This window comes from Stenotrophomonas sp. YJH_SMC_65, assembly GCF_059369475.1.
In genome coordinates this window covers 279,985-335,960 of record NZ_JCAFSR010000002.1, presented here as the reverse complement: position 1 = coordinate 335,960, position 55,976 = coordinate 279,985, and the positions used below count along the sequence as shown (strand labels likewise).

General features: G+C 66.8%; 54 protein-coding genes, 1 tRNA gene and 1 pseudogene (2 of these 56 only partly in view). 27 read left to right on the top strand and 29 right to left on the bottom strand.

What is annotated here, in order from left to right; genetic code table 11:
- The 11 genes from AC5P7A_RS04600 to map form a co-directional block, all read left to right on the top strand.
- Positions 1-451, top strand: partial view of an alpha/beta hydrolase gene (locus tag AC5P7A_RS04600; protein ID WP_032958029.1) — the 3' portion only. It extends 386 nt beyond the left edge of the window; 451 of the gene's 837 nt are visible here — the last part of the coding sequence; its start codon lies off the left edge, out of view; the stop codon is at positions 449-451.
- 1 nt (position 452) lies between these two features.
- Entirely contained in the window at positions 453-812 is a 360-nt protein-coding gene (locus AC5P7A_RS04595; RefSeq protein ID WP_014646430.1) for an EamA family transporter, read from the top strand.
- Positions 809-1,207, top strand: coding sequence for a DMT family transporter (locus AC5P7A_RS04590; RefSeq protein WP_032958031.1), 399 nt, complete (start codon positions 809-811; stop codon positions 1,205-1,207). The genes AC5P7A_RS04595 and AC5P7A_RS04590 overlap by 4 nt, the downstream gene beginning before the upstream one ends.
- Positions 1,208-1,217: 10 nt before the next feature.
- Positions 1,218-2,426 (top strand): DegT/DnrJ/EryC1/StrS family aminotransferase, encoded by a 1,209-nt coding sequence (locus tag AC5P7A_RS04585; protein WP_014646428.1) that lies wholly within the window; start codon positions 1,218-1,220, stop codon positions 2,424-2,426.
- A 168-nt stretch (positions 2,427-2,594) separates the two neighbouring features.
- Entirely contained in the window at positions 2,595-3,311 is a 717-nt protein-coding gene (locus AC5P7A_RS04580) for an MtnX-like HAD-IB family phosphatase (RefSeq protein ID WP_262093251.1), read from the top strand.
- Between the two features lie 64 nt (positions 3,312-3,375).
- On the top strand, positions 3,376-4,776 hold the full coding sequence (locus AC5P7A_RS04575; protein WP_495219923.1) for an aspartate aminotransferase family protein: 1,401 nt from the start codon (positions 3,376-3,378) through the stop codon (positions 4,774-4,776).
- Between the two features lie 28 nt (positions 4,777-4,804).
- On the top strand, positions 4,805-5,869 hold the full coding sequence (locus AC5P7A_RS04570; protein WP_111205781.1) for a GNAT family N-acetyltransferase: 1,065 nt from the start codon (positions 4,805-4,807) through the stop codon (positions 5,867-5,869).
- 3 nt (positions 5,870-5,872) lie between these two features.
- On the top strand, positions 5,873-6,757 hold the full coding sequence (locus AC5P7A_RS04565) for an arginase family protein (protein WP_032958040.1): 885 nt from the start codon (positions 5,873-5,875) through the stop codon (positions 6,755-6,757).
- Positions 6,758-6,896: 139 nt separating this feature from the next.
- The gene (locus AC5P7A_RS04560; RefSeq protein WP_014646423.1) at positions 6,897-7,256 is read left to right on the top strand and encodes a bleomycin resistance protein; all 360 of its coding nucleotides are present in this window, start codon (positions 6,897-6,899) and stop codon (positions 7,254-7,256) included.
- Positions 7,257-7,324: 68 nt separating this feature from the next.
- A complete protein-coding gene (locus AC5P7A_RS04555) occupies positions 7,325-7,537 on the top strand; it encodes a ParD-like family protein (protein WP_014646422.1) in 213 nt (70 codons plus the stop codon).
- Between the two features lie 7 nt (positions 7,538-7,544).
- Complete coding sequence (gene map / locus AC5P7A_RS04550; protein WP_014646421.1) at positions 7,545-8,327, top strand: type I methionyl aminopeptidase; 783 nt, start codon at positions 7,545-7,547, stop codon at positions 8,325-8,327.
- Here the strand turns inward: map and AC5P7A_RS04545 are convergent.
- Complete coding sequence (locus AC5P7A_RS04545) at positions 8,324-8,938, bottom strand: LysE/ArgO family amino acid transporter (RefSeq protein WP_014646420.1); 615 nt, start codon at positions 8,936-8,938, stop codon at positions 8,324-8,326. The genes map and AC5P7A_RS04545 overlap by 4 nt on opposite strands.
- 106 nt (positions 8,939-9,044) lie before the next feature.
- Here AC5P7A_RS04545 and AC5P7A_RS04540 point away from each other — a divergent pair, with 106 nt between their 5' ends.
- From AC5P7A_RS04540 to AC5P7A_RS04520, 5 genes are all read left to right on the top strand, one after another.
- Entirely contained in the window at positions 9,045-9,938 is an 894-nt protein-coding gene (locus AC5P7A_RS04540) for a LysR family transcriptional regulator ArgP (RefSeq protein WP_046429615.1), read from the top strand.
- Positions 9,939-10,016: 78 nt separating this feature from the next.
- A complete protein-coding gene (locus AC5P7A_RS04535; RefSeq protein ID WP_014646418.1) occupies positions 10,017-11,417 on the top strand; it encodes a TolC family protein in 1,401 nt (466 codons plus the stop codon).
- A complete protein-coding gene (locus AC5P7A_RS04530; protein ID WP_495219922.1) occupies positions 11,410-12,423 on the top strand; it encodes an HlyD family secretion protein in 1,014 nt (337 codons plus the stop codon). The genes AC5P7A_RS04535 and AC5P7A_RS04530 overlap by 8 nt, the downstream gene beginning before the upstream one ends.
- Entirely contained in the window at positions 12,408-13,595 is a 1,188-nt protein-coding gene (locus AC5P7A_RS04525; RefSeq protein ID WP_046429612.1) for an ABC transporter permease, read from the top strand. Before AC5P7A_RS04530 ends, AC5P7A_RS04525 begins: the two co-directional genes overlap by 16 nt.
- Entirely contained in the window at positions 13,592-14,719 is a 1,128-nt protein-coding gene (locus tag AC5P7A_RS04520; RefSeq protein WP_046429611.1) for an ABC transporter permease, read from the top strand. The genes AC5P7A_RS04525 and AC5P7A_RS04520 overlap by 4 nt, the downstream gene beginning before the upstream one ends.
- Positions 14,720-14,847: 128 nt before the next feature.
- Here the strand turns inward: AC5P7A_RS04520 and AC5P7A_RS04515 are convergent, their stop codons facing one another.
- Complete coding sequence (locus tag AC5P7A_RS04515) at positions 14,848-15,216, bottom strand: glycine zipper 2TM domain-containing protein (protein ID WP_014646414.1); 369 nt, start codon at positions 15,214-15,216, stop codon at positions 14,848-14,850.
- Positions 15,217-15,382: 166 nt separating this feature from the next.
- Positions 15,383-17,604, bottom strand: a pseudogene (locus tag AC5P7A_RS04510) (methyl-accepting chemotaxis protein).
- A 1,168-nt stretch (positions 17,605-18,772) separates the two neighbouring features.
- Here AC5P7A_RS04510 and AC5P7A_RS04505 point away from each other — a divergent pair.
- The 4 genes from AC5P7A_RS04505 (at position 18,773) to AC5P7A_RS04490 (ending at position 24,436) form a co-directional block, all read left to right on the top strand.
- Positions 18,773-19,165 carry a barstar family protein gene (locus tag AC5P7A_RS04505; RefSeq protein ID WP_126411850.1) on the top strand — a complete coding sequence of 131 codons (393 nt, stop codon included), beginning with the start codon at positions 18,773-18,775 and terminating at the stop codon, positions 19,163-19,165.
- Positions 19,166-19,300: 135 nt separating this feature from the next.
- Positions 19,301-21,892: a DNA mismatch repair protein MutS gene (mutS, locus tag AC5P7A_RS04500; RefSeq protein WP_049441490.1), complete on the top strand. Its 2,592-nt coding sequence runs from the start codon at positions 19,301-19,303 to the stop codon at positions 21,890-21,892.
- Positions 21,893-22,081: 189 nt separating this feature from the next.
- Positions 22,082-23,725 carry a catalase gene (locus tag AC5P7A_RS04495; RefSeq protein WP_126411849.1) on the top strand — a complete coding sequence of 548 codons (1,644 nt, stop codon included), beginning with the start codon at positions 22,082-22,084 and terminating at the stop codon, positions 23,723-23,725.
- Positions 23,726-23,833: 108 nt separating this feature from the next.
- Positions 23,834-24,436: a DUF937 domain-containing protein gene (locus tag AC5P7A_RS04490; protein WP_014646409.1), complete on the top strand. Its 603-nt coding sequence runs from the start codon at positions 23,834-23,836 to the stop codon at positions 24,434-24,436.
- Between the two features lie 38 nt (positions 24,437-24,474).
- Here the strand turns inward: AC5P7A_RS04490 and AC5P7A_RS04485 are convergent, their stop codons facing one another.
- Both AC5P7A_RS04485 and AC5P7A_RS04480 read right to left on the bottom strand, forming a co-directional pair.
- On the bottom strand, positions 24,475-24,882 hold the full coding sequence (locus AC5P7A_RS04485) for an RNA-binding S4 domain-containing protein (protein ID WP_014646408.1): 408 nt from the start codon (positions 24,880-24,882) through the stop codon (positions 24,475-24,477).
- A gap of 9 nt (positions 24,883-24,891) precedes the next feature.
- Complete coding sequence (locus AC5P7A_RS04480) at positions 24,892-25,131, bottom strand: hypothetical protein (RefSeq protein WP_014646407.1); 240 nt, start codon at positions 25,129-25,131, stop codon at positions 24,892-24,894.
- Positions 25,132-25,193: 62 nt separating this feature from the next.
- Here AC5P7A_RS04480 and AC5P7A_RS04475 point away from each other — a divergent pair, with 62 nt between their 5' ends.
- The gene (locus AC5P7A_RS04475) at positions 25,194-26,666 is read left to right on the top strand and encodes an MATE family efflux transporter (protein ID WP_049441487.1); all 1,473 of its coding nucleotides are present in this window, start codon (positions 25,194-25,196) and stop codon (positions 26,664-26,666) included.
- A gap of 68 nt (positions 26,667-26,734) precedes the next feature.
- Here AC5P7A_RS04475 and AC5P7A_RS04470 read toward each other — a convergent pair whose 3' ends face one another.
- From AC5P7A_RS04470 to ffh, 11 genes are all read right to left on the bottom strand, one after another.
- Complete coding sequence (locus tag AC5P7A_RS04470) at positions 26,735-27,145, bottom strand: DUF1801 domain-containing protein (RefSeq protein ID WP_049441485.1); 411 nt, start codon at positions 27,143-27,145, stop codon at positions 26,735-26,737.
- Between the two features lie 38 nt (positions 27,146-27,183).
- Positions 27,184-27,618 carry a DUF1801 domain-containing protein gene (locus AC5P7A_RS04465; protein WP_032956352.1) on the bottom strand — a complete coding sequence of 145 codons (435 nt, stop codon included), beginning with the start codon at positions 27,616-27,618 and terminating at the stop codon, positions 27,184-27,186.
- A gap of 79 nt (positions 27,619-27,697) precedes the next feature.
- On the bottom strand, positions 27,698-28,078 hold the full coding sequence (locus AC5P7A_RS04460) for a DUF6404 family protein (protein WP_049441483.1): 381 nt from the start codon (positions 28,076-28,078) through the stop codon (positions 27,698-27,700).
- An 82-nt stretch (positions 28,079-28,160) separates the two neighbouring features.
- Entirely contained in the window at positions 28,161-28,562 is a 402-nt protein-coding gene (rplS, locus tag AC5P7A_RS04455) for a 50S ribosomal protein L19 (RefSeq protein WP_005415736.1), read from the bottom strand.
- 154 nt (positions 28,563-28,716) lie between these two features.
- Positions 28,717-29,475, bottom strand: a complete 759-nt coding sequence (gene trmD / locus AC5P7A_RS04450) for a tRNA (guanosine(37)-N1)-methyltransferase TrmD (protein WP_046429552.1) — start codon at positions 29,473-29,475, stop codon at positions 28,717-28,719.
- An 8-nt stretch (positions 29,476-29,483) separates the two neighbouring features.
- Positions 29,484-29,996, bottom strand: coding sequence for a ribosome maturation factor RimM (gene rimM / locus AC5P7A_RS04445; protein WP_010483256.1), 513 nt, complete (start codon positions 29,994-29,996; stop codon positions 29,484-29,486).
- A gap of 44 nt (positions 29,997-30,040) precedes the next feature.
- Complete coding sequence (rpsP, locus tag AC5P7A_RS04440; RefSeq protein ID WP_005415733.1) at positions 30,041-30,301, bottom strand: 30S ribosomal protein S16; 261 nt, start codon at positions 30,299-30,301, stop codon at positions 30,041-30,043.
- 186 nt (positions 30,302-30,487) lie between these two features.
- Entirely contained in the window at positions 30,488-31,090 is a 603-nt protein-coding gene (locus tag AC5P7A_RS04435) for a suppressor of fused domain protein (RefSeq protein ID WP_049441482.1), read from the bottom strand.
- Positions 31,091-31,217: 127 nt separating this feature from the next.
- A complete protein-coding gene (locus AC5P7A_RS04430) occupies positions 31,218-32,000 on the bottom strand; it encodes an aminotransferase class IV family protein (RefSeq protein ID WP_049441481.1) in 783 nt (260 codons plus the stop codon).
- Positions 31,997-33,073 (bottom strand): NAD(P)H-dependent flavin oxidoreductase, encoded by a 1,077-nt coding sequence (locus AC5P7A_RS04425; RefSeq protein ID WP_495219921.1) that lies wholly within the window; start codon positions 33,071-33,073, stop codon positions 31,997-31,999. Before AC5P7A_RS04425 ends, AC5P7A_RS04430 begins: the two co-directional genes overlap by 4 nt.
- A 127-nt stretch (positions 33,074-33,200) precedes the next feature.
- On the bottom strand, positions 33,201-34,577 hold the full coding sequence (ffh, locus tag AC5P7A_RS04420) for a signal recognition particle protein (protein ID WP_005408591.1): 1,377 nt from the start codon (positions 34,575-34,577) through the stop codon (positions 33,201-33,203).
- Positions 34,578-34,699: 122 nt separating this feature from the next.
- Here ffh and AC5P7A_RS04415 point away from each other — a divergent pair, with 122 nt between their 5' ends.
- On the top strand, positions 34,700-35,494 hold the full coding sequence (locus AC5P7A_RS04415) for a cytochrome C assembly family protein (protein WP_049441480.1): 795 nt from the start codon (positions 34,700-34,702) through the stop codon (positions 35,492-35,494).
- Positions 35,495-35,593: 99 nt separating this feature from the next.
- Here AC5P7A_RS04415 and AC5P7A_RS04410 read toward each other — a convergent pair whose 3' ends face one another.
- The 4 genes from AC5P7A_RS04410 to radA form a co-directional block, all read right to left on the bottom strand.
- On the bottom strand, positions 35,594-36,058 hold the full coding sequence (locus tag AC5P7A_RS04410; RefSeq protein ID WP_049441566.1) for a YqhG/Tai3 family protein: 465 nt from the start codon (positions 36,056-36,058) through the stop codon (positions 35,594-35,596).
- Positions 36,059-36,165: 107 nt separating this feature from the next.
- Positions 36,166-38,472, bottom strand: coding sequence for a tetratricopeptide repeat protein (locus tag AC5P7A_RS04405; RefSeq protein WP_049441479.1), 2,307 nt, complete (start codon positions 38,470-38,472; stop codon positions 36,166-36,168).
- Positions 38,473-38,520: 48 nt separating this feature from the next.
- Positions 38,521-40,380: an ATP-binding protein gene (locus AC5P7A_RS04400; RefSeq protein ID WP_049441477.1), complete on the bottom strand. Its 1,860-nt coding sequence runs from the start codon at positions 40,378-40,380 to the stop codon at positions 38,521-38,523.
- Positions 40,381-40,513: 133 nt separating this feature from the next.
- Positions 40,514-41,890 carry a DNA repair protein RadA gene (gene radA / locus AC5P7A_RS04395; protein ID WP_495219920.1) on the bottom strand — a complete coding sequence of 459 codons (1,377 nt, stop codon included), beginning with the start codon at positions 41,888-41,890 and terminating at the stop codon, positions 40,514-40,516.
- 149 nt (positions 41,891-42,039) lie between these two features.
- On the opposite strand from radA, the gene AC5P7A_RS04390 reads away from it, so the two are divergent.
- Complete coding sequence (locus AC5P7A_RS04390; RefSeq protein ID WP_495219919.1) at positions 42,040-44,097, top strand: putative bifunctional diguanylate cyclase/phosphodiesterase; 2,058 nt, start codon at positions 42,040-42,042, stop codon at positions 44,095-44,097.
- A 358-nt stretch (positions 44,098-44,455) separates the two neighbouring features.
- Here the strand turns inward: AC5P7A_RS04390 and cyoD are convergent, their stop codons facing one another.
- The 4 genes from cyoD to cyoA are packed head-to-tail and all read right to left on the bottom strand — an operon-like array spanning position 44,456 to position 48,472.
- On the bottom strand, positions 44,456-44,797 hold the full coding sequence (gene cyoD / locus AC5P7A_RS04385; RefSeq protein WP_005415725.1) for a cytochrome o ubiquinol oxidase subunit IV: 342 nt from the start codon (positions 44,795-44,797) through the stop codon (positions 44,456-44,458).
- Entirely contained in the window at positions 44,797-45,435 is a 639-nt protein-coding gene (gene cyoC, locus AC5P7A_RS04380) for a cytochrome o ubiquinol oxidase subunit III (protein ID WP_111205797.1), read from the bottom strand. Before cyoC ends, cyoD begins: the two co-directional genes overlap by 1 nt.
- Complete coding sequence (cyoB, locus tag AC5P7A_RS04375; protein ID WP_032956371.1) at positions 45,432-47,429, bottom strand: cytochrome o ubiquinol oxidase subunit I; 1,998 nt, start codon at positions 47,427-47,429, stop codon at positions 45,432-45,434. The genes cyoC and cyoB overlap by 4 nt, the downstream gene beginning before the upstream one ends.
- A 2-nt stretch (positions 47,430-47,431) precedes the next feature.
- Entirely contained in the window at positions 47,432-48,472 is a 1,041-nt protein-coding gene (cyoA, locus tag AC5P7A_RS04370) for a ubiquinol oxidase subunit II (RefSeq protein WP_495219918.1), read from the bottom strand.
- 355 nt (positions 48,473-48,827) lie between these two features.
- On the opposite strand from cyoA, the gene AC5P7A_RS04365 reads away from it, so the two are divergent.
- Positions 48,828-49,463: a GyrI-like domain-containing protein gene (locus tag AC5P7A_RS04365; RefSeq protein ID WP_495219917.1), complete on the top strand. Its 636-nt coding sequence runs from the start codon at positions 48,828-48,830 to the stop codon at positions 49,461-49,463.
- A gap of 13 nt (positions 49,464-49,476) precedes the next feature.
- Positions 49,477-49,812, top strand: a complete 336-nt coding sequence (locus AC5P7A_RS04360; protein ID WP_111205798.1) for a hypothetical protein — start codon at positions 49,477-49,479, stop codon at positions 49,810-49,812.
- A gap of 118 nt (positions 49,813-49,930) precedes the next feature.
- Here the strand turns inward: AC5P7A_RS04360 and AC5P7A_RS04355 are convergent, their stop codons facing one another.
- The 5 genes from AC5P7A_RS04355 to AC5P7A_RS04335 all read right to left on the bottom strand — a co-directional run bounded on the left by AC5P7A_RS04355 (position 49,931) and on the right by AC5P7A_RS04335 (position 54,933).
- A complete protein-coding gene (locus AC5P7A_RS04355; RefSeq protein WP_111205799.1) occupies positions 49,931-50,365 on the bottom strand; it encodes a putative periplasmic lipoprotein in 435 nt (144 codons plus the stop codon).
- A 186-nt stretch (positions 50,366-50,551) separates the two neighbouring features.
- Positions 50,552-50,627: transfer RNA gene (locus AC5P7A_RS04350), tRNA-Thr, on the bottom strand.
- 35 nt (positions 50,628-50,662) lie between these two features.
- Positions 50,663-50,905 (bottom strand): hypothetical protein, encoded by a 243-nt coding sequence (locus AC5P7A_RS04345; RefSeq protein ID WP_069117429.1) that lies wholly within the window; start codon positions 50,903-50,905, stop codon positions 50,663-50,665.
- Positions 50,906-50,957: 52 nt separating this feature from the next.
- On the bottom strand, positions 50,958-51,962 hold the full coding sequence (locus AC5P7A_RS04340; protein WP_111206921.1) for a 2-hydroxyacid dehydrogenase: 1,005 nt from the start codon (positions 51,960-51,962) through the stop codon (positions 50,958-50,960).
- Positions 51,963-52,059: 97 nt separating this feature from the next.
- Entirely contained in the window at positions 52,060-54,933 is a 2,874-nt protein-coding gene (locus AC5P7A_RS04335; RefSeq protein WP_049441228.1) for an autotransporter domain-containing protein, read from the bottom strand.
- Positions 54,934-55,165: 232 nt separating this feature from the next.
- Between AC5P7A_RS04335 and AC5P7A_RS04330 the strand changes: the two genes are divergently transcribed.
- Together AC5P7A_RS04330 and AC5P7A_RS04325 are read left to right on the top strand one after the other, a co-directional pair.
- Positions 55,166-55,699, top strand: a complete 534-nt coding sequence (locus tag AC5P7A_RS04330) for an RNA polymerase sigma factor (RefSeq protein ID WP_075076110.1) — start codon at positions 55,166-55,168, stop codon at positions 55,697-55,699.
- Positions 55,696-55,976, top strand: partial view of a FecR family protein gene (locus tag AC5P7A_RS04325; RefSeq protein WP_049441225.1) — the 5' end (the start) only. 688 nt of this gene lie beyond the right edge of the window; only the first 281 of its 969 coding nucleotides appear in the window; the start codon lies at positions 55,696-55,698; its stop codon lies beyond the right edge, outside the window. The genes AC5P7A_RS04330 and AC5P7A_RS04325 overlap by 4 nt, the downstream gene beginning before the upstream one ends.

Here is a 55,976-nt window from a genome sequence, read left to right as displayed (position 1 = left end):
CCTGTCGTTCCTGCTGCCGTGGTTCAAGCGCTTCAACATCGGCCGCGACCGCATGTTCATGGAAGAACCGCCCTATGGCCTGCGTGACGAGCGCCTGCGTGCGCAGGTCAGTGCCGCCATGCTGTCCGGCGACAGCGCCGCGGCCGGCCTGCCGGGCAACCCCTGGCACGCGCTGGCCGAGATGCGCGCCCTGAGCAACTGGACCCGCCGCCACCTGCACCAGGTCACCGCACCGTGCCTGGTGATGCACGCCCGCGAAGACGACGTGGCCAGCATGGGCAACGCTGAACTGGTGATATCGAGGGTCAGCGGTCCGAAGGAACTGGTGGTGCTGGAAGACAGCTACCACATGATCACGATCGACCGCGAACGCCGCGAGGTGATCCGCCGCAGCGCGCGTTTCTTCACCGAAATCGGTGAACGCAGCGGCGTGCTCAAGGCGGTGGCCTGAGATGGGGGCACTCGCCACGCTGCTGTGGCTGGCCAATGTGGTGCTCGATACCGGTGGCCAGCTCGCCTTCAAGGCCGCCGCCAGCGACCCGCAGGATGGCGAAGGACTGCAACGCTGGAAACACATGCTCAGCCGCCCCTGGCTGTGGATCGGCATCGCCTGCTACGTGCTTGAGTTCGTTGCCTGGATCGCGTTCCTGTCGCTGGTGCCGTTGTCCAAGGGCGTGCTGCTGGGCTCGATCAACATCGTCGCGCTGATGATCGCCGGCCGCATCCTGTTCCGCGAAAAGCTCACGCCATTGCGGGTGACCGGCATGCTGCTGGTCACGGCGGGCGTGGCGGTGGTGGGGGCCGGCTCATGAGGCGCCTGTATGTGATCGGCTTTCCCCTGCTGATGGCCTTCGACACGCTGGCCCAGCTGTGCTTCAAGTACGCCGGTGACGCCGCGCTGCCGGTCGAGGCCAACACCGCGTGGCTGTTGCGCGTGCTGTCGCAGCCGTGGGTATACGGCGCGGTCCTCGGCTACATCGGCGCGTTCTTCACCTGGATGAGCCTGCTGCGCCATGCGCCGATCGGCCCGGCGTTCGCGGCCTCGCACCTGGAGGTGATCAGTGTGCTGCTGCTGTCGGCCTGGCTGCTGAAAGAGCCGCTGACCCTGCATCACCTTGTCGGTGCGGTACTGATCGTGGCTGGCATCGTCTGCCTCGGCCGCGCCGAAGCGGATGATCCGCACAGCCCCGCCGACAGCACTTCGTGAGCGGGCTGCGATGAGCCTGTTCGCGCGCGAACTGCCGCCGACCGCTGGCCTGCCGATGCAGGCCAGCGACTTCCTTCCCGGCGGCGGCGACCTGCGCGACATCCTGGCCACCCAGCTCGGCACACCGCCGCTGCAGCTGACCTGTTCCGGCACCCACGCGCTGCTGATCGCGCTGCGCACCCTGCGCAAGCGCGCGCCCAAGCGCGATACCGTGATCCTGCCGGCCTATACCTGTCCGCTGGTGCCGATCGCGGTACACAGCCTCGGCCTGCGCGTGCAGCTGTGCGATACCCGGCGTGGCCATTTCGACTTTGATCCGGCACAGCTCTCGCGCCTGGCCGACGCGCGGACGCTGGCGATCCTGCCCACCCACCTCGGCGGGCGCATCGCCGATGTCGAACGGGCCTGCGAGGTCGCACGCGGCGCCGGCGCCTGGGTGATCGAAGATGCCGCACAGGCGCTGGGTGCACGGGTCGGCAACAGCAGCGTGGGCCTGCGTGGCGACATCGGATTCTTCAGCCTGGCCGCCGGCAAGGGGCTGAGCCTGCATGAAGGCGGCCTGCTGGTCAGCCGCGATGACGAGCTGCGCGCCGCGCTGGCCGAACATGCCGCCGAACAGGTACGTTTCAGCCTGCGCTGGGAGCTGCTCCGCAGCGTGCAGCTGCTGGGTCTTGCCGCCTGTTACCGCCCCTCGCTGCTGTCGCTGGTGTACGGCAATCCGCTGCGCAGCGCCCTGCAACGCGGCGATCTGGAAGACGCGGTCGGAGACATTTTCCCGCTGGACATCCCCCAGCACCGGGTCAGCCAGTGGCGGCAGAACGTGGGCGCCCACGCTGCACGGCGGCTGCCTGCGTTCCTGCAGGCCGGGCGCCTGCGCGCACTGCAGCTGCGTGTGCAGCTGGCACAGCTGCCGGCGGTGGAGGTGGTCGATGGCCTGGCCGGCACCGGCGGCACCTGGCCGATGCTGATGCTGCTGCTGCCCAGCCAGCGCGCGCGCGATGCCGCACTGGACGAACTGTGGCCGCGCGGCCTCGGTGCCAGCCGCATGTTCATCCATGCCCTGCCCGACTACGCCTACCTGCGTGGCATCGTGCCGCAGGACGACATGCCGAACGCGCGCGACTTCGCCGCACGCATGCTGACCCTCGGCAACAGCGCCTGGCAGACCCGGGAAGAGACCGCGCAGATCCTGCGGGCGCTGGCCGCTGCGCAGCCCTGAAAGCGCGGTTTTCACGGCATCACGCCCATTCAGCACGCTCGATTCCTGAACACTTTCCCCACCCGGCGGTGCAGGCTTTCAACAGGAAAGGAACGAGAAAGGCTGCCTGCCTACATTGAGCCTGCCCCGGCATCGTGCCGGACGTTTCTTTCATCGACGGACCTGCCCATGCACTGGAGCATCCTGTGTGACTTCGATGGCACCATCAGCCTCGAAGATGTCATCGACTCGCTGCTGGAGAAGTACGGCCAGCCGGGCTGGCAGCAACTGGAAGACCAGTGGAAGGCGGGAAAGATCGGCTCGCGTGAATGCATGCAGGGCCAGGTGCGGCTGTTGAAGCTGGACCCGGCCACGCTCGACGCGCACCTGGACCAGGTGCAGATCGATCCGGGCTTCGCCGCCTTTGTCAGCCGCGCCGAACAGCTGGGCGTGCCGCTGCGCATCGTCAGCGACGGGCTGGACTATGCGATCCACCGCATCCTCGCCAACCACGGCCTGTCGCGACTGCCGGTGGTGGCCAACCACCTGCGCTGGTGCGAAGACCATTGGGAACTGGAGTCGCCCTACCAGGCCGAAGGATGCCGCAGTGGTACCTGCAAGTGCACCTGCGCCGCGCAGGCGCGTGTCGACGAAGCACCACGCGTGCTGATGATCGGCGATGGCAGCTCGGATTTCTGCGTCTCCGAAGATGCCGACTTCGTGTTCGCCAAGCGCCGCCTGATCACCCATTGCACGAAGGCCGGCATCGAGCATGCCGCCATCGATACCTTCCACGATGCAATCGCACTGTTGCCGCGCTTGCTCGATGGCAGCCTGCTGCAGCCACGTCGCCTCGACGCCAGCCCGCAGCCCGCCGCACTGCCCCTGCTGCTGGCCACCGCCTGAGCACTCCCTTCCAGGCGCGCTCCCCCGTCACCCCTTTCGAACGTCCTTCACGGAACCGAACTGCATGAACATTTTTGACAAGAACGCCGACGCGGCTGCCTCCGACGCGCAGCTGCTGGCCGACGAAGCCCGCTACAGCTCCTTCGGCGACACCGTCCACTACGTCGACCCGCCGAAGATCTTCCAGCGCGGCGAAGGAAGCTACATGTTCGACGGTGCGGGCGTGCCCTACCTCGACCTGCAGATGTGGTACTCGGCCTGCAACTTCGGCTACAGCAACAAGCGCCTGAACGACGCGCTGAAGGACCAGATCGACACCCTGCCGCAGGTCGCCAGCCAGTACCTGCACCCGACCCGCGTGCAGCTGGCCAAGACCATTGCCGTGGACATGCACCAGAAGTTCGGCCTCGACGGCCGCGTGCACTTCAACGTCGGCGGCGCGCAGGCCATTGAAGATTCGCTGAAGATCGTGCGCAACGCGCGCGGCGGCAAGAGCCTGATGTTCGCCTTCGAAGGCGGCTACCACGGCCGCACCCTGGGTGCCTCGTCGATCACCTCCAGCTACCGCTACCGCCGCCGCTACGGCCACTTCGGCGAGCGCGCGATGTTCATCCCGTTCCCGTACCCGTTCCGTCGCCCGAAGGGCATGACCCCGGACGAGTATTCCGACCACTGCGTGTGGCAGTTCGAGCGCCTGTTCGAAAGCGAGTACAACGGCGTGTGGGATCCCAAGGTCGGCCAGGCCGAGTACGCCGCGTTCTACGTCGAGCCGATCCAGGGCACCGGTGGCTACGTCATCCCGCCGCGCAACTTCTTCACTGGCCTCAAGCGCGTGCTGGACAGGTACGGCATCCTGATGGTCGTCGATGAAATCCAGATGGGTTTCTGGCGCACCGGCAGGCTGTGGTCGATCGAGCACTTCGGCGTTACCCCGGACGTGCTGGTGTTCGGCAAGGCGCTGACCAACGGCCTGAACCCGCTGTCGGGCCTGTGGGCGCGCGAAGAACTGATCAACCCGACCGTGTTCCCGCCGGGCTCCACCCACTCCACCTTCAACTCCAATCCGCTGGGCACCCGCCTCGGCCTGGAAGTGCTGAAGCTGGGCAAGGAAATGGATTACGAGCGCACCGTGCCGGAGAAGGGCGCGTACTTCCTGGACGGCCTGCGTGGCCTGCAGAAGCGTCACCCGGAGATCGGCGACGTCGACGGCCTGGGCCTGGCCCTGCGCGCCGAGATCTGCCAGACCGACGGCTACACCCCCAACAAGGAACTGCTGGACCGCATGGTCGACATCGGCCTGGCCGGTGACCTCCTGCACGACGGCAAGCGCATGGGCCTCGTGCTCGACGTGGGTGGCTGGTACAAGAACGTGATCACCTTCGCGCCGTCGCTGGACATCAGCTACGAAGAGATCGACCTGGCGATCACCCTGCTCGACCAGGCGCTGACCAAGGCCAAGGGCTGAGGTCGATGCGCTGCCGGTTCCCGTGCCGATGGAGATGACGTCACGCGCATCCAGCACCGCGCTGGAACCGGCCGCGCTGCTGGAGGGCTTCCTGGCCCACCCGCCGCTTGGATTCGAGGCAGGCCTGCTTCCCAGCGGCCTGCCGACCTTCCGTGCGCCGCTCGACCTGACCACCACGATGGACGACGACCTGCGCGGCAAGCTGCTTGGCTTGCCGCTGTCGCGCCTGTGGCGGCCCTGGATTACCTGGAAGACCCGCTTCGTCGGTGCCACCAGCACCGAGTACACCCCGTTGCCCGCGCACGTCGCACCAGAGGCATTGGCCGAGGACGTGACGCGTCACGCGATCGGCGATACCCGGCTGCTGGTGGTCAAGGACCTGGCAATCGATTCGCCGCTGCTGGACGACGCGGCCAATGCACACAGCAGCGCCTTCCTGCAGGCGCTGCTGGCACGCGGCTTCGTCGAGCTGGAAGGCATGCCGCTGGCCTGGGTGGCGATCGATTTCGATTCGATCGATGGCTATCTCGGACGCCTGTCGTCCTCGCGCCGCAAGAACATCCGGCGCAAGCTGCGCTCGCGCGATGGCCTGCAGATCGACTGCATCGCCACCGGCGATCCGGCCCTCGCCGACCCGCAACTGCAGGCCGAACTGTACGCGCTGTACCTGGGCGTGTTCGCGCAGAGCGCGGTGCATTTCGACCAGCTCGACCTGCCCTACTTCCAACACCTGCTGGCCGACAGCCAGGGCCAGGGACGGATGTTCCTGTACCGCCACCAGGGTCTGCTGATCGGCTGGAACCTGTGCTACATCCACGCCGGAAAGCTGGTGGACAAGTACATCGGCCTGGCCTACCCGCAATCACGCGAGCACAACCTGTACGCGGTCAGCTGGATGCACAACCTCGAGTACGCGCTGCAGCACAGCCTGAGCCACTACGTGGCCGGCTGGACCGACTCGCGGATCAAGGCCGAGCTGGGCGCCCGCTTCACCTCCACCCGGCACGCGATCCACGCTCGCTCCCCGCTGCTGCGCGCTGCCCTGCGCAAGCTGGCCCCGTACCTGCAGGGCGAACCTGATGGAGGCGGTTGAACGATGTCGTCGCGTTTTCCGCTGATCCTGGACCTGGACGGTGGCGTACTGCCGCTTCCACAGGCGCAGACCCTGGCGCTGCCGCAGTGGCACGATCCGCTGCGCTTCGCCTGCAGCACTTCAACCCTGGACCGTTTCGCCGCTGAAGTGCTGGCACCGCTGCCGGCCCAGCTCGGCACGGTGATGCTCGGCAGTGGCGACTTCCACCACCTCAGCCTGCCGCTGCTGCGTCGCATGCGCGCGCACCAGCCGTTCCAGCTGGTGGTGCTGGACAACCATCCGGACAACATGCGTTTCCCGTTCGGCATGCACTGCGGGTCGTGGGTGAACGCGGCCAGCAAGCTGCCGCAGATCTCGCACATCCATGTGCTCGGCATCACCTCCAGTGACATCGGCCTGGGCCACGCCTGGGAGAACCATTGGCGCCCGCTGATGGGCGGGCGCCTGACTTACTGGTGCATGGATGTGGACGTGGGCTGGGGCCACCGCCTCGGCAGCGGCCGTGCATTCCGACGGTTCGAGCACCCGGAGGCACTGGTTGCCGCGTTCGCCGCCGAGCAGGCCAAGTCGCCGCAACCGACCTACCTGTCGATCGACAAGGATGTGTTCGCCGAGGACGTCGCCCGCAGCAACTGGGACCAGGGCCGCTTCCAGCTGGAACACGCACTGGTGGTGATCGAAGCGCTGCGCGCCGGCGGCCTGGTCGGCAGCGACATCACCGGCGAAGTGTCGCTGGCCAACTACCAGAGCCGCTTCAAGCGCTGGCTGTCGTCGCTGGACGGCCAACCTGACGTCAGCGCCGAGGATCTGCCGGTGTGGCAGGCACGGCACCAGCAGGTGAATCGCGAACTGCTGGCGGCGATGGCCGCCGTGCCGACCGCCTGCTGACCGCGTCGGTCGTGCCGGCCGCTGGCCGGCGTGGCTTCGGTAGTGCCGGCCGCTGGCCGGCAACCTCATCGTTCCCAGGCTCGCCGGGATGCCGGCCAGCGGCCGGCACTACACTGGACTCCCGCCCCGGAGCCTCGCGATGCCCCAGACCGTCATCCCGCAACTGCGCATGCGCCATGCCGACACCACCCTGCCATTCTACGTGCAGGGGCTGGGTTTCGTGGTCGACTGGGAACACCGCTTCGAACCCGGCTTCCCGCTGTTCGCCCAGCTCACCCGCGACGGCCAGACGATCTTCCTCACCGAACACAGCGGCGACTGCGAGGTCGGCGGCGCGGTGTACTTCATCGTTGAAGACGTCGACGCCCTGCACCGCGCCTTCAGTGCCGCCAACGTACCGATCGAGCAGCCACCGCACGACACCGGATGGGGCAGCCGCGAGATGCTCCTGCGTGACCCGGACGGCAACCGACTGCGCTTTGCCACCCACGTGGACTGAACGATGCGGGCTTGAGGCGGATATACGGAACATATATGCTTCATATATCCATTCCGCCAGGACCGCCCATGGGCATCGTCAACATCGATGACACCCTGCACGACCAGCTGCGCCGTGCCTGCACCGTCTCCAGCCGTTCGATCAACGCCCAGGCCACCTTCTGGATCCGGGTCGGCATGCTGTGCGAGATGAACCCCACGCTGAGCTTCCAGGACATCGTCGCCAGCGAACTGCGGGCAGCCGGGGTGCAGCCGCAGGCGCTGGCGCCCGGGCGGGCCTGACATGACGATGATCAAGCAGCCGCACGAAATCGCGTTGCTGGCCGAATCCGGGCGCCTGCTGGCGCAGGTGTTCGCCGCGCTCGACCAGCTGCCGCTGCAGGGACGCAGCACGATGGAGATCAACGACTTCGTCGAGCGCATGATCGTCGATGAGCTGCAGGCGCGGCCGGCCAGCAAGGGCCAGTACGGCTTCCCGTATGTGCTCAACACCTCGATCGACAACGTGGTCTGCCACGGCGTTCCCAGCACCACCGACGTGCTGCGCAACGGCCAGATCGTCAACCTCGACATCACCCTGGAGAAGAACGGCTACATCGCCGACTCCAGCACCACCTACCTGGTCGGTGAGGTCGACTACGCCGCGCGCAGGCTGGTGCAGGCCACCTACCAGGCGATGTGGAAAGGCATCGCTGCGGTGCGCCCGGGAGCGCGCCTGGGCGATATCGGCCACGCCATCGCCCGCCACGCGCGCAGCCACGGCTACAGCGTGGTGAAGGAATACTGCGGCCATGGCATCGGCCAGCAGATGCACGAGGAACCGCAGATCCTGCATTACGGCCATCCCAACACCGGCATGGTGCTGGAAGAAGGCATGGTGTTCACCATCGAGCCGATGCTCAACCAGGGCAAGCCGGCCATCCGTCAGCAGCCGGACCAATGGCCGGTCTACACCCGCGACGGCAAGCTGTCGGCGCAGTTCGAGCACACCGTGGCGGTCACCCGCAGCGGCGTGCGCGTGCTGACCCTGCGCCCCGGCGAAACCCCGCAGTGCGCGGTGGACGCGGCCTAGAGCGGGCGCAACAGCAGCAGCGTGGCGAGGCAGGACATGAAGACCGCCACGGCGGCATCCAGCACCCGCCAGGCGCCCGGCCTGCGGAACACCGGCTGCAACAGGCGCGCGCCATAGCCCAGCGTGCAGAACCAGGCCACGCTGGCGGCGCAGGCACCGGCGGCGAACGCCCAGCGCAGGTCACCGGGGTAGCGCGTGGACAGACTGCCCAGCAGCACCACCGTATCCAGATAGACGTGCGGGTTGAGCAGCGTGAACGCCAGGCAGGTCAGCAGTACCTGCCGTCCGCTGCCGCCCTGCGCCTCGGCGGCGGCCAGGGCACTGCCACCGCGCCACGCGCGCAGCCCCGCCCGCAGGCCATACCAGAACAGGAAGGCCGCACCACCGAAGCGCAGCACCTGCAGCAGCAGCGGCCACTGCAGCACCAGCGCGCCCATGCCGCCAACGCCAGCAAGGATCAGCGCGATATCCGCGCCGGCGCAGGCCAGCACTACCGTCCCCACATTGCGCTGCTGCAGGCCCTGGCGCAGCACGAAGGCATTCTGCGCGCCGATGGCGATGATCAGGCCGGCACCTGCGAACAGGCCGGCGGCGGTAGCGGCAATCCACATCGGGACAGGCCAGGCAGCGAGGGGACGCGCAGGGTGCGGCCAACAGCCTTGATTAGACAAACTGATTTTTCTTTATCCTGTGCAGGAAAACTGAAGAGGCACCGGCATGGACCTGGTACACCCGCAACTGGCCGCGTTTGCCGCGGTGCTGGAGGAAGGCAGCTTCGAGGCTGCGGCACGCCGCCTGTCGATCAGCCCGTCAGCACTGTCGCAGCGGATCAAGGCCCTGGAGGACAGGCTCGGGCAGGTACTGGTGGTGCGCCAGGCACCCTGCCGGCCGACCGCCGCGGGTGAAGCGCTGCTGCGCCGAGTGCGACCGATGCAGGCGCTGGAGGCCGAGGCATTGGCCGAGCTGCTACCCGAGCGTGGCAGCGACGCTGCGCGCACGCCGATCCCCCTGGCGGTCAACGATGACTCGCTTGATACCTGGTTCGTGCCGGCCATCGCCGACCTGCACCAGCGCCACGGCTATCTGTTCGACCTGCGCATGGACGACCAGGACCACACCCTGCAGCTGCTGCGCGATGGCAGCGTGCTCGGCGCGGTCACCGCCGAAAGCCAACCGGTGAAGGGATGCAACGTGCACCCGCTCGGCGCGATGCGCTACCACGCCATCGCCTCGCCCGGCTTCGCCCGCCAGTACTTCCGCGATGGCATGCAGGCCGCAACCCTGGCGCACGCACCGATGCTGGTGTTCAACCGCAAAGATGAACTGCAGTGGCGCTTCGTGCGGCGCCTGACCCGCGCGCGGCTGCAGCCGCCGCTACACTACCTGCCCTCCTCCACCGGTTTCGTCGAAGCCGCCGCGTGCGGACTCGGCTGGGGCATGGCTCCGGAAACCCTGGTCGCGCCCGCCGTGCGCGCCGGCCGCGTGGTGGTACTGGAACCCCGCCGCTGGCTCGATGTGCCGCTGTACTGGCAGCATGCCGCCGTGCGCTCAAGCACGCTGCAGCACATCACCCAGGCGCTGCGCACTGCGGCCAGAGGCACCCTTCGTTGAGGACAAACCGATGATCGCAGACCCGGGCTTCACGCTGCACGCACTACCGTTTGCGCACTTCTTCACTACTGGGACGGCATGGGCGTGATCGGCCGACGTACAAGGATGCACCGCGCGAAGGCCGCGCTGGCGCTGGCAGCCTGCCTGCCATTCGCTGCCGCCGCGCAGCCCACCAGCAACGCACCGGCATTGGACTGGGAACAGGCACGGCAACGCCTGGAGCAGGTCTCCGATGCGTTGGCCGCTGCCGACGCCGCCGTGCGCAACAAGCAGGACCTGCAGGACGCGACCCGCCTGCTGCGCCTGCCGGAGATCACCGGCGAAGTGCGCCGGCTGCAGTTCCAGAAGACGCTCACCCTGCCCTTGGGTTCGCTGGCTCCGGTGGCCGAGGCCTTTGGCATCGACTCGCCGCTGTCGTTCACCGAACGCGACTGGCGTACCCGCCCGGTGGTGACTGCAGTGCTGCCGCTGTACACCGGCGGCGTGATTCCGGCCGCGCAACGTGCGGCCAGTGCCGCCCACGAACAGGCCAGCGCCGAGCGCGAAGCACAACGCCAATCGCTGACCGTGCAGCTGGCCCAGGCCTATTTCGGCCAGCGCCTGGCCGAGCAGGCGGTGGACGTGCGCCGCGATGTGCGCGATGGCCTCAACCGCCACCTGTCCGACGCAGAGAAGCTGGAACGCGAGGGCTTCGCCACCCGCGCGCAGCGCCTGCAGGCCACCGTGGCCCGCGACAAGGCCGAGCGCGAATACCAGAAGACGGTGAACGACCTGGCCACGCTGAAGGCCGCACTGGCCACGCTGCTGCGCAGTGGCGGCGAGGTGCAGCCGGTGTCGCCGCTGTTCGTGCAGCGCGTGCCACTGGAACCGGTGGCCAGCTTCGAACGCACCGCGCAGGCGCGGCAGCCGCAGATCGCGCGCCTGCGGGCGATGGTGGCGCAGGCCGAACAGGGCGTGCGCGTGCAGCAGGCCAAGCTGAAACCACAGATCTTCGCCTTCGGCCAGTACGACTTCCGTCGCCGCGACGAGATGCTGACCGATCCAGACTGGGCGTTCGGCATCGGCCTGAAGTACACCTTTCTGTCGCCGAACTCGCGGCCGGCGCAGATCAGCGCCGCGCGTGCGCAGCAGGACCAGGCCGAAGCGGGCCTGCGCGAGGCCGAGAACCAGGTCGCGCTGGGTGTGCGCAAGGCCTGGAACGAGCTGGAAACCGCACGCCAGCAGTACGTGCTGCTCGACAGCAGCATCGCCCAGGCACAGGAAAACCTGCGCCTGCAGGAGCTGGCGTTCCGCGAAGGCCAGGCGACTTCGCTGGATGTGATCGACGCGCGGCTCGGCCTGGGTGGCGCCCGCGTCGAGCGCGCACAGGCCGCCTACCAATACGATATTGCGCTGGCACAGTTGCTGGAGATCAGTGGACAGATGGACCGTTTCGAAGAGTTCCGGCGGCGGGCGGACGAGGTGATCGACCATGAGTGATGTGCTGCACGACGATGCGACGACGCCCCCGGGCAAGCGCCGGTTGGGACCGATCCTGGTAGTGGTGCTGCTGGTCGTGGTGGTGCTCGGCCTGTGGCTGGCCTGGCGCAGCCCGGCCGACCAGATCCAGGGCATGGCCGATGCGGACACGATCAACGTGGCCGCCAAGATCACCGCGCGCGTGGCCGAACTGAAGGTGCGCGAGGGCGACCGCGTGCAGGCCGGGCAGGTGCTGTTCCTGCTCGACAGCCCCGAAGTGGCCGCCAAGGAACAGCAGGCGCACGGCGCTTTGGCCGCCGCACAGGCAGTGGCCGACAAGGCCGACGAAGGCGCGCGCAGCGAAGACATCCGCGCCGCCGAAGCGAACTGGAAGCGGGCCGAAGCCGGTGCGACGCTGGCTGAAGCCACTTACCAGCGCGTGCAGAACCTGTTCAACGAAGGGGTGATGACCCGGCAGAAGCGTGATGAAGCGCATGCCCAGGCCACCAGTTCGCGTGAGCTGGCCCGTGCCGCGCGCGCGCAGTACGACATGGCCCTGGCCGGCGCGCGCGAGCAGGACAAGCGTGCCGCACAGGGCCAGGTGCAACAGGCACAGGGCGCGGTGGCCGAAGTCAACGCCGCGCGTGTCGAAGTGGAAGGGCGCGCGCCGGTGGCCGGCGAAATCAACAAGCGCATGGCCGACCCGGGCGAACTGGTGCCGGCCGGCTACCCGGTGTTCACCCTGGTCGACATCGACCGCATGTGGGTCGCCATGAACCTGCGCGAATCGCAGATGCAGCGCCTGAAGGTCGGCAGCAAGCTGCAGGGCAGCGTGCCGGCGCTCGGCCTGGACGGCGAATTCGAGGTCTACTTCATCAATCCGGCCGGCGACTATGCAACCTGGCGTACCACCCGCCAGTCGTCCGGCTACGACGTCCGCAGCTTCGAGGTGCGGGTGCGCCCGGTACGCCGCATCGAGGGCTTCCGCCCCGGCATGAGCGTGCTGTTCGCATGGCCCCAGCACTGAGCCCCGGCCGCGGCGGCTTCGCCGCCAGCTGGCGGCGCGAGCTGCAGTCGCTGCGCGGCAACCGCGCCGACCTGCTGCTGGTCACCGTGCTGCCGCTGCTGATGCTGGTGGTGATGGCGTGGATGTTCACGCCTTCGGTGATGCGCGACATCCCGATCGCGGTGGTCGACCTCGACCACAGCAGTGACAGCCGCCTGCTGCTGCGCATGCTCGACGCCAGTCCCGGCGTGCGCGTCGCCAGCCAGCCGGTGGACCTGGAAGACGCACGTTCGCAGCTGCGTCGGCTGGATGTGTTCGCCATCGTACTGGTGCCGCGCGATGTCACCCGGCAGGCGTTGCGTGGACGCCAGGGCACGGTGTTCGCCTATTACAACGCCACCTACATGACCACCGGCCAGTCCGCGTCGCGCGATATCGGCGACGCGGTCTCGGCCTGGAACGCGCGCCTGCTGCGCGAGCGCATCGGCCTGCAGGTCGGCCCGGGCAAGCTGCGCGCGGCACCCATCGCGGTGCAGTCGGACATTCTGTACAACCCGGCACGCAGCTACGAGCTGTTCCTGCTGCCGTTGATCTTCCCGGCGGTATTGTCGCTGGTACTGGCACTTGCAGTGGCCGGCAGCCTTGGCCGCGAGATCCGCGACGGCACCCTGCCCGCCTCGTTGGGCCGCACGCCATGGCCGGCGATTGCCGGCAAGGTCGCGCCATACATCCTGCTGTTCTCGCTGTATGGCGCGCTCGGCATCGGTTACCTGGCCTGGCTGCGCGGTGACGGCGTGGCCGGCAGCGTGCTCCTGCTGCTGCTCGCACAGCCACTGTTCTACCTTGCCACGGCCGCCTACGCGTTGTTCTTCGTCGGCGTCACCCGCGACATGGGTACCGCGCTGTCCGCAGTCGGCCTCAGCATCGGCACCGCGTTGGCCTTCTCCAGCGCCACCTTCCCGGTGCTGGACGGCCCTCTGTTCACCCGCATCTGGCATCAACTGCTGCCACTCAGCGCCTACATCAAGCTGCAGACCCAGCAGCAGTTCATCGGTTCGCCGCTGCAGGTTTCGGTGTGGCCGCTGGCCACGCTGTTGTTGATGGCGGTGGTGGCAGGAGGCGTCGGCGGCCTGCGCCTGATCGCCTTTGCGCGCACACCTGCCGCCGCACAGCCCGCAGGGGCCGACGCATGAGCGCACTCTGGCGCAGCCTGCGGCAGACCCTGATGGCAGTGCTCTGCGACCGCTACGCGATCGTGGTGATGGTCGGGGCGGTGATCCTGTACTCGTTCTTCTATCCAGCCGCCTACCGGCACCAGGTGGCCGGCAACCTGCCGGTGCTGGTGGTGGACGAAGACCACAGCGCGACCAGCCGCGAGCTGCTGCGCAAGCTCGACGCACTGCGCGTTGCGCGCGTGGTCGGTCAACCCGCGGACGTCGACAGCGCACGCCGGCAGCTGGAAGCCGGCCATGCCGAGGGGATCGTCGTGATCCCGGCCAATCTGGAGCGCGACATCCTGCGCGGCCACCCGGCCAAGCTGGTACTGCTTGGCAACGGTGCCTACCTGGGACGCGCCAGCTGGGTGCTGGGCAGCGTGGCTGACGCGCTGGGTGCGTTCGGGCGTGATGCCGTGGTCGGCCAGGCCGCCTTCATGGGCGCACCGCAGGCACCACCGGTCACGCTTGTGCAGCGCCCCCTGTACAACACGCAGGAAGGCTATGGCAGCGCCATCGTTCCCGGCGTGGCCGAGCTGATCGTGCACCAGACGCTGCTGATGGGCATCGGCGTCCTGCTCGGCGGCCGCCGCCTCGCGCTCGGCCGGCGCCTGCGCTTCGACCTGCCGACCCTGGCCGGCATGGCACTGGGCTTCGGCCTGATCGGCCTGTTCGGTCTGTTCTGGTATGCCGGGTTCACTGCCTGGGTGCAGGACTATCCACGCGGAGGCAACCCGCTGGGCCAGCTGCTGGGTGGCACGCTGTTCATCGCGGCGACGGTGGCCTTCGGCCTGTTCGTCGGCAGCTTCTTCCGCACCCGCGAACGCGCCTTCCAGTACATCATCGCCACCTCGATCCCGCTGTTCTTCCTCGCCAACCTGTCGTGGCCCTCGGTGATGACGCCACAACCGCTGGTCTGGCTGGCGCAGCTGCTGCCGACCACCTCCGGCATCAACCTGATGGTGCGCCTGAACCAGATGGACGCCAGCCTGGCCGAAGTCTGCCACGAACTGATCACCCTCACCGTCCTGCTGCTGCTCTACGGCAGCCTCGCCACCTGGCGCCTCCTCGCAAAAAAGGGGACGGAGGGGATTAAGTCGTAAGCGGCCGGTTGGGGGATTACGACTTAATCCCCTCCGTCCCCTTTTCCTGCAATGAAGAACGCCGGCGCGAGGCCGGCGTTCGAGTACTGCCATGTGGAAGGGGAAAAACGGGGGCCGTCGGCGATTGATCAGCGATAGACGCGTTCGCAGCGGCGCTCGACCACGCGGTCGCCATTCTTCTGCTGGCTGTTGCCCTGGATCTGGCGGCCCGCCGCACCACCGGCAACAGCACCGGCCACGGTAGCGAGCTTCTTGCCATTGCCGCCGCCCACCTGGTTGCCCAGCAGGCCGCCGATCACCGCGCCAGTGGCCGTACCGGCGATGCGGTTCGGATCGCGCGAGTTGCGCTGCACTTCCACGTTCTTGCAGACCACGCGGCTGCCATCGTTGAATCGGCGTCCTTCATCACGCGGACCATAGGTCTGCGCGCCGGCCACCGACGAAGCCGCCAGCAGGGTGCCCAGCACAAGCAATCGGGTCGAGGTCTTCATGGCCATCTCCTAGGTTCCGGTATGGCGCAAGTGTCCTCCCGCGGCTGGCAACCGGAAGTGAAATGCGCGTGTCCGCGGCCTCATCGGCCATCGCGCGTTCAGGAAGAAAATCCGCGCCCATCACGATCAGCCAGCGTGATGGGCGCCGTCTCCCTGCCGGCATTGCCCTTTGCTAGAACTCTTCCCACCCCCCGGCATTGGCCGCCAGTGTCGGCTCGATGCGCGGCGACAGCGTTGCCGCCCTGCGCACCGGGGTGACCTTCGCGGCCACCGCAGCCAGGGCCGGACGCACGGCTGCAGCCGCCGTTACCGCGCCGGTGCGGAACACCGAAACCGCCTCGGCCAACAGGTTCGCCTGCTCCTCCATGGAACGCGCCGCAGCACTGGCCTCTTCCACCAGTGCCGCATTCTGCTGCGTGGTCTCGTCCATCTGCACCACCGCCTGGTTCACCTGTTCGATGCCCGAGCTCTGCTCCTGCGAGGCAGCAGAGATATCGGCCATGATGTCGGTCACGCGCTGCACGGAAGCAACGATCTCGCCCATCGTGGTGCCTGCCTGTCGGACCAGGGCCGATCCATCGGCGACCTTGCCAACCGAATCCTCGATCAGGCCCTTGATCTCCTTGGCCGCACCGGCCGAGCGCTGTGCCAGCGTGCGCACCTCACTGGCCACCACCGCAAAGCCCCTGCCCTGCTCGCCGGCACGCGCGGCTTCCACCGCCGCGTTCAACGCCAGGATGTTGGTCTGGAAGGCAATGCCATCGATGACCGAGATGATCTCGGCGATCTTCTTCGACGAGGCCTCGATGGCCGACATCGTGGTGACCACCTGGCCGACCACCTCGCCGCCCTGCGAGGCGACACCGTGCGCACCGATGGCGAGCTGGTTGGCCTGGCGGGCGTGCTCGGCGTTCTGCTTCACGGTGGAGGTCAGTTCCTCCATCGACGCCGCCGTCTCTTCCAGGTTCGCCGCCTGCTGCTCGGTGCGCCGCGACAGATCGGTGTTGCCCGAGGCGATTTCGCCTGCCGCCAGATTGATGCTGGACGCGCTGGCCTGGATGCGCCCGACGATCTGCTTGAGCTGATCGACGGTGGCATTGCAGTCATCGCGCATGCGGGCGAACACGCCGTGGAAGTCGCCCTGCATGCGTACGGTGAGGTCACCGCGCGAGATCGCCTGCAGCAGGCTCGACACCTGCACCAGGTTCTGGTCGGTGGTCTGCATCAGGCGATTGAGCCCGGCCACCATGTCGCGGAAATCGTAGGCGAAGCGATCTTCATCGCCGCGGAGGCTGAAGTCGCCCGCCGCCGCGGCCGTCGCCAGCCGGCGGATCTCGCTGTTGATCGCCGACAGGCTGGTCTTGGTCTCGTCCATTGCCTGGGTGATCGCCGCCTTCTCGCCCGGCAGCGGATCCATGTCCACCGACAGGTCGCCACGGGCGTAATGCTTCATCACTTCGATCAGCCGGTTCTGTACCTGCACGTGTGAGCCGACCAGCGCGTTGGTCTCGTGCACCATGCGCCCGTAGTCACCAGGGAAGGCACTCTCGTCCATGCGATAGCTGAGGCTGCCGGCATCGTGCTGGCGGGCCAACTCGCCCTGCGCCGCCATCACCGACTGCAACTGCGCCTGCATGCGCTGCATCGACCTGAGCAGCTGCGTGACCTCATCGTTGCCGGAGGCGTCAATGCTGTTGTCCAGCCGCCCATTGGCGATGCCGTCGGCCAGCTTCACCGCGCCTTCCAGCGGGCGGGTCAGGCTGCGGGTGATGGCCCAGGCGGCCAGCGAGCCCAGTACCAGGCTCAACACGCCGAACACGATCGACAGCGTGCCGGTCCAGGATTCGGTTGAACGGTATTCCTCGCGGCTGCGCTCGGTCAGTGTCTCCTGATGCCGCAGCAGGGTCGAGATCGCTTCGTTCCACGCGGTTGCCAGCCCCTGCTCGGCAAGCAGTTCCTTGGCCGCGCCGTCGAAATCCCCGGCCTTCATGCGCTCGTGAAGACGCCGGGTGGAGGCGTCGGTGGCCTTGCGTGCCGCGTCGATTTTCGCCACCAGGGTATCGCCGGTCGCGTCGCGCGGAATCCTGATGTACCTGGCCCAGATACCGTCGTAGGTCTGCGACAGCTCCTGCGCCTTCTGATAATCCCTGTCGAAATCCTCGCCGCGCTTGATCACCATCAGGCGGCGGTGCATCAACACCGCGTTGTTGGTATCCAGCATGTCGTTCAACAGCCGCATCTTCACCATGTTGACGTCCACCACTTTCTCGAACTGGGCGGACTTCAGGTGATTCCGTACAGCGCCAGGCCAACGATGGCCACGATGAACAGCAGCAGCAATCCAAACCCGGCACCCAGCCGGGATCCCACTCGGAGGTTGCGTAAGGCGAGCATCTCAATTCCCTTGATCATGGCCGTACGATCGATGGCGGCGCAGCGCGGGGAAACTTTATGGGTCGATATTATTGTATCGATCCAAATCTCTGGAACTATGCAGACAGGTGTGAAGGACACACTTAATGGAGGTGGTTATTCCTGCCGGGCATATCAATGCACGAGCACATCAATCGCAGTCATCACGCAGCGCTCGCGAGTCGTGACCGCAGAAACCGTCACTTGATGCACGGAGGGGGAGGATGAAGCCCATCGATCCCGGCACCCTTCTGTCCAGAGGAACAACGCGCTGCTTCGCGACTACCGTCAGGGCTGCAATCTGGCATCTGCCATCGCAGGGCCCCGACCCTTGAGTATTTCAACCCTGATGAAGGGGTCCAGACCCCATTACAATCGACTGCCACTGATCTCCCACTTATTGACCTTCAAGTCAATAAAACCGCAGTCATTGAGATTCTCGTCGCTCTGGAAGTAGGAGACGGGAAGGTCACCCCATGCTGCACGGACCCACGCGCTGCGCTGAGGCAATACGATCGAGGAGTGCATGGAAACTGCGTACTTTCTACTCATGCCTGTCCACGGAAATTGACTCCCAGGACGGGGCGACGGAAATTTCCTCAAGATACCGCTCAAGGTCTCTGAACGGAGAGACCCCTATAGCAGCGAAGGAGAACCACACGGCATCGCACTCGTCGCAGACAAATATCTGAACGCCGCGCTCCTTTACTTGAGCTTTCAACACCTCACCCTGCTCACAACGGGGACAGATCAAACTCCCCCCACCTCACCGGAGACGCAGATACAACGTTACTGACCATCCCAGAAACAATTTTCCAGACCTTTATTGCCGATGATACAGGAGGAGAATCTATTTCCATCACCCAGCCAGTCATCACTGACAGTGGAAGTTGAACGCGCCCGAGGGGGTCCTGCTGCCGATGGCACCAATCAATGAAGAAGAAGACTTCGGGCGAACTCTCTACCAGCTGATGGCCCTGCTATTGGCGATGGGTCACGTCGTTTTCTTCCCTGCAAACCGGCGCGCGCCACGACGGGAGTGCCGAGCACTTGACTCAGCAAAGAAGTTTGCCAAACCCCAGCATGGGTCCCCAAAGCATCCGGCGCTCAGCCATGTCCAACGCACAGGGAACAACGCTACAGTCGACATATGACGCTCATCCTGCAGATCGAAGGCTGTGCCATTCACGACATCCCCAGCCTGTATGCGGAGATCAACCGCGTGTTCATGGCCGGCGAGGACTGGCAGCTCGGGCCAAGCCTGGACGCCCTGGATGATCTGCTGCATGGCGTCTATGGCGTGTTGGCCGGCCATGAGCGGGCCACGGTGATCTGGAGTGATATCGAGCACAGCCGCGCCGCACTGGGACGAACTACCACATGCCAGTGGCTGCAGTCCAAGCTGGAAGCCCCGGGCACCTTCAACACGCGGACCATTGCGCGCCAGCTGGACGCCCTGCAACAGGGCGAGGGCCCAACCTACTTCGAGATCGTGATGGATATCTTCGCCAGCCACCGGCAGATCACCCTGGTCCCGGCCTGACCTCGTCGCTGTGCGGTACCCGCCTGCCACCGGTGGCGGCAGCCCTGTGCCCCAGCAGTTACCATGGACGGCCCTGTACCCGCTCCGTTGCCGCTGCCCTCCGGCGCGAACGGACGCCCCGGATTCACGAGCCCCATGTCCAAAGAAAAGTCCGCCGAACACACCCCGCTGATGAAGCAGTTCTTCGCAGCCAAGTCCGAGTATCCGGACCTGCTGCTGTTCTTCCGCATGGGCGACTTCTACGAGCTGTTCTACGACGATGCGCGCAAGGCCGCGCGCCTGCTCGACATCACCCTGACCCAGCGTGGCAGCTCCGGCGGCGCGCCGATTCCGATGGCCGGCGTGCCGGTACATGCCTATGAAGGCTACCTGGCGCGGTTGGTGGCGCTGGGCGAGTCGGTGGCGATCTGCGAGCAGATCGGCGACCCGGCGCTGGCCAAGGGCCTGGTCGAACGCAAGGTGGTGCGCATCGTCACCCCCGGCACCGTGACCGACGAAGCGCTGCTGGACGAACGCCGCGACACCCTGCTGATGGCGCTGTCGCGCACGAAGCAGGGCTACGGCCTGGCCTGGGCCGACCTGGCCGGTGGCCGCTTCCTGGTCAATGAAGTCGAGACCGACGACGCGCTGGAAGCCGAACTGGCCCGACTGGAGCCGGCCGAGCTGCTGGTGCCCGACGAGGAGAACTGGCCCGACTTCCTGCGCCACCGCACCGGCGTGCGCCGCCGTGCGCCGTGGCTGTTCGACGCGGACAGCGGCCGCCGCCAGCTGCTGAACTTCTTCAAGCTGCACGATCTGAGCGGCTTCGGTATCGATGACAAGCCACGTGCCACCGCCGCCGCCGGCGCCCTGCTCGGTTATGTCGAGGAAACCCAGAAGCAGCGCCTGCCGCACCTGACCTCGATCGCGATGGAAACCGCCGCCGAGGCGATCGCGATGAACGCCGCCACCCGCCGCCACCTGGAACTGGATACGCGCGTCGACGGCGATACCCGCAATACCCTGCTGGGCGTGCTCGACAGCACGGTGACGCCAATGGGCGGGCGCCTGCTGCGCCGGTGGCTGCACCGCCCGCTGCGCCTGCGCGAGGTGCTGGTGCAGCGCCACCATGCGGTGGAAACCCTGATCGATCGCGGCAGCGATGCCGACATCCGCGAACAGTTCCGCCGCCTCGGCGACCTGGAACGCATCCTGACCCGCGTCGCACTGCGTTCGGCGCGCCCGCGTGATTTCTCCACCCTGCGCGATGGCCTGGGCCTGCTGCCGGCGGTGCGCGAAGTGCTGGCGCCGCTGGATTCACCGCGCCTGCAGGCACTGCATGCCGCCTTGGGCGAGCACGACGCGTGCGCACAGCTGCTGGCCAGCGCCATCGCCGAAATGCCGCCACTGAAGCTGAGCGACGGCGGCGTGCTGGCCGATGGCTTCGATGAAGAGCTGGACGAGCTGCGCCGCCTGTCCACCCATGCCGACCAGTTCCTGGTTGACCTGGAACTGCGCGAGCGCGAGAGCAGCGGCATTCCCACCCTGAAGGTGGGCTACAACCGCGTGCACGGCTACTACATCGAAATCAGCAAGGGCCAGTCCGATCGCGCGCCGGTGCACTACACCCGCCGCCAGACGCTGACCAATGCCGAGCGTTACATCACCGAAGAACTGAAGGCATTCGAGGACAAGGTGCTGTCCGCGCGCGACCGTTCGCTGTCGCGCGAGAAGTACCTGTACGAGCAGCTGCTGGACACCCTCGGCGAACAGCTGGAACCGTTGAAGCAGTGCGCCGCTGCGCTGAGCGAACTGGACGTGCTGGCCGCCTTCGCCGAACGCGCGCAGGCGCTGGACTGGTCGCGGCCGGAACTTGAAACGGCACCGTGCCTGAAGATCGAGCGTGGCCGCCATCCGGTGGTCGAGGCGGTGCGCGAGCAGCCGTTCGAACCCAACGATCTGGATCTGCATCCGGACCGCCGCATGCTGGTCATCACCGGTCCGAACATGGGTGGTAAATCGACCTACATGCGGCAGAACGCGCTGATCGTGCTGCTGGCCCACATCGGCAGCTTCGTGCCGGCCAGCCGGGCGCTGATCGGCCCGATCGACCGCATCCTGACCCGCATCGGCGCCGGTGACGACCTCGCCCGCGGGCAGTCGACCTTCATGGTCGAGATGGCCGAGACCAGCTACATCCTGCACCACGCCACCGCGCATTCGCTGGTGCTGATGGACGAGATCGGCCGTGGCACGTCCACCTACGACGGCCTGGCGCTGGCCGACGCGGTGGCCCGCCACCTGGCCTACCAGAACCGCTGCTACACGCTGTTCGCCACCCACTACTTCGAGCTGACCGCGCTGGCCGACGAGCAGCACGAGGGCGGCCGCAGCGGCATCGCCAACGTGCACCTGGATGCCGTCGAGCACGGTGAAGCGCTGGTGTTCATGCACGCCGTTAAGGACGGCCCGGCCAACCGCAGCTTCGGCCTGCAGGTGGCCGCACTGGCCGGCCTGCCGCGCGCCACCGTGGCGCAGGCGCGCCGTCGACTGGCCGAGCTGGAACAGCGCGGCGGTGAGAGCCATGCCGCCGAGCTGGCGCCGCAGGCATTGGATGCACCGCAGCAGTTCGGCCTGTTCGCGGCGCCGTCGAACAAGGCACAGGAAGCACTGGCCGCCATCGATCCGGACGAACTGACGCCGAAGCAGGCACTGGAAGCGCTGTACCGACTGAAAGCACTGCTGTAACCGCAGCACGCACCCCTGGCTTCCCGCCGCCACGCGGGAGGCCTATCGAAAGATCTGGCAAATCTTATTCTTCGTTTCAATTGACAGAAACTATCAAACTGAACGGATCATTCGATTATTCATTTCATCTGGCCCTAGCTAAAGTCGAGTGAAGATGTTCCATCCCGTCTTCACCCGCAGGAGCCAGCCATGAGCCAGTCCGATAACAACAGCCCGAAATGTCCGTATCACACCGCGCCGTCGCCTGCGGAAGGCGCCCAGCAGCAGCGCGAGCTGAGCACTACCCCGAAGCAGAAGCACGGCGATGAACCGGTCACGCCGATGACCACGGCCTTCGGCGCGCCGGTGGTGGACAACCAGAACAGCAAGACCGCCGGCCCGCGTGGCCCGCTGCTGATGGAAGACGTGTGGCTGCTGGAAAAGCTGGCCAACCTCAACCGCGAGATCATTCCCGAGCGCCGCATGCACGCCAAGGGCTCGGGCGCATTCGGCACCTTCACCGTCACTCACGACATCAGCAAGTACACCCGCGCCAAGCTGTTCGAGAAGGTCGGCAAGCAGACCGAGATGTTCGCCCGCTTCACCACGGTGGCCGGCGAGCGTGGCGCCGCCGACGCCGAGCGTGACATCCGCGGCTTCGCCCTGAAGTTCTACACCGAAGAAGGCAATTGGGACCTGGTCGGCAACAACACGCCGGTGTTCTTCCTGCGCGACCCGCGCAAGTTCGCCGACCTCAACAAGGCCGTCAAGCGCGACCCGCATACCAACCTGCGCAGCGCACGCAACAACTGGGATTTCTGGACGCTGCTGCCCGAAGCCCTGCTGCAGGTGACCGTGGTGATGAGCGACCGCGGCATTCCGCGCAGCTTCCGCCACATGCACGGTTTCGGCTCGCACACCTACAGCTTCACCAACGCCGACAGCGAGCGCTTCTGGGTGAAGTTCCACTTCGTCAGCCAGCAGGGCATCGAATCGCTGACCGACGCGCAGGCGCAGATCCTGGTCGGCCATGACCGCGAAAGCCACGGCCGCGACCTGTTCGCCGCGATCGAGAAGGGCGACTTCCCGAAGTGGAAACTGTTCATCCAGGTCATGCCGGAACTGGAGGCGGAAACCTACCGCATCCATCCGTTCGACCTGACCAAGGTGTGGCCGAAGAGCGACTACCCGCTGATCGAAGTGGGCCAGTTCGAACTGAACCGCAATCCGGTCAACTGGTACCAGGACGTGGAGCAGTCAGCGTTCGCGCCGAGCAACCTGGTGCCGGGTATCGGCCCGTCGCCGGACAAGATGCTGCAGGCGCGCCTGTTCGCCTACTCCGATGCGCAGCGCTACCGCCTGGGCGTGAACCACCACCAGATTCCGGTGAACGCGGCGCGCTGCCCGGTGCACAGCAACCACCGCGACGGTGCGATGCGCGTGGACGGCAACTACGGCGGCCTGCCGCACTACGAACCCAACAGCTACGGCCAGTGGCAGGAACAGCCGCAGTACCGCGAACCGCCGATGAAGATCCGGGGCGACGCCGACTTCTGGAACTTCCGTGAGGACGACGCCGACTACTTCAGCCAGCCCGGTGCGCTGTTCCGCAGCTACAACCAGGCACAGAAGGAGCGACTGTTCGCCAACACCGCCCGTGCCCTGGGCGATGCGCCGGACTTCATCAAGCAGCGCCACATCGACAACTGCAGCAAGGCCGACCCGGCCTATGGCGCTGGTGTTGCCGCGGCGCTGAAGGCGCTGGCCAGCCAGCCGTCGGATCCGTTCAAGCCGGCCCAGCCGGAAGCGGACTTCCCCACCGCGACCCCGGGCGCCGAAGACATCGAGCTCTGATCGCCCTGCACCGTGAACGCCACGCCGCCTCCCCGTGAGGCGGCGTCGCCGTTTTAACGGTCTGCGTCGTACCTTCTGCACGCCCAACCCCAATCAAGGATTCCGCAGATGAGCCTGACCGACGAACTTCTCGCCAAATTGCAGGGCGCCCCGCTGCAGCAGGTATCGCAGCAGCTCGGCATCAGCGATACTCAGGCGTCCGGTGCGATCAGTGCCGCGCTACCGGTGCTGATGGGCGCGCTGGGCAACAACGCCTCGCAGCCGCAGGGCGCACAGGCGCTGCTCGGTGCACTGCAGAACAACCACAGCGGCCTGGACCTGGGCAGCGTGCTCGGCTCGGTACTGGGCGGCGGTGGCGGTGGCGCCGCCAGCGACGGTGCCGGCATCCTCGGCCACATCTTCGGCGGCAGCCAGCAGAAGGTGGAAACCGGCCTGGCCCAGGCCACCCAGCTCGACAGCGGCCGTACCAGCCAGTTGCTGCAGATCCTCGCACCGATCGTGATGGCCTTCCTCGCCCAGCGCCTTGGTGGTGGCCAGGCCGATGCCGGCTCGCTCAGCCAGGCCCTCGGCCAGGAAAAGCAGCAGGTGCAGCAACAGGGCGGCCTTGCCGGCGGCCTGCTTGGCAGCGTGCTGGACCAGGACGGTGACGGCCAGCTCGGCGTGGGCGATCTGCTGAAGATCGGCGGCAGCCTGCTGGGCGGCAAGCGCTGAGCCAAGGGGGCGCCGGACCCGGTCTGGCGCCCTGCAACTTACAACGCGTCGATATCGCCGAGCGCGCGGATCAACCGCCGTGCGCGTTTGTCCGGCTTGTGCTCCGGCGGCTGGAAACCATCGCGTGCGGCGATGCGCAGCGCCCGCTGCTCGGCGCGGCGGGCCCTGGAGGCCTCACTCTCGGCATACAGCTGCTGCGCCGCCGGCGCCGGCCCGCGCTGATCGCTCAGCCCCAGCACCTGGATCTCGAAATGCTCCTCGCCGCGATCCACCTGCAGCTGCTCGCCGACGCGCACCGCGCGTGAGGATTTCGGGCGCTGCCCAGCCACGCTGACCTTGCCGGTCTCGATGGCCTGCTTGGCCAGGCTGCGGGTCTTGAAGAAACGGGCCGCCCACAGCCAGATGTCCAGGCGGACACTGGGCGGCAGCGGGGAAAGCTCGGTCATCGGCAGGGACTACTCCGTTCGCTTGTTCAGGGGACGCGGGTTGTCGGGGTCGGTGCGGCAGCCGCTGCCCCCGATCAGGGTGGGTACGCCGGCAGAAAGATCCTGGCGCTGGCTGCCGACCAGGCACTCGGGCCGGTCGGTGGGCCGCACCTGGGTATCGCCCAGCCGGTCACCTGTCGAACATGCGGCCAGTACGACGCTGATCAAGGCCAGCGCCAGGCTCCACTTCACCTGCAGTCGTTGATGCATTGCCACATCCCGCAAACCGGCTTGGTGCTAGTGTGCGCCTCCCGGGATTCGATCACCACTCCATGGCCAAAGCGCCGCTTGACCTGACCTCCGGCCCGATCGGCCGCAATCTCCTGCTGTTTTCCCTGCCGATCCTGGCAGGCAACATCGCGCAGTCGCTGAACGGTTCGGTGAATGCGGTCTGGGTCGGGCGCTTCCTCGGTGAGGCGGCACTGACCGCCACCGCGAACGCCAACAACATCATGTTCTTCCTGATCGGCTCGGTGTTCGGCTTCGGCATGGCTTCGACCATCCTGATCGGACAGGCGATCGGCGCGCGCGACATCGCGCAGGCGCGGCGCGTGGTCGGCACCAGTGCCACCTTCTTCATCGGCCTGTCGGTGATCATCGCCATCGCCGGTTGGTTCATGGCCCATCCGCTGCTGGCGGCGATGGGCACGCCGGCCGCCTCGCTGCCATTGGCCGAGGCCTACCTGCAGATCATCTTCCTGGCGATGCCGACGCTGTACGCGTTCGCCTTCCTCACCGCCGCCCTGCGCGGTGCCGGTGATTCGCGCACGCCGTTCCGCTTCCTGATGGTATCGGTGGCACTGGACATCGTGCTGAACCCTGTACTGATCTTCGGCATGGGGCCCTTCCCCGCGCTGGGCATCGCCGGCTCGGCCTGGGCCACGCTGGTCGCGCAGACGCTGTCGCTGGCCGGCCTGCTGCTGTACATGCGGCACAAGCGCCACACCCTGTGGCTGGGCCGCGCCGACCTGCGCCTGTTCAAGCTCGACATGACCATCCTCAAGGCGCTGGTGGTCAAGGGCGTGCCGATGGGCCTGCAGATGGTGCTGATCTCGCTGTCGGTGATCCTGCTGATGACCATGGTCAACCAGTACGGCACCGACACCGCCGCGGGCTACGGCGCGTCCCTGCAGCTGTGGAACTACCTGCAGATGCCGGCGATGGCGATCGGTGCGGCGTGTTCTTCGATGGCCGCACAGAACGTCGGTGCGCAGCGCTGGGACCGCGTGCGCGGTACCGCACGCCAGGGCGTGCTGTTCAACTTCCTGCTGACCGGCGCGCTGATCCTGCCGTTGGTTGTGTTCGATCGCCAGCTGCTGGCGCTGTTCCTGCCGCCGGCCAGCCAGGCGCTGGACATCGCCCGCCACCTCAACCATGTGGTGATCGGCTCGTTCCTGTTCTTCGGCGTCAGCTTCGTGATCTCCGGCGTGGTGCGCTCCACCGGCGCGGTGATTCCGCCACTGCTGATCCTGGCCGGCTCGCTGTGGGGCGTGCGCGTGCCGTTCGCCGAACTGCTGCAGCCGTACTGGGGCGCCGATGCAATCTGGTGGAGCTTCCCGGTCAGCTCGCTGGTGTCGATGCTGCTGTCGCTGGCGTATTACCGCTGGGGCGGCTGGCGCAAGGCGAAGATGATGGGCAAGCCCTCGCATGCCGAAGAACTGGCGACGCCGTCGGAGATTCCGGCCTGTCCGCCGTCGCCGGTGGCCGACCCGGATGCCGCGCTGGAGTCAGCACCGCCACGGTGAGGTGGGTGCGGACCGTTGGTCCGCACAGGCCTGTCAGCCGAGCATGGGCTCGGCTCTACAGAAGACGGTCAGCGCTTCTTCTTTTTCGCCGCATTGAACGCCGCCGCTGCGCGCAGCAGCGCCTTGAACGCAGCGGCATCCGGCATCGCACCTTCATGGATGTCGATCGCACGCCGCGTGTTGCCCTCCAGGCTGGCGTTGAACAGGCCCTTCGGGTCCGCCAGCGCCGCACCGTTGGCGAAGGTCAGTTTCACTACCTGCTTGTAGGTTTCGCCGGTGCACAGGATGCCGTTGTGCTCCCACACCGGTGTACCGCGCCACTTCCAGGCTTCCTGCACGTCCGGCAGCGCTTCATGGATCAATGCACGCACGCGTGCCAGCGTTTCGCCGCGCCAGTCTCCCAGCTCGGCGATGCGTGCATCGATCAGTTCGGTCGCCGGGGTTCCGGCATCGTCAGGGTTCGGCGCGTGCGTGGCCATCAGCGGTTCTCGTCGGGAAAGGAATCAGAACGGTGGGCTTACATGCGCTCGCCGGGCAACGCGGCGGCCTGGCGCACCCAGTCGAGGAACTGTGCCTCATCCAGCGCGCCATCCTGTGCGATATGCAGGTAGCGCGTATCGGCACTCCTGGACGGCTCGGGCGGCATCGGCTTCAGCACCGCGCCACGAAAGAACGCCACCTTGATGTAGCGGGTGAAGCAATGGAAGCTGAGAAACCAGCCTTCGCCCGGCGCCACCGCATACATCGGCGAGTTCCACTTCACCGCCTTGTGCACGCCGGGTACGGCGCGTTCGATCAACGCATCCAGCTGTGCGCCGACCGGGCGTTTCCAGTCCGGCATGGCGGCGATGTATGCCTGCACCGGAGCATCGCCCTCGCCCTTGGCGATCCGGGGGTTGCCGCCGGACAACAGCGTGGGCGCGGTGGAAGGTGCGGTTCGCTTGGCAGGCATCGCACGGCACGTCCATCGGGATGAAACCGCAGCCTAGCGCGGCCCGTAGCCAGCGGTCACGGCGCAGTGCGCCATCGGCTCAGTCCGCCTGCCGCGCCCGGAACTGGCGCCAATCCGGCAGCTTGCGGTGGCGGCGCAGCGAGCGCATCAGCGCCGCCATCACAAGGCCGAACAGCGCGCCGGCCACCAGACCGGCCACCAGCAACAGCACCAGCGGACGTTCGCTGCCCTGCCACAGCATCAGCCACATCAGCGCGGTCCAGAACAGCCCGAACAGCAGGCCCTGCACCAACGCGTTGGTGCCAAAGCCGGCCAGGATCGGTGGCGGCAGTGCGATGCCCAGGCGCCACAACAGGCGATGCAGCAACGGCGCCGATTGCACGCGTGCCAGCCCCTTGTCGTCGAGAAAGCGCAACGCCGACTGGATCACGGCCGGATAGCGAAGGTTGATGTCGTTCATCACCTGATCGTGGCCGATGCGATGCCGGAAACGCAAACGGCCACCCGAAGGTGGCCGTCGCGGCAACAACCGAAGTTGTTTATCAGGCCTTGTCGGCCAGACGGGCAGCCTTGGCGGCAGCAGCGGCAGCCAGGTCTTCCTTGATGCGGGCAGCCTTGCCTTCCAGGCCACGCAGGTAGTACAGCTTGCCGGCGCGGACCTTACCACGACGCTTCACTTCGACCGAGTCGATGATGGCGCTGTGGGTCTGGAAAACGCGCTCGACGCCGTAGCCGTGCGAGATCTTGCGGACGGTGAACGAGGAGTTCAGGCCGGCGTTCTTGGTGGCGATGACGACGCCTTCGTAGGCCTGCACGCGCTCGCGGCTGCCTTCCTTCACCTTCACGTTGACGACAACGGTGTCGCCCTGGCTGAACTTCGGCAGTTCACGGGTGATCTGGGCGGATTCGAATTCCGCGACGATGGACTTGTTCAGCTTGCTCATGGGTTACACCGATTCTTGTTCGGGTGGGCGTGTCGTATCGACAACGTAGGCTCATGCAGTCACCGGACTGTGCTGCACGTTTGTTTTGGGTACTGCGCGCGCCGACCAGGGTCGACGGGAATTGGCCATGATAGCCGATAAAGCCGACCCTGCGCTAGGGGCTGGCCTTCTGGTTCCGGGCCTGACGGCCCTGCTCCAGCAGTTTGCGGTCGGCCTTGCCCAGTGCCTGTTCATCCAGCAGGTCCGGGCGCCGCTCGGCGGTCCGGAGCAGCGACTGCTGGCGGCGCCAGGCGGCGATGGCCGCGTGGTTGCCCGAGCGCAGCACGTCCGGCACGTCACCCAGCGGGTGCTGGGCCGGCTGGCTGTAATGCGGGCAGTCGAGCAGGCCGAGGTCGCCCTCGAAGCTGTCCTGCGCCGCCGATTCGGCGTCGTTCAGGGCACCGTCCTGCAGGCGGGCCACGGCGTCGATGATCACCGCCGCGCCCAGTTCCCCCCCGGACAGCACGTAGTCGCCGAGGGAGATCTCCTCGTCGACATTGGCCTCCAGGAAACGCTCGTCGATGCCCTCGTAGCGGCCGCAGAGCAGGACCACGCGCGGCAGCGCCGCCAGTTCCCGCACCTTGGCCTGGGTCAGCGGCGCCCCCTGCGGGCTGAGGTAGATCACCCGCGCCGGGGTCGGATCGGCCTCACGGATCGCCTGCAGGCAGGCCTGCAGCGGCTCGATCAGCATCACCATGCCCGGGCCACCTCCGAACGGACGGTCGTCCACGCGGCGGTAGTTGCCTTCGGCGTAATCACGGGGGTTCCAGCCGTGCAGGCTGAACAGCCCCTTCTCCTGCGCGCGCCCGACCACGCCCAGTCCGGCGGACTGGGCGAGGAACTCGGGGAACAGGGTAATGACGTCGAAACGCATGCTCACGCTCAGAACTCGGGATCCCAGTCGACCACGACCAGGTTGGCCTCGAAGTCGACCGACTTGACGAAGTCCGGCTGCACGAACGGAATCATCCGCTCGCGGTCACCGCGGACCACCACCACGTCGTTGGCGCCGGTGCTGAACAGGTGCGAGACCTGGCCCAGGGCAACGCCCTCGGTGGTCTTCACGTCCAGGCCTTCCAGGTCCACCCAGTAGTACTCATCGGGCTTCGGTGGCGGCAATGCACTGCGGGCCACGTAGATCTCGGTGCCGTGCATCGCTTCGACGGTATCGCGGTCCTCGACGCCGGGGAAACGGGCGACCAGGTGCTTGCCGCTGTCGCGGCCACGCACGCCTTCAATCGTGGTTTCCACGCCGGACGGGCTGCGCACGATCCACGGCTGGTAACGGAAAATGGCGGAACGTGGCTCGGTCCAGGACTCGAGCTTGATTTCGCCGCGCACACCAAAAGCGCCGACAACCCTGCCCAGCAGGATGCGGCGCTCGATATCTTTCATCTGCTTCAACCAAGAGGGCCACGCCGAAGCGTGGCCCGTCAGGATCAGGCCGCAGCGGCCTGGGACTTGGTCGCTTCCTTGATCAGGTTGCGGACCTTGTCGGTCGGCTGGGCGCCGTTCTTGACCCAATGGTCAACGCGGGCCAGGTCCAGCTCGATGCGCTTCTCGGCGCCCTGGGCAACCGGGTTGTAGAAGCCAACGCGCTCGATGTTGCGGCCGTCGCGCGCGCTGCGCACGTCGGTGACGATGATGTGGTAGAACGGACGCTTCTTGGCGCCGCCGCGGGTCAGTCGAATCTTGACCATGGTGTTTTTCCTATTGCCCAGTCGCCAGGATGGCGAGGTAAGCGGGCGATTATAGCGGCAGAGCCCGGCCGAGCCAACCCCGGGCTGTATCCATCTTCACGGTAGCGCAGTGCTATGCCTCGCCACTTTCGTTCAGCAAAGTGATCAACCTCCGACCGCCCCTCCAAGATTCCCGGGGCGATAGCGTCAGAGCGCTCCCGCTACCGGCGCCCGATGCATGTCCAGCACATCTACCTCGTGCCGCTGCAGCAGGTCGTCAAATGCATCGCCGCCAATCCGCTCGACAAGTTGCCGCTCGGATTCGTGGATGGCGATGCACTGCAGCCAGTTGATGGCAACCGGCGGGAACTGCAGCCCCGGGAACCTGGCGTCATTCCAGAAGAAGGGCGGCACCAGATAGACGTGCGGCATCCGGGTCGACGGGAAGTAGTCCTGCAGGATGTCGGGAATCACGCTACCAGGCTGCACCGCCGCACGATCGCGCATGATCGCGAAAGCCGTCGAGGCGACGACGTTGTCCCAATGCAGCGCGTCCTGTTCTGCACATGCACACAGCTCGACGCGCGTTTCCAGTTCGTGCCCCTCCGCATGACGTAACCCAGAATCCGATAGGCCGATGGACGAGATGGACTTCAGCCCTGCTTCCGGAGAGCTGAACGTCGTGAGGATATCGACTGAACGTAGGCGATGATCATCGTGAAAGGCCTGGACCTTGGGCCGCCCCTCAGAGCCCATGACCTTGATTGCGTGCATCGCTACCGCGCGATGCTGCTCGGTGACCATACCCATATCTGATTGAAACTCCTGAGTGTTGTTCGCTGCGGACGCATCCGCCGGGCATGGCCCGGCGCTACCGGCTGCAACGCTTCAAGGTAGCGTCCGGCTATGTCCAGCGATCGGCAACCACGCGCCTCGTTCAGGAAAGCGGCTGCCAGGCCACCGCCGCCAGCACCGCCCTGCCCTGTTCAGCCAGCGCCTGCGAGCCGGGCAGGACATGCCCGTCAATGGCCTCCAGCGCCCACAGGCCGCTGGCGTTGCAGGCAAAAGCCGCCTTCACGCCGGCCAGATCGGCCAGCGGCAGCGGCTGAGTGACCTGAGGCCCCGGCCAATGCCGCTTCAGCAGCGCTTCGGCCGTCCCGCGCAGGGCAGGCGCCTGTGGCCAGAGCAGCCGCTCACCATCGTGCACGGCCAGGTTCCAGGTGCTCCCTTCACTCACGTCGCCATCGGCGGTCACGAACAGCACATCGTCGAATCCTTGCGCCATCGCCGCGCGCCGCTCGGCAAACAGGCCAAATGTGCCCACATGCTTGATCTGCGGCATTTCGCGCTGCCAGGCCACGCTGCGCACGCGCTTGGGCGCGGCCAGGGCCACCGGCGCTGAAACTGCCACCAGCACGTCCACCGGCACGGCCGCCAGCGGATTGCGGAAATCGAAGCGGCGCGAGTACACCGTCACCCGCAGCGAGGCATCGGCCAGGCCGGCCTGCCGCAGCGCCTGCGCCATCCACGCCTGCACCTGCACCGTGTCCAGTTCGCTGCCGAACAGTTCGCGCGTGGCCTGCGACAGCCGCGCCAGATGGAGGTCCAGCCCCTGCACTGCACCACCACGCACCTGCAGCGAGGTGAAGTGGCCGTAGTTCACCAGCGCCGGCAGCAGGTCCGCCACCTGCGCCGGCTGGCCATTGCAGGTGACCCTCATCGCAGCAGCGCCTGCGCCTGTTCCCACATGCCGCGCAGCACGTCGGCGGCCGGCTGTGCAGGCGCCATCCACGCCGACTGCCCGGCCCAGGCCTGCATCGCCGCCAGGCGATTTTCCTGCACGGCCTGCTTGCGCATCGGCGCGGTCAGGCCACGCTGCACCGGGTACGGGCGCGGCGCAGGGGCGCCTTCGGCAGCAGCGGCGCGAACATACGCGGTCGCCAGGCCACGGCCAAGGCGGCCGCTGAACGCGCGCGTCGGCCAGGTATCTTCCGGTTCGCTGGCGGCCAGCCCATCGGCCCACGCCGACGCGATCGCCGCCTCGGGCGTGCGCAGGAAGGCGGTGCCGATCTGGACGGCGCTGGCCCCCAGGGTGAGTGCGGCAGCAATGCCACGGCCATCGGCGATGCCACCGGCAGCGATCACCGGAATCTGCAGGTGATCGGCCAGGCGCGGCAACAGCGCGAACAGCCCGACCAGCTGGCGTTCGGCCATTGCCGGATCAAACGCACCGCGATGGCCACCGGCCTCCATGCCCTGCGCCACCACGGCGTCGGCACCGGCGTCCTGTGCGGCACGCGCTTCGGACAAGGTGGTCGCGCAGGCGATCCAGGCAATGCCGGCGTCCTTCAGCTGCTGCACGTGGCGCGGCAGCAGCACGCCCATGATGGTCGACGCCACCGCCGGGCGTGCCGCAAGCAACGCAGCGAACCGTTCTTCGAAATCGGCAGGCGTGGCGTCGGCGGCGCTGGCCGGCACGTCCGGGCCCCACTGCGCGAGGAAAGCGCGGCTGGCGGCCTCGGCAGCGACATCACGGCTCGGTGCGGGGTCCGGCAGCCACAGGTTCACCTGCGCCGGGCCGGTGGAGGTCGCGCGGAAGTCCTCCATCCAGCGACCGATATCGGCCGACGACGACAGCACCGCGCCCATCGCCCCCATGCTGCCGGCATTGGCCAGCGCGGCGGACAACGGTACGGGGCAGGCACCGGCCATCGGTGCCAGCAGGATCGGAACGGAAATGCCAAAGCGCCGGCAGAACGCCTCGACGCGGGAAGTTACAGCGGAACTCTGCATGACGGCCCATCGTTTCGGACAGGCCCCCATGGTGCGCGCGGGACAGGGGAAGAGTCGAGCCTGCTGCTGCGCGCCGCCGCCCGAGCGTGAGCTCGGGCGCTACATCACACTGCGGACGGGGCCGTCATCAACGGAACGGCATGCCGCGGCCGCCCATGGCGCCCATCATGCCCTTCATGCTGCGCAACATGCCCTTCATGCCACCGCCGGCCATCTTGCTCATCATCTTTTCCATCTGCATGTACTGCTTCATCAGCTTGTTGACGTCGGCCGGGGTCACGCCCGAACCCTTGGCGATGCGCGCGCGGCGCGAGCCGTTGAGCAGGTTCGGGTTGCGCCGTTCCTTCTTGGTCATCGAGCTGATGATGGCGATCATGCGCGGCACTTCCTTGCCCTGGCTGACCTGCTGCTTCAGGTGGTCGGGGATGTTGCCCAGGCCCGGCAGCTTGTCCATCAGGCCGCCGATGCCGCCCATGTTCTGCATCTGCTCCAGCTGGTCGCGCATGTCGTTCAGGTCGAACTTCTTTCCCTTCGCGACCTTCTCGGCCAGCTTGGCGGCCTTGTCCTTGTCGACCTGCTGCTCCACCTGCTCGACCAGCGACAGCACGTCGCCCATGTCGAGGATGCGGCTGGCGATGCGGTCCGGATGGAACACGTCCAGGCCTTCCGGCTTTTCGCTGACACCGACGAACTTGATCGGCTTGCCGGTGATGTAGCGCACGCTCAGCGCGGCACCGCCACGGGCGTCACCGTCGGTCTTGGTCAGCACCACGCCGGTCAGCGGCAGCGCATCACCGAAGGCCTTGGCGGTGTTGGCCGCGTCCTGGCCGGTCATGGCGTCGACCACGAACAGGGTTTCGGCCGGGTTCACGGCAGCGTGCAGGGCCTTGATCTCGGCCATCATCGCTTCGTCGATGGCCAGGCGGCCGGCGGTATCGACCAGCAGTACGTCGACGAACGACTTGCGGGCATCGTCGATGGCGGCGCGGACGATGGCTTCCGGCTTCTGGTCGGCGCTGGACGGGAAGAACAGCACGCCCACCTGCTCGGCCAGGGTCTTCAGCTGCTCGATCGCGGCCGGACGGTAGACGTCGGCCGAGACCACCATCACCTTCTTCTTGCGCTTTTCCTTCAGGTGCTTGGCCAGCTTGCCCACCGTGGTGGTCTTGCCGGCGCCCTGCAGGCCCGCCATCAGGATGATCGCCGGAGCGGGCACATTGAGGTTCAGGTCGCTGGCCTCGGCACCCATCACCGCGGTCAGCTCGTCGCGCACGACCTTGATCAGGGCCTGGCCCGGGGTCAGCGACTTCAGCACTTCCTGGCCAACCGCGCGCACCTTGATGCGCTCGATCAGGGCCTGCACCACCGGCAGCGCGACGTCGGCTTCGAGCAGCGCGATGCGTACTTCGCGGGTCGCCTCGCGGATGTTCTCCTCGGTCAGGCGGCCGCGGCCACGCAGGCGCTCGATGGTGCCGGAAAGGCGCTGGGTCAGGGACTCGAACATGCGGCGCAACCTGTCTGAAAGCGGGGGACAATAAGGCAGACAGTATAACGGGTCCGGCTGTCCGCCCGGACTGCGACCACCGGGCCGTCGCCAGCATCACAGGGGTATGCGAAACTGCAACGATGACAATCGTTCTCATCGCCGTCCTGCTCTACCTGGCTGCCAGTGCCCTGCTGGTGCGCGCGCTCGGCCGCGATGAAAGCACCGGCTCCCCCACCTGGCTGTGGCCGGCCCTGCCAGCGATGCTGCTGCATGGCGGTTACCACGTGATGGTGGCGATGCGCACCAACGGCGGGCCGGACATGCACTTCTTCGCCGCGCTGTCGCTGGTCGGCCTGGGCATGGCCTGGCTGACCTCGCTGGTGGGCGCGCGCGGCCGCATGTCGGCGCTGGGCGTGGTGGTGTTCCCACTGGCCGCGGTACTGCTTCTGGCCTATCACGGCTACGGCCACGAGCCGAGCAAGGTGCTGGGCTGGCGCCTGGCCAGCCATGCCTGGCTGGCGCTGCTGGCCTACGCCACGCTGAGCATCGCCGCGCTGCTGGCGATCATGCTGTGGCTGCAGGAACGCGCGCTGCGCCGCCGTGAGTTCCGCCCGTGGCTGCGCGCGCTGCCACCGCTGGCCGACCTGGAATCGCTGCTGTTCCGGGTGATCACGGTCGGCTTCGCGCTGCTGACCCTGACCCTGGTCACCGGCGTGCTGTTCGTCGACGACCTGCTGGCGCAGAAGCTGGTGCACAAGACCGTGCTGAGCGTGCTGTCGTGGATCGTGTTCGGCGTGCTGCTGGTCGGACGCCGTCGTTACGGCTGGCGCGGCATGAAGGCGGTGCACTGGACGCTGGCGGCAATGCTGTTGCTGCTGCTGGCGTTCTTCGGCAGCCAGTTCGTGATCGAACTGGTGTTCGGGCATTCGCGATAAAGGCATGCCGACCAACGGTCGGCACCCACCCAACATCACCTGGTAGTGCCGGCCGCTGGCCGGCAACTGGACCGCACCCTGCGTGGATGCTGCCGCCGGTCAGGGCACCGGCTGCGCCAGGATCTTCCGCACCGAACGGCCGCTGTTGGTGAGGATGTCATCGACCTGCCAGCAGCCCTGGCCCTGGCGCACCATCGGCAGACGGGTCACGTAGGCCTTCTTCCATACCGCATAGCGCATCTCGACCTGGCCGGCAGTGGCCGAGGCCTCTTTCCAGCGGTAACGCACCGGGGTTTCAATGTCGCCGTCCTGCGCATCCAGCCACGGGTCGGAATCGATCGTGCAGATGCCCTCTTCGCGCTGCTGGCAGGCACGCTCGCCACGCAGTGCCTTGCCGAACGCCGGGCTGACCAGCGCGGGCGGTGGCTCCAGCAGGTCACCATTGTCGGTCGTGGCTTCGAAGAAGGCACGGGCAACGGCCATGGGCTCTTGGCAGGCCGGTGCGGCCTGCACGGTGGGGGCCAGCAGCAGCCCGGCGATCACGAACATCCCTGTCTTTCGCATGTATTCCATTCCCTGGGGGTGATGATGATCCGTTGTAGAGCCGAGCCCATGCTCGGCTGCTTTCCGCGTGGGCCGAGCGCAGGCTCGGCTCTACAGGAGCGTGCAGCTTACAGCCCGTAACGCTCGATCACGTCCAGATGCGGCTGGCGATCCTGGTCACAGGCTTCAGCCAGGCGCAGCCAGCAATGCGGATGCGGCCACGTCGCGGTGTGCTGCTGGAGGAAGCGGTGCAGCGCCAGCGGCGCATGGTCCTGCGGCTGGGCGACGGTGAACAGCAGGCCGGGCAGCGTGCCCTCCTCCCTATCGGGGTCGGTGACGGTGTAGTCCGGGCGGCTGTGCGACCACACCTTCCAACCCTGCGCTTCGGCCGCCTCGACGAAGGCATTCCACGCCTCTTCGCCCGGGTGCGCGCCATCGATCATCCAGCTGCGGGCGAAGCCGCCGCGCTCCAGCACATGCACCTGCGCATAGGTCGGGATGAAATGCTCGCGCGCTTCCTCCTCCTCGGGTGCCGGATGCACCAGTGCGGCATCGAACACCACCCAGTCGCCCACCTGCTGGGCGCGGTTGGACGGCGCATTCTCGACGATGCGCGCGGTCACCGGTCCGCTGCGGCGGGCGTAGTACTCCATCGGCTCGCCGTTCTCTTCGCTGCGGATGATCACCCAGCCCCACGGTTCCTCGACCACGCCCTCGTGGCTGGACAGCTCCATGCCAATCGCCGCGGCCGAGCGGCGCACCGCGTCCCAGTCGCGCGCCGCGCTGGCCGCACTCATGTGGTCCCAATGCGCGGCGTTCGGCTCGTCCAGCAGCTCCACCAACTGCGCATAGCAGGCCTGGGCCTCGCTGAAGCGGCCGGTTTCCATGTACATGCGCGCCAGCGTGCCGCGCGCGCCGTGCGAGCCCGGAGACAGCTCCAGAAGCGATCGGGCCGCCTGCTCCAGCGCCGGCCAGTCGGACACCCGGCGTGCGCGCTGCACGTCGCACCAGTGCGCGAACACCGGCACGCTGCTGCGGTAGACCTCGGCCAGCTGGCGCAGGCCGTCGTCGTCCCCCTGCTCGGCCAGCCAGCGCATCAGCGTGTAGGCTGCGGGACCATCGTTCTGCGCATGGCTGCGTACGAACCGCCACAACAGCGCTCGCGCCTCGGCCTGCGCGCCGCAGGCGCTCAGCGCCGAGGCGGCCATCTCGGCCAAGGCCTCGTCATCGGGCAGCTGCGCCTGCGCCTGCAGCAACCACTGCGCCTCGCGCTCGGGGTCGCGCGCCTGGTTCTGTTCACCCTGCGCGTCCAGCCATGCCAGCAGCTCGCCGGCCGGCACCGGCAGCGGTGCGACATCCGGCAATGCATCGATGCGTGCCGCCAGGCCGGCCACCAGCGCTGCCGCCCCCCGGTCCTGGCGCAGCTGCGCCAGATGGGTACGCGCCAGTTCCAGCTGGCGCAGTGCCACCCAGCGCGCACCACGCTGCAGGGCAAGCTCCAGGCTCAGCGCTGCCACTTCGATCAGCAGGCGATGCGATCCGACCCGGGCGAAGTGCTCGATGATCGTGTTGAAGCGCGTGCCCAGGTCCCACGTATTGCGCGCAGGGTCACGCTGGCACAGCGCTGCGGCGGTGTTCGCCCACAGCCGCCAGTAGTTCGGGGTCAGCTCGCTCCACGGCACCAACTGCTGCAGCGCTTCTTCGTCGCGGCCCAGCTGGGCCAACGCCCATGCCTTGGACAAGCGGCGCGGCACCGTGCAGTTGGCCGGCTCATACTCCCCGGAGGCGGCCACTTCGGCTTCGCGCTTCTCGATCAGCGCCAGTGCCTCGTCGGCGCGGCCGACAGCGAGCAGGATCTTGATCTGCATCTCCGGGAAGCTGTCGAACACTTCCTTGCCACAGGCCTCCACGGCGTCGGCCTGCGCCTGCAGGTAATCCAGCGCCTCCTGGCCACGGCCATCGTCGAGCAGCGCATCGGCTTTCTCGCAGCTCAGGCACTGGAAGCAGGCCCAGCTGGGATCGATGCGGCCGAGGGTCTCGTCGCACACCTCGATGCGCTCGGGCACCCAGCCCGGGCCATCGATGTTGCCGTAGCAGGCGGCCAGGTCCTGGGTCACGCAGATCGACTGCGGGCATTCCAGGGTGTCTTCGCGGTGTGCCCGCTCGAACAGCGCAACGGCTTCGCCAAGTGCGCTCTCGCCTTCAACACGGTTGCCGACGCGGTTGCGCAGCGCCCAGTGGCCGACGTAGACGTCGACCCAGGGGTTGTCGAGCGCCTTGCCCAGTGCGCGTGCTTCGGGCAGCAGTGCATCGACACGGTCGATCTGCAGTTCACTGACCTCGTCGGCGAGGCGGTTCAGCAGGTGCGCGTTCTGCGCCTGGCCGGCCTGGCGCAGGTCGCCCTGCAGTTTTTCGACCCAGTTCCAGATGTCCATGGGGTAAGTACTCCTGTCTAGCGAAGGCTGGATGAGAGGGCGCGGTGCTCAGCGCAGCATCTGCTGCAGGGCACCGGCGATATCGGTAAAGGCGCCGTTGAGATCCGGGCCCTGCGTGGCGGTCGTTGCCCGGGCCAAGGGACGGCCCTGCGCAGCGACGATGATCTTCAGCGAGCGCAGCAGGCGTGCCGCCGCTTCGGCCTGCGGGTGGCCCTCGCGCTGGGCGCGCAGCAGCGCCTGCACCGCCGGGTTGTCGAGGTTGAGGTACAGCCGCGAGGGTGCACGCGATTCGATGCGTGCGGTGAACTGGCGCGCCAGGCGCAGCGCCGCCATCGAAACGCGCTTGTCGTTCTCGTCGTCTTCCAGGCGCTGCTTCAGTTCGGCCTCGCGGTCGGGCACCACCACCACCGGCAGTGCTTCCGGGCTGAAACGCGCCGGCAGCAGCTGCTCGCCATCACCCAGCTGTTCGCGCAGCCAGGCCAGCTGCGCGTCGTCGAGGCTGTCATCGCTGCGGAACAGTGCGCGATTGCCCTGCTCGGTGCCGAGTTCAACCAGGCGCAGGCCCTTGGCCTGGGCCCAGCGCCGCAGGAACGGCACCACCGCGTAACGATGGCCATGCGCGACCGGCACCCCCATCGCGCGGAACAGCATCTCTTCGAAGCCACCGCCATTGTCGAGGATGACATGCACGGCACCGCGCGCCGGCAGGGCACTGGCCGGCAGGTCGCCCTGCGAGGTCGGCACGCGCACATGCTCCATCAGCAGGTCGAACAGGCGGTCATCGCACAGCGCCGCGCCCAGCAGCGCCTCGTTGTGGCGGCTCAATACGCGTCGCCACGCCTCCGGCTGCTGCCGCGCAACGTCGGCCAGACCATCGATCAGCGCCTCCAGCAAGGCATGTTGCACAGCGCGGTACTGGTCATCGCGCTGCAGGTCTTCGCGGCTGGCGGTGGGAGTCAGCCGCGAGGATTCGATCACCCCGCCGATGAAGCCAGCCCACGGCGGCAGCAGGTCACGGGCATCGTCATCCAGCAGCATGCCGCGCACGAACACCGACAGGTTGCGGTTGTCGCTGGTGCCATAGGTGGCACCATCCTGCACCCACAGCAGGCCGGTGGCATCGCTGTTGCCGTCGGCACGCAGCGGCACGGTGACGATCGGCTCGAAATCGTGCTCGAAGCGCGCGGCGAACTGCAGTGCCTGGCGGCGTGCCTGCACCGGGTGCACGGCCACGTCACCCTGCCCCCGCCACGGCGGCGGCTCGGGGTTGAGCGCTTCGGTCGCAGCACCGATGAAGATCGGTTCGGACAGCAGCGCGCAGTAGCGGCCCAGCACCTCGTGCAGGCGCGCCTCGTTGGCCAGCGGCAGGAAGTCCGGATGCAGCTCCAGTTCCACCTCGGTGCCGACCGCACGTGCCGGCACTTCGCTGACGGTGTACTGCTCGGCATTGCTGGACACGTACAGATGGCCCAGCTCCGGCGTCTGGTACGAGGTGGTACGCACGCTGACCCGGCGCGCCAGCACGAAGGCCGACAGGAAGCCGAGGCCGAACATGCCGATCAGGCCTTCATCATCCTCGCCGCCCTGGCGCAGGCCACGGGTATAGCCGACGCCGACGGTGGCCAGGTAGTCGTGGATCTCCTGGCGGGTCAGGCCGGCACCGGTATCGGTGATGCGCAGCACGCCGGCACCGGCATCGACCTGCACCGAAATGCGCGAAGGCACCTCGACGCCGGGCTGCTCGATGCGGCGGCGGATGATCGAGTCGTGCGCGTTCTGCACCAGCTCACGCAGCGCCACCACCGGGGTGGAATACAGGTGCTTGCCCAGCACCGTCATCAGTCCATTGAGATCGACCCCGGCACGACGGATCTCGGCGTTGGGGGCGGTGAGCGCGGTGTCCTGCATGTAATCGTTTACTCCTGGGCACGGAAAGGCGCCAGAGGGCGCCTTCGTCGAGCGGGAAAAACTAGCACAGCCAGCCTGACCGTTGCCGTATATGACGTATGTAGAGGCAGGCCCCGCAGCAGCCCCCCATGCCTCACGCCGCGTCGATGGCCTCGGACAGGCGCTCCACCGCGATCACTTCCATGCCTTTCACCGATCCGCCCTTGGGCGCATTGGCCTTGGGCACGATGGCGCGCTTGAAGCCATGGGTGGCGGCCTCGCGCAGGCGGTCTTCGCCATTGGGCACCGGTCGGATCTCACCGGACAGGCCCACCTCGCCGAACGCAATCGTCTTTTCCGCCAGCGGCCGGTCCTGCAGCGAGGACAATACGGCCAGCAGCACCGGCAGGTCGGCGGCGGTTTCCTGCACGCGGATGCCACCGACCACGTTGACGAACACGTCCTGGTCGCCGACCAGCACGCCACCGTGGCGATGCAGTACCGCCAGCAGCATGGCCAGGCGGTTCTGCTCCAGGCCGACCGCGACACGGCGCGGATTCGACAGCGGCGACGCATCGACCAGCGCCTGCACCTCCACCAGCAGCGGCCGGGTGCCCTCGCGGGTGACCATCACGCAGCTGCCCGGCTGATGGGTGCTGCCGCCGGACAGGAAGATCGCCGATGGGTTGGAGACCTCCTTCAGGCCCTTGTCGCCCATCGCGAACACGCCCAGTTCGTTGACCGCACCGAAGCGGTTCTTGAACGCGCGCAGCAGGCGGAAGCGGCTGCCGCTCTCGCCCTCGAAATACAGCACCGCGTCGACCATGTGCTCGAGCACGCGCGGGCCGGCGATGCCGCCCTCCTTGGTCACGTGGCCGACCAGGAACACGGCGGTGCCGGTCTCCTTGGCGAACCGTACCAGCCGCGCCGCGCTCTCGCGCACCTGGCTGACCGATCCCGGCGCAGCGGTCAGGCTCTCGGTCCACAGGGTCTGCACGGAGTCGGCCACGATCAGCCGCGGGCCGGCCTTGGACGCATGCTGCAGGATCGATTCGACCCCGGTCTCGGCCAGCGCGTTGACCCCGTCCAGCGGCAGCTCCAGGCGGTGCGCGCGGCCGGCGACCTGCGCCAGCGATTCCTCGCCAGTGACGTACAGCATCGGCAGTTCGGCCGCCATCTTCGCCACCGCCTGCAGCAGCAGGGTCGACTTGCCGATGCCCGGATCGCCACCGACCAGCACCACCGCGCCCTCGACCAGGCCGCCGCCCAGCACCCGGTCGAACTCGCCGATGCCGGTGGAGACCCGGCGATGCTCGGTCTGCTCCACGTCCTTCAGGGCGGTGATCTTCGGCGGGTCGATCTTGCCGGCCCAGCCGGCCCGGCGCGAAGCCGGCGCCTTGGCCGCCGCCGCGCTTTCCAGCACGATCTCCGACAGCGAGTTCCAGGCGTTGCACTCGGTGCACTGGCCCTGCCACTTGCTGAATTCGGCGCCGCATTCATTGCAGACGTAGGCGGTGCGGGCTTTTGCCATCGGATGATTTCCAGCAACGGGAACAGGCGTGGCAGGATAGCCGAGCCGGGTCGCAGGTGCTGCGACCACTCAAGTCCTGCCCACCTGCGCCGATAGGGGTCGCGGGCGTGCGCCTTGCGGGCGCCCCTCCCTCCCCCACTGGATTCATCATGACTGGCAGCTACAGTCAGAGCCTGGTCATCATCTCCCTGCTGGTGGCCATTCTTGCTTCGTACACGGCGCTGGACATGGCCGGGCGCCTGGCCACGGCCGAGGGTCGCGTGGCCCGCTGGTGGCTGGCCGGCGGCGCGGCGGCCATGGGCCTGGGCATCTGGTCGATGCACTTCATCGGCATGCTCGCCTTCGACCTGCCGATTCCGGTGGGTTACGACCTTGGCGTCACCCTGTACTCGCTGGCGGTCTCGATCGGCGCCTCGGCCTATGCGCTGTGGCTGGTGTCGCGGCCCAGCCTGCCGTGGCGCCGGCTGCTGGCCGGGGCCGTGCTGATGGGCCTGGGCATCGCCACCATGCACTACCTGGGCATGGCGGCGATGCGCATGCAGCCGGGCATCGACTACCACCCGGGCTGGTTTGCCGCCTCCATCGCGGTGGCCATCGGTGCCGCCGGCGCCGCACTGTGGATCGCCTTCCGCCTGCGCGCCGAGCGGCGCAACACCCTGCTGCTGCGCGCGCTTGCTTCGCTGGTGATGGGCCTGGCCATCGTCGGCATGCATTACACCGGCATGGCGGCGGCGCGCTTCCCCGAAGGCAGCATCTGTGGCGCCGTCGGCAGTGGCGGCATCGACACGCGCTGGCTGGCGGTGCTGGTGATCGTCACCACCGTGGCCACGCTGGGCATCGCTCTGGTCGCCTCGCTGTTCGACCGGCAGATGCGCGTGCGCACCGGTCTGCTGGCCGATTCGCTGGCGCACGCCAACGACAAGCTGATCCAGGCCGCGCTGCACGACCCGTTGACCCAGCTGCCCAACCGCATGCTGCTGCAGGACCGCATCGAGCAGGCGATCGAGAAGGCGCGGCGCCGCAACCATGCAGTGGCGGTGATGTTCTGCGACCTGGACGGCTTCAAGGCGGTCAATGATGCGTACGGCCACCAGCTCGGCGACCGCCTGCTGGTGGCGGTGGCACAGCGCATCGGCGGCCAGCTGCGACCGCAGGATACGTTGGCCCGCCTCGGCGGCGATGAGTTCGTGATCGTGCTGGCCATCGACATTCCCGACGATGCGGTGGTGGTGGCCGAGCGCATCATCGCCGCGGCCGGCGAACCGTTCCTGCTGGATGCGGCCGAACTGCAGGTCAGCGCCAGCCTTGGCATTGCCCTGTACCCGGATGACGCCGGCAACGAGCGCGAGCTGATGGCCCACGCCGATGCGGCGATGTACCACACCAAGGAAACCGGGCGGAACGGCTACACCTTCTTCACCCCGTCGATGCAGCTCAGTGCCAACCGCCAGCTGCGCCTGCTGCAGGACCTGCGCAAGGCCATCGCCCGCGACGAACTGATCCTGCATTACCAGCCCAAGTTCCCTGCCGCCGGCGCACCGGCCACCGGGGCCGAAGCGCTGCTGCGCTGGCAGCACCCGGAGCTGGGACTGCTGGCGCCGGACGTGTTCATCCCCATTGCCGAGCGCAGCGGCCTGATCCTGCCGATCGGTGACTGGGTATTGGACCGCGCCTGTGCGCAGCTGCGGGCATGGCACCAGGCCGGGCATACGGAATGGACAATGGCGGTGAACCTCTCGCCGCTGCAGTTCGCCTCGCCGGCACTGCTGGACAGCGTGCGCGAGGTGCTGCAGCGGCACCGGATCGAACCGGCGCGGCTGACCCTGGAGATCACCGAGACCACGGCGATGAAGGACGTCGATGCCAGCCTCGCGATTCTCAACGACCTGACCGCGATGGGCGTGCACATCGCCATCGATGATTTCGGCACCGGCTATTCCAGCCTGCTGTACCTCAAGCGCATGCCGGCCACCGAACTGAAGATCGACCGTGCGTTCGTGCACGACCTGGAGCGCAATGACGAGGACGCCGCCATCGTCTCGTCGATCATCGCGCTGGGCCGCACCCTGCAGCTGCAGGTGGTGGCCGAGGGCGTGGAGACGCAGGCGCAGCGCGAGTACCTGAGCGAACTGGGGTGTGATCAGTTGCAGGGTTACCACCTGGGCCGACCGATGGACGCCGAGGAATTCCTGCGCCGGGTGGGGTGAGGCGCCAGGTCCGGGGTCGGATCCCTTGCCGCAGGCAAGGGATCTGACCCCATCCACGCATGGCGTGGATCTCCTGGTAGAGCCGGCCGCTGGCCGGCTTCGCGTAATTGCCGGCCAGCGGCCGGCACTACCACCCTGTGCCGGCGCTGCCGGGTCGGATCCCTTGCCGCAGGCAAGGGCTCTGACCCCATCCACGCATGGCGTGGATCTCCTGGTAGAGCCGGCCGCTGGCCGGCTTCGCGTAATTGCCGGCCAGCGGCCGGCACTACCAGCCTGGTGGGTGCACGAAACGCGCAACCACAGCAAACAGAAAGGCCGCCCGAGGGCGGCCTTTCTGCGTGGCAACGTCGCGAGGACGTCAGTGCATCATGTGCACGTTCATGTTGTGCATGACCCACAGGGTGCCGATCACGATGATGCCGATCACCACAACGGTGAAGGCCGCAGCGTTGACGTTCCAGCGGCTTTCCGAAGAGCGGTCCAGATGCAGGAAGAACACCAGGTGGACCAGCATCTGCAGCACCGCGGTGACCGCGATCACCACACCGTTGACGGTGCGCGAGAAATCACCCGACATCACCATCCAGAACGGGATGACGGTCAGCACCACCGCCAGCACGAAGCCGATCAGGTACGACTTCACGCTGCCGTGGCTTTCGCCGCCGGTGCCGTGGTCGTGTGCGTGGTTGTCATGTGCCATTACAGCGCTCCATTGAGGTAGACGACGGAGAACACGCCGATCCAGATCAGGTCCAGGAAGTGCCAGAACAGGCTCAGGCACGCCATGCGGGTCTTGTTGGTCGGGGTCAGGCCGTACTTCTTCAGCTGCACGAACATCACCAGCAGCCACAGCAGGCCGGCGCTGACGTGCAGGCCGTGGGTGCCGACCAGGGCGAAGAACGCCGACAGGAAGGCACTGCGGTCCGGACCGTAGCCCTGATGGATCAGGTGCTGGAACTCATAGACTTCCATGCACATGAAGCCGAAGCCCAGCAGCCAGGTAACCGCCAGCCACAGGAACATCTGGCCAACCTGCTTGCGGTGCATGGCGATCATGCCCAGGCCGAAGGTCAGCGACGAGGTCAGCAGCAGCGCGGTTTCCCACGCCACGAACGGCAGTTCGAACAGCTCCTTCGCGGTCGGGCCACCATCGGTACCGCCTGCCAGCACCACGTAGGTGGCGAACAGCGAGGCGAAGATGAGGCAGTCGCTCATCAGGTACACCCAGAAACCGAAGACGGTGTTGCCGCCGGTGTCGTGGTGCTCGTGGTCGTCATGGCCATGGGCCGCCGCGTGCGCGGCGTGCCCGTGGCTCAGGGTCGAGGTATTGGTGCTCATGCCTTCAGCTCCGACTTCACCAGGCCCTGGGCTTCCAGGTGCTTGCGGTGTTCGTTCTCGATGCGTTCCACCTCGGCGGCCGGGACCCAGTAGTCCACGTCCTGGTCGAAGGTGCGGTAGATGAACGTGGCGATCATGCCGACGAAGCCGACGATGGCCAGCCACCAGATGTGCCAGATCATCGCGAAGCCGAACACCAGGCTGAAGGCACCGATGACAACGCCCGTGCCGGTGTTGCGCGGCATGTGGATGTCGGTGTACTTGGCCGGCTTCGGCCAGGCTTCACCGCGCTGCTTGCGCTCCCAGAAATCGTCCAGCTCGGTGACTTCCGGCAGCGTGCCGAAGTTGTAGAAGGCCGGCGGCGAAGAGGTTTCCCACTCCAGCGTACGGGCATCCCACGGGTCGCCGGTCAGGTCGACGGTCTTCTTGCGGTCGCGGATCGAGACGGCCACCTGGATGATCTGGCACAGGATGCCGGCGCCAACGATGAAGGCACCTGCGGCGGCGATCAGCAGCAGCGGCTCATAGGCCGGGTTGACCGTGCTCTGCAGGCGACGGGTCATGCCCATGAAGCCCAGCACGTACATCGGCATGAAGGTCACGTAGAAGCCGATGAACCAGCACCAGAACGCGCACTTGCCCCAGAACTCATTGAGGCGGAAGCCGAACATCTTCGGCCACCAGTAGGTGATGCCGGCGAACATGCCGAACACCACGCCGCCGATGATGACGTTGTGGAAGTGGGCGATCAGGAACAGGCTGTTGTGCAGCACGAAGTCGATGGCCGGGATCGCCAGCATCACGCCGGTCATGCCGCCGATGACGAAGGTGACCATGAAGCCGATGGTCCACAGCACCGGGGTGGTGAAGTGCACGCGGCCGCGGAACATGGTGAACAGCCAGTTGAAGATCTTCACGCCGGTCGGGATCGAGATGATCATCGTCGTGATGCCGAAGAAGGCATTGACGTTGGCACCGGAGCCCATGGTGAAGAAGTGGTGCAGCCACACGATGAACGACAGCACGCCGATGCAGGCGGTGGCGTAGACCATGCCCTTGTAGCCGAACAGCGCCTTGCGCGAGAAGGTCGCGATGACTTCGGAGAACACACCGAACGCCGGCAGGACCAGGATGTACACCTCCGGGTGACCCCAGATCCAGATCAGGTTGATGTACAGCATGGCGTTGCCGCCACCGTCATTGGTGAAGAAGTGCGTACCCAGGTAACGGTCCAGGGTCAGCAGCACCAGGGTGATGGTCAGCACCGGGAACGCAGCGACGATCAGCACGTTGGTCACCAGGGCGGTCCAGGTGAACACCGGCATCTGCATCAGCTTCATGCTGGGGGTACGCATCTTCAGGATGGTGATGAAGAAGTTGATACCGCTCAGCGTGGTACCCAGGCCTGCGACCTGTAGACCCCAGATGTAGTAGTCCATGCCGACGCTTGGACTGTATTCGATGCCCGACAGTGGCGGGAATGCCAGCCAGCCGGTGGCAGCGAACTCACCGATCCACAGCGACAGCATGATCAGCACCGCACCGGACACGAACAGCCAGAAGCTGAGCGAGTTGACGAACGGGAACGCGACGTCGCGCGCACCGATCTGCAGCGGCACGGCCAGGTTCATCAGGCCGGTGATCAGCGGCATCGCCACGAAGAAGATCATGATCACGCCGTGGGCGGTGAAGATCTGGTCGTAGTGGTGCGGCGGCAGGTAGCCCTCGGAGCCACCGACGGCGATGGCCTGCTGGGTACGCATCATGATGGCGTCGGAGAAACCGCGCAGCAGCATGACGAAGGCGACGATGAGGTACATCACGCCGATCTTCTTGTGATCCACCGAGGTGAACCACTCCTTCCACAGATAGCCCCACAGCTTGAACTTGGTGATCAGGGCGACGACGCCCAGGCCACCAAGAACCGCGCCGATCAACGTCGTCAGGACGATCGGATCGTGGGGGATCGACTCAAGAGAGAGTTTTCCCAACATGTTCATTCTCCCGAACCCGCGTGGCCGGCATGGCCTGCGTGTTCGTGTTCGTTGGCATCCAGGTTTTCACCCGATTCCTTGGAATCATGCGCGTCACTGGGGGCATGGCCCTCGTGCGCTTCATGGGTGGCGGCATCGGCAGCGGCGGCACCAGCATGCGAGTGCTTCATGCCGTAATGCTTGTTGTCGCCCATGTGCTTGGCGATAACCCAGTCGAACAGGCCTTCTTCGGTCTTGCCGAAGTAGGTGACCGGATACCACTCGGCGTTGCGTGCTTCACCCAGCGCCTTGAACGAGGCCTTGTCCAGGGTCTGCTCACCGGCGCGGACCTGCTCCAGCCACTGGCGGTATTCGGCATCGGTGACCGAGTAGGCGGTGAAGTGCATCTTGGCGAAGCCCGCGCCGCTGTAGTGCGAGGACATGCCCGGGAATTCGCCGGTCTCGTTGGCGATCAGGTGGAGCTTGGTCTCCATCGCAGCCATCGAGTAGATCATGCTGCCCAGGTGCGGGATGAAGAACGCATTCATCACCGAATCGGACGTGATCTTGAAGTTCAGCGGCGTGTTGACCGGGAACTTGATTTCGTTGACGACCGCCACCTTCTCTTCCGGATAGATGAACAGCCACTTCCAGTCCAGCGAGATCGCCTCGATGGTGACCGGCTTGACGTCCGAATCCAGCGGACGATACGGGTCCAGTGCGTGCGACGAACGCCAGGTCAGGACCGCCAGCACCAGCACGATCATGCAGGGAATGGACCACACCACCACCTCGATCGCCGTCGAGTGGGACCACTTCGGCTCGTAACGGGCCTTGGTGTTGGAGGCGCGATACTTCCACGCGAACGTCAGGGTCATGATGATGACCGGGATGACGACCAGCAGCATGAGCACGGTGGCCGTGATCAGCAGGGTCTTCTCATCCTGGCCGATCTGGCCCTTCGGACTGAGGATGGCCACCGCATCGCAACCGGTGAGCATCACCAGCAACGACAGCAGCAGGCCCGGGCGCAACCAGCGCCCAAGGGTTTTCAACGGAATCATCGGTCGATCCAATTGCGAGGGAATGCCGTTCCCCGTCCCTGCCTGTTCCGGCCAAAAGCCGGTCCCACCGGTCCGGAAGACAGGCAGGGAGGTGGGGTCGAGTCAGCCTTTCAATTTTAGGCCGTCACCCACCATTTAAGAAAGGCATTGACATTGATCGAGCGCAGGAAAGGCCCGATTCTGGCTGCGACACGTTGTCGCACCGCACGGGTGTGACGGGCCCATGACCCAGGACTGCGTGCCGGCCCCGCGCGCTCGTGGGGCCATTCGCCCTCGTTCGGCAAAGTCACCTGAACCGGTTCAGCGTACTGGCGGGTGCCTGGCGTGGGATGCTCTGCACAGGAGGAAGCCCCCGATGGACAAGATCGACTTCAAGAAGCGCGACCGGGCGCTCTATCAACCGCCCGCCGGCAGGTTCGTACCGGTCGATGTGCCGCCCCTGCCCTACGTGATGGTCGATGGTCGCGGCGACCCGAACACGGCCCCCGCCTACCTGCAGGCCGTGCAGTGGCTGTATTCGGTGAGCTATGCATTGAAGTTCGCGCTGAAGGCCGAAGGGCGCGACTACGTGGTGCCACCGCTGGAGGCGCTGTGGAGCGCCGAGGACCCGGCCAGCTTCATCGCGCGACGCAAGGATGAGTGGGCCTGGACCGTAATGATCCGCACGCCCGAGGGCATCGGCCCTACGCAGTGGCAGGCCGCGATCAGCAAGGCGCGCACGAAGCTGGGGGATGCGCCGCCCAGCCTCCGCCATGAAATCCTTGCCGAGGGCCCCAGCCTGCAGACCTTGCACGTGGGCGCCTACGACGACGAAGGCCCCGTCCTGGCGCATCTGCATGAGGAAGTGATGCCCGCACTGGGTTACACCTTCGCCGGCCCCCATCATGAGATCTACCTGAGCGACCCGCGCAGGACCGACGCGGCGCGGTTGAAAACCGTGCTGCGGCAGCCGGTGCGGCCGATCAAGCCTGATGAGGATTCCGGCACATGACACAAGGAATGCCATGCACCTGATCAACCGACTGCTGCACTGGACCACCCTGCCCGCCGGGCGCCGCCTGATGGCCGTGCTGGGTGCCGCGCTGGTGATCGTGCTCGCCTGCAATCCGGATCTGCTGCCGTTGTTGCCGGTGGTGGATGCGCTGGGGCTGGACGTGCTGATGCTGCTGCTGGGTGCGCAGGTGGTGGCGGTCCTGCCTTGGGTGCGGGAGCGGGCCGGGCGCGGAATCAGAGTGCTCGCACGCCTGCTGATCGGTGCATCGGCGGGAGCAGCGGGTGGCTATCTCCGGCAGCTGGCGTGGTGGCTGGCACAGGATGCGGTGGTCGCTGGACGCAAATGAAGGCGCGTTTCGATCGGTGACGTTGCCGACCAACCCTGTTCCTTGGGCAGAAACAGAAAGCCCCCGCGAGGGCCGGGGCGTTCTGTTGATGGACCTGCTCGCCTTACGTGGAGCGCGCCTAGAACGCGGTCGGACCGATCTGAATCACGCCATCATGGGCCAACGCGAGACGGATCTTGGTTCTGCCACCCGCCGTGACCATTTGGGAAATCTCTCGCCTATGCGCCGATTCATCCCCCCACGAACAGAGACCTTTGCCTGCGAAACTTGCGCTGACAATGCGATTCCCGGCGGGAACAGGCAGCGAGACAGACTCTCCCCGCTGCAGATGGGCTGCCAGGGTGCCGTCGATATACAGTGCAATCGGGCACGCCCCACCAACCGCGCCAACGTCGCGCGTAACAATTACCTGTCCGGAAGCAGTGTCACCGATCCCATTGAAGGCGAAAACCCGCTCGGCGGGCACCGGTTGCGCCTGTTCGGAGCTGATCTGGCGGGTTGCACAGCCGGCAAGAACGACGCACGCAATCAGACTCAGCACGATCTTCTTCATGAGATCCGCCGTTTATTGAAACTGTGTTGCCCGGTCCAGCGCCGCAAGCAATACACCTTGGCAATGTTAACCCCGACCAAGCAGGTACATGCCCGCGGTTCCATCGGACGCTGGCGCGGGCCCTGGGCCGGCGCCAGCACAGCCCAAACAAAAAGCCCCGACCAAAGGCCGGGGCTTTTCTACAACTGGTGCCGGAAACAGGAGTCGAACCTGCGACCTACGCATTACGAATGCGCCGCTCTACCAACTGAGCTATTCCGGCCTAGCAGGGAATTGTAGGGGGTGGCGATCAGCAGGTCAATCGAGGTCAGCCTGCTGGCGCTCCCCCTGCCTGCCCCTGGCGCGGCGGATCGACTGCACGGTCAGCACCCCGAAAAACACGCAGAACAACGAAAGCCCGACCAGGGCGACGTCGTGCATGCCGCCCAGCTGTCCGCTGGTGGCCCGGCTCCACAGGTAACGCGTCGCCAGCAGGATGATCAGCAGCGCGACCGCCAGATTGATCCACTTCATGATGGCCCTGAACGTCGTCTGGGTCATGGATGTATTACTCCCTCTGCAGGCATCGTCGGTGGCCTACCTGGCCGCATTATCAGCCAGTACCCACCGCATTGACGCAGGCGCGCCCCGCGGCGAAATCGCGCAGGTTCTCCAGCGTGATCGCCGAGATCTCCTGCAGCGCCTCCATGGTGAAGAAGCCCTGGTGGCCGGTCACCAGCACGTTGGGGAAGGTCATCAGGCGTTGGAAGGCCTCGTCGTCGATGATCTCGCCGGAAAGGTCCTGGAAGAACAGCGCGCTTTCCTGCTCGTAGACGTCGATGGCCAGATGACCCAGCCGCCGCGATTTCAGCGCGCGGATCACCGCATGGGTGTCCACAAGCGCGCCGCGTGACGTGTTGACCAGCATCGCGCCGGTCTTCATCCGCGCCAACGAGGCGTCATTGATCAGGTGCTGGGTATCGGGCGTCAACGGGCAATGCAGCGAGACGATGTCGGCCCGCGCCAGCAGTTCATCCAGACCAACCCTGCCTCCCACGCCGGCGAAGGCCGGCGATGGATACGGGTCGTGCCCCAGCACGGTGCAGCCCATGCCCTTGAAGATGCGCGCGGTGGCCAGGCCGATCTTGCCGGTGCCGACGATGCCGACCGTGCGCCCATGCAGGGTGCGCCCGAGCAGGCCATCGAGCATGAAGTTGCCCTCGCGCACGCGGTTGTAGGCGCGATGGGTCTGCCGGTTGAGCGTCATCACCAGCGCCAGCGCGTGCTCGGCCACGGCTTCGGGGGAATAGGCCGGCACCCGTGCGACGAACAGGTCCAGCGCTTTCGCGGCGGCCAGGTCCACATTGTTGAAGCCGGCGCAGCGCAGCAGTACGGCGCGTACGCCCAGTGCATGCAGCGCGTGCAGTACCGGCGCGTCGAGGCGGTCATTGACGAACACGCAGACGGCGGCGCAGTCCTGTGCCAACGCAGCGGTATGCACGTCCAGCGCGGCATCGAAGTACACGAACGCAAAGCCCTGCCCGGTCGCATCGCGCTGGTTGGCCTCGTCCAGGAAGCGACGATCGTAGGGGCGGGCACTGAAAACGGCGATCTGCATGACGGGGCCTGGCTGGAGTTCCCTGCCGACCATACCGCAGCACCTGCCCTGATGGGATGGCCCCGGCGATACGCATATCGCCGGGGCCGGGTACCGCTTAGAACCGGTAGCCCAGACCCAGCATCACGCCGTTCTGGATCTGCCCGTCGCGGCGCTCACCCACGTAGTCGGCCATGATCGACAGGCGCTCGCTGGCGCGACTGGTCACGCCCACGTTCCAGGCCAGTACCTGCTCGCCCACGGCCTGGCTGCTGGCACCAAACACCAGGTCCGGGGCCGCAGCAAAACCGGTGCTATAGCGCGCCTGCGAGTCGCCCAGCTCCTTCTGCCAGACCACGCGGGCACGCGGGGTGATGCGCTCGCCGTTGTTGCCCTCGAAGGTCTTGAACAGCTGCAGGCCGGCACCCACGCGGATGCTCTCCAGGCTGCCGCTGCGTCCTGCCAGCGCACCAGCGCCCTGCCCTTCGTTGAAGCGGGTGGCCGAGGTCCGCGCGTAATCCACCACCGGCAGCAGCGGCTGGATCACCAGTCCCTTGCCGGTGGTGAAGGAGAACGCATGCTCCACCCGCGCCGAGATCGCGTCGTTGCTGTATCGGGCACGCAGCGGCTGTTGCAGGCCATCGATGGCCGAAAGGCTGCGGCGGGTATCGTGGCGCAGGTCGGTGTAGCGCACGGCCGCCGACAGGTAGCCACGCGAATAGGTCGCATCCAGGTAGCCGCCCACATCCAGCGCGCGCACGTCGCCACTGAAACCGGAGCCATCGCTGGCCTTGGTCGACATGTCCGCGGCGGCCACGCTGACGCCGAGGGTGACGCGGTCATCGGCCACGTGCGTGTCGGCACCGACCACGATGCCGCCGATGTTATGGCTCAGGCCGGCCACGCCACCGTCGGCGTCGATGCGGCCATGGCTGGCGAAACCGCGCGCCCACAGGCCACGGCTGCCACCCGCCGCGCGGCTGTCGCCAGCAGCCTCGCCGGCCGGCTCGACCAGATGCATGGCCAGCTGGTTGAACAGGCTGCCATGGCGCATGCCCGGCTGCGCCGACACCGACTGCGCCGCCTGCGAGGCCAGGCCATCGGCATCGCCGCCACTGCGCATCGCTGCCTGGTGCTGCTGCACCACGTTGCCGATGCTGCCCAGCAGTGCATTGTCGGCCAGGCGCAGGCTGGCATGTGCATCACCGCGCAGGGCGCCGGCCTGCTGTGCGATCACATCGCGGTCGGTGAACTGCAGCGCGCCGAGCAGCGACTTCAGGCCGCTGTCCTGGCGATCCGATGCGGCTGCCAGCGCGCGCCCCAGTCCATCGCCGGAGGTGCCGTTGGCAAACAGGCCCAGCTGATCGAAGCCCGGGTTGGCGGTCAGCCACAGCCCGTCGGTCGTCTGGTTGACGTTGAAGCTGAGCAGCGAATTGTGGCGCGGGCGGAATACTTCGCCCGCGGTGATGCTGGCGCTGTAGCCGGTGTCGCCCAGTCGCACGGCATCCTGGAAACCGCCTTGGTAGATCGGCCCTTCCACCAGATCGCGGCGGTAGGTGCCGGCATAGAAGCCCTGGGCGACGTTCAACGCCAGGTGTGCGCCCTGCGCGATCACCAGCGCCCCCTCTTCGGCACCGCCATCGTAGAAGCTGCCGACACGCAGGCGGCCACTGCCGGTGCCACCGGCCTCGGTAACATCGAACAGCACCTGCCCGCCGGGCATGATGTTGACGTAGCCGTGGGTCACCAGATCACCGCCACGCGGCATCAGCGTGCCGAACACGCGCAGGCGGTTGAAGCCGTCTTCGCGCCAGGACGGGCCGGTGCCATCCAGCAAGGCATCGCTGTCGGTGCCGACCGATGCGATATCACCGTGGCCAACCACGATGCTGCCCGGCATCACCCGCAGCTCGGGGGTGCGCAGCGCGCCGCCCTCCAGCGCGATGGTGCCGTTGTCGACCAGCATGAAATCGGCGCCGGTGGTTTCGGCGGTGCGCCAGGTGGCGCCATTGCTGACACGGATCACGCCCGCCGAACTTGCCAGGGTGGAGGCATCCAGATCGGCCAGCCGCAACTGGCCGCGCAGCTCATCCTGGAGGTCGGGGTCGGCAAGCAGCTGCTGCAGCGACTGCGTGCCGATGCCGTTCGGCCCCCGCGTGGAGACGTTGTACAGGCTCACCGCGTAGTTGATGTAGGTGCTGGCCCAGTCGGTGTTCCAGCGCGCGAAATCGTCGTCGACGAAGGCCTGCAACTGGCGCGCGGTGCGCAGGTAGCCCGGATTGATGTCGCCGCTGACGTTGCTGGTCACATGCAGGGTGTCGCCCGGATCGCGATAGCCTGCCGTGTTGATGATGTTGTTGCCGCGGATGTCCTGGCCCGGGAACGACTCCAGCTTGCTGCCGCTGCCATCCGGATCGAAGGTGACCGATGTACCCGTGGTGCGCGCCGGGTCGCGGAACACCAGCAGGCCATTGGGCCGCACCACCTCATACATGGCCTTGTGCAGCAGGCCGGCATCCATGCCGCCGCCATAGTTGCCGGTGTAGATCTGGGTCATGCGCGGCGACGGTGCGTAGGTGATCCTGCCACCACTGCTGGCGGCATGGATCTGCACCGAATCGACCAGCGGCAGGTCGCCGCCGAGATAACGGTTGACGCCGCCGGACTGCATGATCGAGCAGGACGAAATGCAGTGGCCGGACACGATCGTGTCCAGGCCCTGGGTGCGGATCACCGCCTGCAGCCACTCGCCGGCGATCAGCGCGCCACCGTTGGACGTGCGCAGCACGACTTCGCGGATCGGGCGTCCTTCGGCCTGCGCCTTGGCCAGCAGCGCGGGCAGCGCCACCACATCGGCAACGGTTACGCCGCCGCTGAGGAAGACGCGATCGTCCTGCACGTGATAATTCATTGCCATGACGTCATCAACCGCCGCCATGGCGGTGATGCCCAGCAACGCTGCCAGGGCCAGGCTCAACTTCGAATGCTTCATGTGTTCTCTCTCTCCACCCGCAACGCACGGGTCGAAAGTTCAACGTCCGGACGGTGCGCCCTCCCCCAGTGCAGCGCCCCTCGAAACATGAACGCATTCACAATGGATTCGTGGGCCACGCACACTCTTCCCCATCCGGTCATCGTCGCGTAAAACTCGAAGACGTACCCGCCACCGACGTCCGAGGCCAGCCCTGTCCGCCCCCTCTCCTCTGATCCATCGCGCGCCGGACCTGTCCGCGCCGGCGGACGCGTTCATTGCGTTCGTGCGGGAGGAACGCGCGCCGTTGTGTGCGTTCCTGCGCACGCGCGGTGTCGGGCCGGAGGATGCCGAGGACATCGCGCAGGACTGCATGGAGCGGCTGATCCGCTATCGCGCGCACAGTGCCGACGAGCTGCGGCTGCTGCTGTATCGTATCGCCCGCAACCGCCTGGCAGACCGCGGCCGTTCGTCGCAGTCGCGGCCGCATCTGTCCCTCGCCGAACATGATGGCGGCAACGAGCCTTCCAGCACGTCGCCCGATCCATTGCGCCAGGCCGAGTCCGGGCAGATGCTGTCCCTGCTGCGGCAGGCCCTGTTCAAGCTGCCCGAGCGCGCGCGCGAGGTGTACCTGCTCAACCGGATCACCGGCATGAGCTACACGCAGATCGCGCGGCACTGTGGAATTACTGCCAAGACCGTGGAAAAACACATCGCCCGCGCCCTGCAGGGCCTGCGCCAGGAACTCGGAACGGATCCGCTGCACAACGACAGGGACAACGGATGAGTCACGCCAGGCCCAGGGAAGATACGCAGCTGTTCGAACGCGCCAGCGCCTGGGTGGCGCGGCTGGAGGCTCCGGACTGTACGCCGGGCGAGCGCGAGACGTTCGAGGACTGGTTGGCCGAGGACCCGGCCCATGTCACTGCCTGGATCCAGGCCGAGACCCTGTTCCAGCAGGGCGAGGAACTGGCCGCCGACCCGTGGCTGCGCACCGCCGCGGCACGTGCGGCACGGCCGGCGCCGCGTCGCTGGCTGCCGGCAGTGGCCGCCGCCGCAGGCGT

Bases quoted from the DNA above. Each gene is read 5' to 3' on its own strand.
- AC5P7A_RS04400 (WP_049441477.1), bottom strand. From the start codon at position 40,380: ATGCAGGACACCGCGCTCACCGCCCCCAACGCCGAGATCCGTCGTGCC.
- AC5P7A_RS04495 (WP_126411849.1), top strand. From the start codon at position 22,082: ATGAGCCAGTCCGATAACAACAGCCCGAAATGTCCGTATCACACCGCG.
- AC5P7A_RS04340 (WP_111206921.1), bottom strand. From the start codon at position 51,962: ATGCAGATCGCCGTTTTCAGTGCCCGCCCCTACGATCGTCGCTTCCTG.
- cyoD (WP_005415725.1), bottom strand. From the start codon at position 44,797: ATGGCACATGACAACCACGCACACGACCACGGCACCGGCGGCGAAAGC.
- AC5P7A_RS04410 (WP_049441566.1), bottom strand. From the start codon at position 36,058: ATGCGAAAGACAGGGATGTTCGTGATCGCCGGGCTGCTGCTGGCCCCC.
- AC5P7A_RS04335 (WP_049441228.1), bottom strand. From the start codon at position 54,933: ATGAAGCATTCGAAGTTGAGCCTGGCCCTGGCAGCGTTGCTGGGCATC.
- AC5P7A_RS04345 (WP_069117429.1), bottom strand. From the start codon at position 50,905: ATGACCCAGACGACGTTCAGGGCCATCATGAAGTGGATCAATCTGGCG.
- AC5P7A_RS04540 (WP_046429615.1), top strand. From the start codon at position 9,045: ATGGACCTGGTACACCCGCAACTGGCCGCGTTTGCCGCGGTGCTGGAG.
- rplS (WP_005415736.1), bottom strand. From the start codon at position 28,562: ATGAGCAAGCTGAACAAGTCCATCGTCGCGGAATTCGAATCCGCCCAG.
- AC5P7A_RS04475 (WP_049441487.1), top strand. From the start codon at position 25,194: ATGGCCAAAGCGCCGCTTGACCTGACCTCCGGCCCGATCGGCCGCAAT.
- AC5P7A_RS04505 (WP_126411850.1), top strand. From the start codon at position 18,773: ATGACGCTCATCCTGCAGATCGAAGGCTGTGCCATTCACGACATCCCC.
- map (WP_014646421.1), top strand. From the start codon at position 7,545: ATGATCAAGCAGCCGCACGAAATCGCGTTGCTGGCCGAATCCGGGCGC.
- trmD (WP_046429552.1), bottom strand. From the start codon at position 29,475: ATGCGTTTCGACGTCATTACCCTGTTCCCCGAGTTCCTCGCCCAGTCC.
- AC5P7A_RS04530 (WP_495219922.1), top strand. From the start codon at position 11,410: ATGAGTGATGTGCTGCACGACGATGCGACGACGCCCCCGGGCAAGCGC.
- AC5P7A_RS04590 (WP_032958031.1), top strand. From the start codon at position 809: ATGAGGCGCCTGTATGTGATCGGCTTTCCCCTGCTGATGGCCTTCGAC.
- AC5P7A_RS04525 (WP_046429612.1), top strand. From the start codon at position 12,408: ATGGCCCCAGCACTGAGCCCCGGCCGCGGCGGCTTCGCCGCCAGCTGG.
- AC5P7A_RS04535 (WP_014646418.1), top strand. From the start codon at position 10,017: ATGGGCGTGATCGGCCGACGTACAAGGATGCACCGCGCGAAGGCCGCG.
- cyoA (WP_495219918.1), bottom strand. From the start codon at position 48,472: ATGATTCCGTTGAAAACCCTTGGGCGCTGGTTGCGCCCGGGCCTGCTG.
- AC5P7A_RS04560 (WP_014646423.1), top strand. From the start codon at position 6,897: ATGCCCCAGACCGTCATCCCGCAACTGCGCATGCGCCATGCCGACACC.
- AC5P7A_RS04580 (WP_262093251.1), top strand. From the start codon at position 2,595: ATGCACTGGAGCATCCTGTGTGACTTCGATGGCACCATCAGCCTCGAA.
- AC5P7A_RS04480 (WP_014646407.1), bottom strand. From the start codon at position 25,131: ATGCATCAACGACTGCAGGTGAAGTGGAGCCTGGCGCTGGCCTTGATC.
- AC5P7A_RS04485 (WP_014646408.1), bottom strand. From the start codon at position 24,882: ATGACCGAGCTTTCCCCGCTGCCGCCCAGTGTCCGCCTGGACATCTGG.
- rimM (WP_010483256.1), bottom strand. From the start codon at position 29,996: ATGAAAGATATCGAGCGCCGCATCCTGCTGGGCAGGGTTGTCGGCGCT.
- AC5P7A_RS04545 (WP_014646420.1), bottom strand. From the start codon at position 8,938: ATGTGGATTGCCGCTACCGCCGCCGGCCTGTTCGCAGGTGCCGGCCTG.
- AC5P7A_RS04465 (WP_032956352.1), bottom strand. From the start codon at position 27,618: ATGCCTGCCAAGCGAACCGCACCTTCCACCGCGCCCACGCTGTTGTCC.
- AC5P7A_RS04425 (WP_495219921.1), bottom strand. From the start codon at position 33,073: ATGCAGAGTTCCGCTGTAACTTCCCGCGTCGAGGCGTTCTGCCGGCGC.
- AC5P7A_RS04460 (WP_049441483.1), bottom strand. From the start codon at position 28,078: ATGAACGACATCAACCTTCGCTATCCGGCCGTGATCCAGTCGGCGTTG.
- ffh (WP_005408591.1), bottom strand. From the start codon at position 34,577: ATGTTCGAGTCCCTGACCCAGCGCCTTTCCGGCACCATCGAGCGCCTG.
- rpsP (WP_005415733.1), bottom strand. From the start codon at position 30,301: ATGGTCAAGATTCGACTGACCCGCGGCGGCGCCAAGAAGCGTCCGTTC.
- AC5P7A_RS04415 (WP_049441480.1), top strand. From the start codon at position 34,700: ATGACAATCGTTCTCATCGCCGTCCTGCTCTACCTGGCTGCCAGTGCC.
- AC5P7A_RS04575 (WP_495219923.1), top strand. From the start codon at position 3,376: ATGAACATTTTTGACAAGAACGCCGACGCGGCTGCCTCCGACGCGCAG.
- AC5P7A_RS04490 (WP_014646409.1), top strand. From the start codon at position 23,834: ATGAGCCTGACCGACGAACTTCTCGCCAAATTGCAGGGCGCCCCGCTG.
- AC5P7A_RS04520 (WP_046429611.1), top strand. From the start codon at position 13,592: ATGAGCGCACTCTGGCGCAGCCTGCGGCAGACCCTGATGGCAGTGCTC.
- AC5P7A_RS04470 (WP_049441485.1), bottom strand. From the start codon at position 27,145: ATGGCCACGCACGCGCCGAACCCTGACGATGCCGGAACCCCGGCGACC.
- AC5P7A_RS04555 (WP_014646422.1), top strand. From the start codon at position 7,325: ATGGGCATCGTCAACATCGATGACACCCTGCACGACCAGCTGCGCCGT.
- radA (WP_495219920.1), bottom strand. From the start codon at position 41,890: ATGGCAAAAGCCCGCACCGCCTACGTCTGCAATGAATGCGGCGCCGAA.
- AC5P7A_RS04435 (WP_049441482.1), bottom strand. From the start codon at position 31,090: ATGGGTATGGTCACCGAGCAGCATCGCGCGGTAGCGATGCACGCAATC.
- AC5P7A_RS04515 (WP_014646414.1), bottom strand. From the start codon at position 15,216: ATGGCCATGAAGACCTCGACCCGATTGCTTGTGCTGGGCACCCTGCTG.
- AC5P7A_RS04565 (WP_032958040.1), top strand. From the start codon at position 5,873: ATGTCGTCGCGTTTTCCGCTGATCCTGGACCTGGACGGTGGCGTACTG.
- AC5P7A_RS04585 (WP_014646428.1), top strand. From the start codon at position 1,218: ATGAGCCTGTTCGCGCGCGAACTGCCGCCGACCGCTGGCCTGCCGATG.
- AC5P7A_RS04430 (WP_049441481.1), bottom strand. From the start codon at position 32,000: ATGAGGGTCACCTGCAATGGCCAGCCGGCGCAGGTGGCGGACCTGCTG.
- AC5P7A_RS04365 (WP_495219917.1), top strand. From the start codon at position 48,828: ATGGACAAGATCGACTTCAAGAAGCGCGACCGGGCGCTCTATCAACCG.
- cyoC (WP_111205797.1), bottom strand. From the start codon at position 45,435: ATGAGCACCAATACCTCGACCCTGAGCCACGGGCACGCCGCGCACGCG.
- mutS (WP_049441490.1), top strand. From the start codon at position 19,301: ATGTCCAAAGAAAAGTCCGCCGAACACACCCCGCTGATGAAGCAGTTC.
- AC5P7A_RS04355 (WP_111205799.1), bottom strand. From the start codon at position 50,365: ATGAAGAAGATCGTGCTGAGTCTGATTGCGTGCGTCGTTCTTGCCGGC.
- AC5P7A_RS04570 (WP_111205781.1), top strand. From the start codon at position 4,805: ATGGAGATGACGTCACGCGCATCCAGCACCGCGCTGGAACCGGCCGCG.
- AC5P7A_RS04405 (WP_049441479.1), bottom strand. From the start codon at position 38,472: ATGGACATCTGGAACTGGGTCGAAAAACTGCAGGGCGACCTGCGCCAG.
- AC5P7A_RS04390 (WP_495219919.1), top strand. From the start codon at position 42,040: ATGACTGGCAGCTACAGTCAGAGCCTGGTCATCATCTCCCTGCTGGTG.
- cyoB (WP_032956371.1), bottom strand. From the start codon at position 47,429: ATGTTGGGAAAACTCTCTCTTGAGTCGATCCCCCACGATCCGATCGTC.
- AC5P7A_RS04360 (WP_111205798.1), top strand. From the start codon at position 49,477: ATGCACCTGATCAACCGACTGCTGCACTGGACCACCCTGCCCGCCGGG.
- AC5P7A_RS04595 (WP_014646430.1), top strand. From the start codon at position 453: ATGGGGGCACTCGCCACGCTGCTGTGGCTGGCCAATGTGGTGCTCGAT.